Source organism: Faecalicatena orotica (assembly GCF_905197545.1).
GTDB lineage: Bacteria > Bacillota > Clostridia > Lachnospirales > Lachnospiraceae > Faecalicatena_A > Faecalicatena_A orotica.
In genome coordinates, this window is sequence record NZ_CAJJZH010000013.1 from 1 (window position 1) to 57,671 (window position 57,671).

General features: G+C 45.3%; 43 protein-coding genes and 3 tRNA genes (1 of these 46 running past the window's edge). 37 read left to right on the top strand and 9 right to left on the bottom strand.

Annotated features, from left to right (window positions below; translation table 11 throughout):
• Positions 1-68 precede the first annotated feature (68 nt).
• From ABIN22_RS20780 to ABIN22_RS20825, 10 genes are all read left to right on the top strand, one after another.
• Positions 69-142, top strand: a tRNA-Asp gene (locus tag ABIN22_RS20780).
• 56 nt (positions 143-198) lie between these two features.
• Positions 199-271, top strand: a tRNA-Val gene (locus tag ABIN22_RS20785).
• A 31-nt stretch (positions 272-302) separates the two neighbouring features.
• Positions 303-388, top strand: a tRNA-Leu gene (locus ABIN22_RS20790).
• Positions 389-936: 548 nt separating this feature from the next.
• The gene (locus ABIN22_RS20795) at positions 937-2,832 is read left to right on the top strand and encodes a GH39 family glycosyl hydrolase (RefSeq protein WP_346910922.1); all 1,896 of its coding nucleotides are present in this window, start codon (positions 937-939) and stop codon (positions 2,830-2,832) included.
• 170 nt (positions 2,833-3,002) lie between these two features.
• A complete protein-coding gene (locus tag ABIN22_RS20800) occupies positions 3,003-4,364 on the top strand; it encodes an MFS transporter (protein ID WP_109733388.1) in 1,362 nt (453 codons plus the stop codon).
• Positions 4,365-4,409: 45 nt separating this feature from the next.
• Positions 4,410-5,522 (top strand): Gfo/Idh/MocA family protein, encoded by a 1,113-nt coding sequence (locus tag ABIN22_RS20805; RefSeq protein WP_346910925.1) that lies wholly within the window; start codon positions 4,410-4,412, stop codon positions 5,520-5,522.
• Positions 5,523-5,550: 28 nt separating this feature from the next.
• Positions 5,551-6,423, top strand: a complete 873-nt coding sequence (locus ABIN22_RS20810; protein WP_346910927.1) for a sugar phosphate isomerase/epimerase family protein — start codon at positions 5,551-5,553, stop codon at positions 6,421-6,423.
• Between the two features lie 10 nt (positions 6,424-6,433).
• A complete protein-coding gene (locus ABIN22_RS20815) occupies positions 6,434-6,877 on the top strand; it encodes a C-glycoside deglycosidase beta subunit domain-containing protein (RefSeq protein WP_346910929.1) in 444 nt (147 codons plus the stop codon).
• A 14-nt stretch (positions 6,878-6,891) separates the two neighbouring features.
• On the top strand, positions 6,892-7,965 hold the full coding sequence (locus ABIN22_RS20820) for a Gfo/Idh/MocA family protein (RefSeq protein ID WP_346910931.1): 1,074 nt from the start codon (positions 6,892-6,894) through the stop codon (positions 7,963-7,965).
• Positions 7,966-8,085: 120 nt separating this feature from the next.
• Positions 8,086-9,075: a RelA/SpoT-related domain-containing protein gene (locus ABIN22_RS20825; protein ID WP_346910933.1), complete on the top strand. Its 990-nt coding sequence runs from the start codon at positions 8,086-8,088 to the stop codon at positions 9,073-9,075.
• On the opposite strand, the gene ABIN22_RS20830 is transcribed toward ABIN22_RS20825, so the two are convergent.
• The 3 genes from ABIN22_RS20830 to purF form a co-directional block, all read right to left on the bottom strand.
• Positions 9,064-9,771, bottom strand: coding sequence for an SGNH/GDSL hydrolase family protein (locus ABIN22_RS20830; RefSeq protein ID WP_346910935.1), 708 nt, complete (start codon positions 9,769-9,771; stop codon positions 9,064-9,066). The genes ABIN22_RS20825 and ABIN22_RS20830 overlap by 12 nt on opposite strands.
• Positions 9,772-9,935: 164 nt before the next feature.
• A complete protein-coding gene (locus tag ABIN22_RS20835; RefSeq protein WP_346910937.1) occupies positions 9,936-11,702 on the bottom strand; it encodes an ammonium transporter in 1,767 nt (588 codons plus the stop codon).
• Positions 11,703-11,907: 205 nt separating this feature from the next.
• Positions 11,908-13,323: an amidophosphoribosyltransferase gene (purF, locus tag ABIN22_RS20840; RefSeq protein ID WP_346910939.1), complete on the bottom strand. Its 1,416-nt coding sequence runs from the start codon at positions 13,321-13,323 to the stop codon at positions 11,908-11,910.
• 333 nt (positions 13,324-13,656) lie between these two features.
• Between purF and gltB the strand changes: the two genes are divergently transcribed.
• Positions 13,657-18,195 carry a glutamate synthase large subunit gene (gene gltB / locus ABIN22_RS20845; protein ID WP_346910941.1) on the top strand — a complete coding sequence of 1,513 codons (4,539 nt, stop codon included), beginning with the start codon at positions 13,657-13,659 and terminating at the stop codon, positions 18,193-18,195.
• Between the two features lie 3 nt (positions 18,196-18,198).
• The gene (locus ABIN22_RS20850) at positions 18,199-19,683 is read left to right on the top strand and encodes a glutamate synthase subunit beta (protein WP_346910943.1); all 1,485 of its coding nucleotides are present in this window, start codon (positions 18,199-18,201) and stop codon (positions 19,681-19,683) included.
• 106 nt (positions 19,684-19,789) lie between these two features.
• Here the strand turns inward: ABIN22_RS20850 and ABIN22_RS20855 are convergent, their stop codons facing one another.
• The gene (locus ABIN22_RS20855) at positions 19,790-20,728 is read right to left on the bottom strand and encodes an RluA family pseudouridine synthase (protein ID WP_346910945.1); all 939 of its coding nucleotides are present in this window, start codon (positions 20,726-20,728) and stop codon (positions 19,790-19,792) included.
• 353 nt (positions 20,729-21,081) lie between these two features.
• On the opposite strand from ABIN22_RS20855, the gene ABIN22_RS20860 reads away from it, so the two are divergent.
• The 3 genes from ABIN22_RS20860 (at position 21,082) to ABIN22_RS20870 (ending at position 24,252) form a co-directional block, all read left to right on the top strand.
• Positions 21,082-21,540: a hypothetical protein gene (locus ABIN22_RS20860; RefSeq protein ID WP_330405442.1), complete on the top strand. Its 459-nt coding sequence runs from the start codon at positions 21,082-21,084 to the stop codon at positions 21,538-21,540.
• Positions 21,540-21,899, top strand: coding sequence for a YccF domain-containing protein (locus ABIN22_RS20865; protein ID WP_109733432.1), 360 nt, complete (start codon positions 21,540-21,542; stop codon positions 21,897-21,899). Before ABIN22_RS20860 ends, ABIN22_RS20865 begins: the two co-directional genes overlap by 1 nt.
• Positions 21,900-22,101: 202 nt before the next feature.
• Complete coding sequence (locus ABIN22_RS20870) at positions 22,102-24,252, top strand: Tex family protein (protein WP_346910948.1); 2,151 nt, start codon at positions 22,102-22,104, stop codon at positions 24,250-24,252.
• An 88-nt stretch (positions 24,253-24,340) separates the two neighbouring features.
• On the opposite strand, the gene ABIN22_RS20875 is transcribed toward ABIN22_RS20870, so the two are convergent.
• Positions 24,341-24,904, bottom strand: a complete 564-nt coding sequence (locus ABIN22_RS20875) for a biotin transporter BioY (RefSeq protein ID WP_346910950.1) — start codon at positions 24,902-24,904, stop codon at positions 24,341-24,343.
• Positions 24,905-25,160: 256 nt separating this feature from the next.
• Here ABIN22_RS20875 and ABIN22_RS20880 point away from each other — a divergent pair, with 256 nt between their 5' ends.
• The 22 genes from ABIN22_RS20880 (at position 25,161) to ABIN22_RS20985 (ending at position 56,484) form a co-directional block, all read left to right on the top strand.
• Positions 25,161-27,119, top strand: a complete 1,959-nt coding sequence (locus ABIN22_RS20880; RefSeq protein ID WP_346910952.1) for an EAL domain-containing protein — start codon at positions 25,161-25,163, stop codon at positions 27,117-27,119.
• A 174-nt stretch (positions 27,120-27,293) separates the two neighbouring features.
• On the top strand, positions 27,294-28,886 hold the full coding sequence (hcp, locus tag ABIN22_RS20885) for a hydroxylamine reductase (protein WP_346910954.1): 1,593 nt from the start codon (positions 27,294-27,296) through the stop codon (positions 28,884-28,886).
• 162 nt (positions 28,887-29,048) lie between these two features.
• On the top strand, positions 29,049-30,893 hold the full coding sequence (locus ABIN22_RS20890; RefSeq protein WP_346910956.1) for a sensor histidine kinase: 1,845 nt from the start codon (positions 29,049-29,051) through the stop codon (positions 30,891-30,893).
• A complete protein-coding gene (locus tag ABIN22_RS20895; RefSeq protein WP_118621732.1) occupies positions 30,890-32,410 on the top strand; it encodes a response regulator transcription factor in 1,521 nt (506 codons plus the stop codon). The genes ABIN22_RS20890 and ABIN22_RS20895 overlap by 4 nt, the downstream gene beginning before the upstream one ends.
• A gap of 32 nt (positions 32,411-32,442) precedes the next feature.
• A complete protein-coding gene (locus ABIN22_RS20900; protein WP_346910958.1) occupies positions 32,443-33,687 on the top strand; it encodes an ABC transporter substrate-binding protein in 1,245 nt (414 codons plus the stop codon).
• Between the two features lie 201 nt (positions 33,688-33,888).
• Positions 33,889-35,157, top strand: a complete 1,269-nt coding sequence (locus ABIN22_RS20905; RefSeq protein ID WP_346910960.1) for an extracellular solute-binding protein — start codon at positions 33,889-33,891, stop codon at positions 35,155-35,157.
• Positions 35,158-35,322: 165 nt separating this feature from the next.
• Complete coding sequence (locus ABIN22_RS20910) at positions 35,323-36,228, top strand: carbohydrate ABC transporter permease (protein WP_346910962.1); 906 nt, start codon at positions 35,323-35,325, stop codon at positions 36,226-36,228.
• A 1-nt stretch (position 36,229) separates the two neighbouring features.
• Complete coding sequence (locus ABIN22_RS20915) at positions 36,230-37,060, top strand: carbohydrate ABC transporter permease (protein WP_346910964.1); 831 nt, start codon at positions 36,230-36,232, stop codon at positions 37,058-37,060.
• 15 nt (positions 37,061-37,075) lie between these two features.
• Positions 37,076-39,028 carry a glycoside hydrolase family 127 protein gene (locus tag ABIN22_RS20920; RefSeq protein WP_346910966.1) on the top strand — a complete coding sequence of 651 codons (1,953 nt, stop codon included), beginning with the start codon at positions 37,076-37,078 and terminating at the stop codon, positions 39,026-39,028.
• Positions 39,029-39,188: 160 nt separating this feature from the next.
• Positions 39,189-39,908 (top strand): alpha/beta fold hydrolase, encoded by a 720-nt coding sequence (locus tag ABIN22_RS20925; RefSeq protein WP_346910968.1) that lies wholly within the window; start codon positions 39,189-39,191, stop codon positions 39,906-39,908.
• Between the two features lie 96 nt (positions 39,909-40,004).
• Positions 40,005-41,135, top strand: coding sequence for an aldo/keto reductase (locus ABIN22_RS20930; RefSeq protein WP_346910970.1), 1,131 nt, complete (start codon positions 40,005-40,007; stop codon positions 41,133-41,135).
• Positions 41,136-41,242: 107 nt separating this feature from the next.
• Positions 41,243-41,899, top strand: a complete 657-nt coding sequence (locus ABIN22_RS20935) for an HAD family hydrolase (RefSeq protein WP_346910972.1) — start codon at positions 41,243-41,245, stop codon at positions 41,897-41,899.
• A gap of 305 nt (positions 41,900-42,204) precedes the next feature.
• Entirely contained in the window at positions 42,205-42,873 is a 669-nt protein-coding gene (gene hypB, locus ABIN22_RS20940) for a hydrogenase nickel incorporation protein HypB (RefSeq protein WP_346910974.1), read from the top strand.
• A 53-nt stretch (positions 42,874-42,926) separates the two neighbouring features.
• Positions 42,927-45,626, top strand: coding sequence for an FAD-dependent oxidoreductase (locus ABIN22_RS20945; RefSeq protein ID WP_346910976.1), 2,700 nt, complete (start codon positions 42,927-42,929; stop codon positions 45,624-45,626).
• 19 nt (positions 45,627-45,645) lie between these two features.
• Positions 45,646-45,990 (top strand): hydrogenase maturation nickel metallochaperone HypA, encoded by a 345-nt coding sequence (locus tag ABIN22_RS20950; protein ID WP_109733440.1) that lies wholly within the window; start codon positions 45,646-45,648, stop codon positions 45,988-45,990.
• 27 nt (positions 45,991-46,017) lie between these two features.
• A complete protein-coding gene (locus ABIN22_RS20955; RefSeq protein ID WP_109733441.1) occupies positions 46,018-47,070 on the top strand; it encodes a DUF5692 family protein in 1,053 nt (350 codons plus the stop codon).
• Between the two features lie 216 nt (positions 47,071-47,286).
• On the top strand, positions 47,287-48,471 hold the full coding sequence (locus ABIN22_RS20960; protein ID WP_346910979.1) for a YibE/F family protein: 1,185 nt from the start codon (positions 47,287-47,289) through the stop codon (positions 48,469-48,471).
• Between the two features lie 154 nt (positions 48,472-48,625).
• Complete coding sequence (locus ABIN22_RS20965) at positions 48,626-52,648, top strand: LamG-like jellyroll fold domain-containing protein (protein WP_346910981.1); 4,023 nt, start codon at positions 48,626-48,628, stop codon at positions 52,646-52,648.
• 362 nt (positions 52,649-53,010) lie between these two features.
• On the top strand, positions 53,011-53,721 hold the full coding sequence (locus ABIN22_RS20970) for a LytR/AlgR family response regulator transcription factor (RefSeq protein ID WP_109733444.1): 711 nt from the start codon (positions 53,011-53,013) through the stop codon (positions 53,719-53,721).
• Entirely contained in the window at positions 53,718-54,971 is a 1,254-nt protein-coding gene (locus ABIN22_RS20975; RefSeq protein WP_118621746.1) for a sensor histidine kinase, read from the top strand. Before ABIN22_RS20970 ends, ABIN22_RS20975 begins: the two co-directional genes overlap by 4 nt.
• Before the next feature lie 45 nt (positions 54,972-55,016).
• Positions 55,017-55,463 (top strand): DUF3887 domain-containing protein, encoded by a 447-nt coding sequence (locus ABIN22_RS20980; RefSeq protein WP_346910984.1) that lies wholly within the window; start codon positions 55,017-55,019, stop codon positions 55,461-55,463.
• A gap of 16 nt (positions 55,464-55,479) precedes the next feature.
• A complete protein-coding gene (locus ABIN22_RS20985) occupies positions 55,480-56,484 on the top strand; it encodes a CPBP family intramembrane glutamic endopeptidase (RefSeq protein WP_346910986.1) in 1,005 nt (334 codons plus the stop codon).
• Positions 56,485-56,609: 125 nt separating this feature from the next.
• On the opposite strand, the gene ABIN22_RS20990 is transcribed toward ABIN22_RS20985, so the two are convergent.
• From ABIN22_RS20990 to ABIN22_RS21005, 4 genes are all read right to left on the bottom strand, one after another.
• Positions 56,610-57,023 carry a GNAT family N-acetyltransferase gene (locus ABIN22_RS20990; RefSeq protein ID WP_346910988.1) on the bottom strand — a complete coding sequence of 138 codons (414 nt, stop codon included), beginning with the start codon at positions 57,021-57,023 and terminating at the stop codon, positions 56,610-56,612.
• 115 nt (positions 57,024-57,138) lie between these two features.
• Positions 57,139-57,282, bottom strand: coding sequence for a hypothetical protein (locus ABIN22_RS20995; protein WP_346910990.1), 144 nt, complete (start codon positions 57,280-57,282; stop codon positions 57,139-57,141).
• A 58-nt stretch (positions 57,283-57,340) separates the two neighbouring features.
• Positions 57,341-57,571 carry a DUF4318 domain-containing protein gene (locus tag ABIN22_RS21000; protein WP_346910992.1) on the bottom strand — a complete coding sequence of 77 codons (231 nt, stop codon included), beginning with the start codon at positions 57,569-57,571 and terminating at the stop codon, positions 57,341-57,343.
• A gap of 81 nt (positions 57,572-57,652) precedes the next feature.
• Positions 57,653-57,671: the end of a transglutaminase-like domain-containing protein gene (locus ABIN22_RS21005; RefSeq protein WP_118621749.1), read on the bottom strand. 683 nt of this gene lie beyond the right edge of the window; only the last 19 of its 702 coding nucleotides appear in the window; the start codon falls outside the window, past its right edge; its stop codon occupies positions 57,653-57,655.

The following is a 57,671-nucleotide window of genomic DNA, read 5'->3' on the forward strand; positions in this document are numbered from 1 at the left end:
TTAGAGCAATCGGCTCATAACCGATCGGTCCTGGGTTCGAGTCCCCGAAGGTCCACTTTTTTAAATAAGGCCCAGTGGCTCAGTTGGTTAGAGCGCCGCCCTGTCACGGCGGAGGTCGAGAGTTCGAGTCTCTTCTGGGTCGTTGACATCGGAGTAAAAAAGATGTATAATCTTTACCGATGGATAATTTAATAGCATGGGATCTTAGCTCAGCTGGGAGAGCATCTGCCTTACAAGCAGAGGGTCATAGGTTCGAGCCCTATAGGTCCCATTTTGCAGTATGTAATGTACTGCAAAGAAATGCCGCAGTGGCGGAACTGGCAGACGCCCGGGACTTAAAATCCCGTGGGTAGTGATACCCGTACCGGTTCGATTCCGGTCTGCGGCATTATTTATTTTCACCGACGTCCTTATTTGATAGGGGCTGTCGGTGTTTTTATTTGCACTATTGAGGTGAAGAGGATGAAGCAAGAGACTATACAGGGATGTAAAATAGAATTAATGTATCTTTCTAATGAAAATATACATTTTCATCAGGATCTGGAATTGCTATACGTTGTTGAAAATGGAGTTTCTGTTAAAGAGGAACAGGAGTATCAGATTGGGAAAGATGATATTGCAGTCATAAATCCAAATCAACACCATACACTTTTTAACTGTTGTAATACGATAGTATTTCGTATATTGATTCCCTACCGGCTTCTAAGAAAGCTGATTAGAGATGAATACATTATATTCCGGTGTAACTCTGTGCTGTACCCGTCTCAGGAGGATAAAAAACTACGAGCTCTAATAGAACCGTTGATTTTGCGGTATTTAAATATTGAAGAATCAGATTTGAGTGAGATGGCCAGTATTTTATTTCAGATAATACACCAGTTGTCTGCTAATTATAAACTAGATAAGAACAGCATGAAGTTGTATGTGAAAGAACATATGAGTGAAAAGATTGACCGGATTTTAAATTATATTCATCACCACTATTTTGAGACCTTGAGTCTGACTGATGTGGCGGATCATTTCCAGGTATCGGAGTCATATCTTTCACGTTATTTCAAGAATAAGACAGGTCAGAATTTTGTGAATTATTTAAATGAAGTGAGAATTGAGAATGCGGCTAATGAACTTTGCCAAACCGACGCAACAATTACAAATATTGCTGTGGATAGTGGATTTTCTACTCCTTCAGTTTTAAATCGTATCTTCAAAAAGAAGTATGGGATAACCCCTTCGGAGTTTCGAAAACGGATGGAAGAGTTTACTCATAATGAGAAAATTGAAAATGACAAAGTAGAAGAGTTAAGAAAAAACTTATATGAAAAAATTGAGAATGGGGAAGAAGACCGGGATATTAAGAAAGTGGCAATCAAGGTACAGACAAACCATGTGCAGTGGATGAATCACAATGAGATTATCAATATAGGGGAGGCTTCGTGTGTCAGTGAAGCTGCTATACAGGAACATATTTTATTTTTGAAACAAGTTTTGGACATTAAGTATGTTAGGATATGGAATCTATTCTCGGAAAAATTTATGATTTCCACAGATTTTTCCGGGAAAAATTTTAACTTTGAATCACTTGACCGCATCTTTGACTTTTTTGTACAAAATAAGATACTGCTCCTGCTAGATTTTGGTAAGCGTAATCGTGTGATTATGGCAGGGAGAAATAATGAGCTTTATTCTGCCAACATGCAGTATAATCTGAAAACGATAGATGAGTGGAAGAATCTGCTGGAACACCTAATCAAACATCTGATTAGAAGATATGACAAGGGTGTACTTGAGAAATGGATCTATGAATTTCCCTGGAATAAAGAGCCATATTATGAAAAAGATTATGTATATATAGATGCATATGAGGCCGGCTGGAAAATCATTAAGTCTAATCTGGGGAATGGGAGGGTGGCAGGACTTAGCCCGCATGGAGAAATCAATGAAGTACAGTTTCAAAATGTAATTCATGATTTGAAGACTCGGGGGATTTTTCCAGAAATATTCACAGTGAAAATTTTTGCTGATTATTCTCATAAGATGATGGAAGATTATTCTTTGCAAATGGGAAATGACTATTTGTACGCCAGAAAGTATATGGAAAAGGTACATGCTTTGCTTAAAAATGAAAACATAGAGTGCAAAATATGCATCTCAGAGTGGTCCAATAGTGTATCTAACCGTAATATTCTACAGGACAGTTGTGCAAGGGGAACCTATATTATTAAGTTCATTTTAAGTATTTGGAAGCTGGCGGATATGATTGGTTTCTGGCATGGTTCAGATGCTGTTGATACTTTTTATGATTCAAGGAAGCTGATATATGGAGGCGGGGGACTTCTGACTAAGGATGGAATTAAGAAACCATCTTTTTATGCGTTCGAATTTATGAAAAAGTTAGGCAGGGATATCCTGCGGATAGGAAATAATTATATTGTAACAAGAGATTCAGCGAATACCATTACGTGCCTGTGTTTTAATCACAGGGATTATAGTTATTATTATTACCTTAAGAAAGAAAATGAACATTTAGATTTATCCAAAGTGTTTCAAAGTGAGGAAAAGGAGAAAATTGAATTTACTATTGAAGAACTGGATGACAACAAGGAGTATATGATAAAAGAAGAAGTTATCAACAGTCATTTTGGAAGCATTATGGATGAATGGAGGCTGCTTGGAAATCAGGAAGAATTGGGAAAAGAGGAAATTCATTATTTGAAAAATATTTGTATACCGAAAATTTATATACATCATGAGAGAAGTGAAAATCATAAGATTAAATTCCAAGTTGAACTAGAACCGCATGAAATGAGAATGGTTTATATCAATGAATATTAGAAGAGATAGAAGGTGCAAAAAATGGAAGCTGTTTTTTGCACCTTCTATTTGTTTTTATTTAAAATTAGCAAAAAATGAAAAGCAATTTAAATTTTAAAGGAAAGTCAGATAAGTTTTATTTTACTATACTTAATATATCAAAACAAAGGAAAAGAAAGGAAGTAAATGATATGGAAAAACTTTCTAAAAAAAGTATTTTCAGTTATGGGCTGGGGGATATGGCGAGTCAGCTCGTATGGAGCTTTGTGGGAACATATCTCACTGTGTACTATATGGATGTTGTAGGACTTGCGCCTCTGGCTGTCTCAACAATTTTAATGGCTGCAAAGATTTGGGATGCAATTAATGACCCTATGATGGGGGGAATTGCAGAGAGAACGCGTACAAAATGGGGGCGTTTCAGACCATACATTCTATTTGGGGCCCCGTTCCTTGGGTTGTTTAGTGTATTAACATTTACCTCTCCATTTGGCAATGGTACAGCAGGCATTGTATGGGCTATATTTACATATATTGGGGCTGGTATGCTGTACACATTGGTTAACATCCCTTACGGTGCAATGGCGGGTGTAATGACTACACATGACAGTGACCGGAACAAATTGAATTCTATAAGAGGGATTGGGATGCAGGTTGGTATGATGACGATTAACTTTGCATCGTCCATCATATTGGTCAAGATTTCAGGAAGTACAGAACAGATTTCAGGAAGTAGTTATACGATTGCAGCGATAATTTTTGCAGTAATCTCCCTGCCTATGTTTTTTATGGTGTTTAAGAATTCAAAAGAAGTCATCATGCCAAAAACCAGCACGGAAAAAGTTTCAATTGTAAAGAATTTAAAAGTAATTTTTACAAACAGGTATCTTATGATCATTGTACTTACAATGCTGCTGCAAATGACAGGAAATATGGGACGCATTGGTATTATGGCATTCTATGTGAGAGACTGTCTGGGTAATTTTACATTGATGGCACTTCTTATGACACTGCCTTCAATTGGAAGTATTATTGGTAATATTATAGCACCTTATTTAATCCGCAAACTTGGAGCGCATGGTAAAAGGAATGTTCTGGTTGCCAGCCTGATTGGTAAGGGAATTGGTCTTATCTGGATATTTATGGTGCCGTTCGACAATATCAAGATGGTGATTGCTGCCCATGTCTTCTTTGCGATTGCTGGCTTTGGATTTCCGTCTACATTGTCAATGGTTGCGGATTCCGTAGATTATCAGGACTTAAAGACAGGAGTACGTTCAGATGGTGTTGCATATGCTTTTTATGGACTGGCAACAAAAGTGGGAAATGCCCTTGGCGGTTCCATCGGAGTTATGTTAATGGCCGCATTTGGTTATGTTGCAGGTAAAAATATTACATCAACAGCACAGCATGGAATTAATATGGCGGCTAACCTTGTTCCGGGAATCTTCTTTATTGCTGCGGGACTGCTTCCACTAATATTCTGGAAGCTGACTGATAAAGAGGCAGACGAAATTAGAGAAAAGATTGCAGTACGCAACGCAGCCGAATAAAAAGTAAAACTAAATATCTGAATAAAATAACAGGAGGCAGTGATTATGAAAAACGGAAAATTACAGGTGGCGGTTATAGGATGTGGGGGAATTGCAAACCAAAAACACTTCCCGGCATTAAGTAAGCAGGCAGACAAATGCGAGATTGTGGCATTTTGTGATATTTTGGAGGAACGTGCAAAGGAAGCAGCAGATAAATATGGAGCTGACAATGCAAAAGTATATACAGATTATATAGAACTGTTAAAAGATGTAGAAATTGATGTAGTACATGTGTGTACACCAAATGTAGCACACTGTCCAATTACAGTTGCAGCTTTTGAGGCAGGGAAAAATGTTATGTGCGAGAAACCTATGGCGGCAACAACAGAAGATGCACAGAAGATGATGGATGCGTGGAAAAAATCTGGTAAAAAGTTTACAATCGGATATCAGAACCGTTTCCGTACAGATGCTCAGGCACTAAAGAGAGCCTGCGAGGAAGGGAAACTCGGAGATATTTATTTTGCTAAAGCACATGCAGTAAGAAGAAGGGCTGTTCCTACGTGGGGCGTATTCCCGGATAAATCAAAACAAGGTGGCGGACCGTTAATTGATATCGGGACACATGCGCTGGATATTACATTGTGGTGCATGGACAACTATAAGCCAAAAACAGTGACTGGTTCTGTGTTTGAAAAATTAGGACATCTTCCGGAAGCTACAGAAGGCAATATGTTCGGACCTTGGGATCCGAAGGCATATGAAGTAGAAGATTCTGCCTTTGGCTATATCAAAATGGAAAATGGAGCGACAATTTTCCTTGAATCTTCATGGGCTTTAAATGTAAAAGATTCTCGTGAAGCAGCAACTACTTTGTGCGGGACAAAAGCAGGGGCAGAAATGATTGGCGGAATGAGTGGAAAGGCCTATGATCTGGTTATCAATGAGACAACAGGTGGAATTTTGACGGAGGAACATATCTCTGATACAGGCGCTGTTGCATTCTTTGAAGGGAATGGAGGCGGAACACCGGCAGATAAAGAATGCAAGCAGTGGCTGGAAGCTATTTTAGAAGATAAAGAGCCTCTTGTAAAGGCGGAACAGGCATTCGTTGTAACGCAGATTCTTGACACCATCTACAAAGCGGCAGCAGAAGGCCATGAGGTACAATTGTAATAACATGATGGAAAAATAGGAGGCAGTTATGTATCAATACAATAAAAAAGGGCCCAAAAGGGGCGTTGCATTATATAGCTATTCAGCTGAATTTGGAATAAGCAAAAACCTAGAAGATTGTCTGGAAGATATGTTTGATATGGGGGCACATGGTCTGGAAATTCTGGCAAACACTCATATTGAAAACTATCCAAATCCGACAGATGAATGGGTGGAGGAGTGGTTTAGACTGTTAGATAAATATGAGATAGTACCTGTGGAGTATGGCAACTGGATCGACTCCCATGTACTTGGCCATAGAGATTTGACAACAGAAGAGTCCTATGAGATGCTTAAGAGGGATATGCGCCTTGCTGCCAGGCTTGGGTTTACAGTAATGAGAACAAAGATGCCTGTCATATCAGGTGATCTGGAACCAGTTAAGAACTGGCGCGAGATTATTAAAATGGCTCTTCCACTTGCGGAAGAATTAAATATTAAAATGTGTCCGGAGATTCATGCACCGACAAATTTAAGCAATAAGCTGGTGGCAGATTATGTGGATTTCATAGAACAGACAGGAACAAAACACTTTGGGTTAAACATTGATTTTGGTCTGTTTCGTAACTTTTTTAAAGAAGGCGAACGCAGGCAGCCAGGATTTGTTGCAAGTAAACCAGAGGATATTATTCCATTACTTCCATACATATATTGCTGTCATGCAAAATTCAACAATATGAGTGATGATTTTGAAGAAACAACCATTCCGTATAAAGAAATTATTGAGATTATGAAGGTACATAAATGGGACGGGTATTTACTGAGTGAGTATGAAGGCCATGATAAGTACGACCAAGGGTATGAAGTAGGACAGACACTTAGAAAGCATCACATTTTACTTAAAAATTGTCTGGGAGATTAGGAGGTAAACAATGTTAGAACGGGACGTAATTCAGTCAATTGGGTTTAGGAATGTAGAAGAGGCAGGGGCTGTTACTGGGTTTCAGTTTAAGGTCAGACTTCCGTATTATAGAGGAATATTCTTAAGTCAGCTGCGGCCGGGAACGCTTTTCGTAGATGGGGAGCGTTTTGAAAGAGAAGAGATTATCTGGAATATTAATGGAAAAGATTTTACATATGAAGAAATGAAAACAGATATGGATACTCATTGGAGTGTTACAAAGCCTGCAGTTATTAAAGTGAAAAAAAAGGGTGGACTGGCGCAGGGGTATCATGACCTGACACTGGGATTTTGCTTCACATCATCCTACATGCCGCCGGTTATGCAGGATGCATTGGATCCTGATTGTGAGAGTAAAATTTCAATGCCGGAATTTGGTCATCATGTTAACCAAAGAAGGTTGTTAATTGTTTAGAGGTGAGAGGGATAATGGAAGACATTAGAATTGGGATTATAGGTCACGGTTTTATGGGACATGAGCATGAGAAGATGCTTACCGTTATGGATGGCTACCGGGTAGTTGGAATTTCAGATATAGATTTGAAGCAGCTTGAGGATGTGAAGGAAGGTATAAAAAGATATCATTCAAACGAAGAATTGTTTCAGGATCCGGAGGTACAGGTTGTGCTGATTGCCGCGAACAACAACCAGCATCATGACCTGGCTTTGCAGGCAGCAAGAGCGGGAAAAGACATAATCTGTGAGAAACCGGTAGCTATGAATCTGGAAGAACTGGACGATATGATGAGGATAACGCGAGAGTGTGGGGTGAGATTTACTGTTCACCATCAGAGAAGGATGGACCCCGATTTTTGTACAGCAAAGGCGATAGTTGATCAGGGAACACTAGGCGATATCTATACTATTAAAAGCAGCTTGTACGGGTTTAACGGCAACATGCATGACTGGCATGTATATATTCGTGAAGGCGGCGGAATGTTGTATGACTGGGGTGTACACCTGTTGGATCAGATTTTGTTTATGATGCCGGAAGCTAAACTGACTAATGTTTACGCGGATATTCGTAATGTCATTAATCATGAAGTGGATGATTACTTTAAGATTCTTATGCGGTTTGATAATCATATAACAGCAGAAGTAGAGCTGGGAACTTATTATTTGACAGATAAGATGCATGACAAATGGTTCGAGCGCCATTGGTTTATCGGTGGAAACAAAGGAAGTGCTTATCTTGATGGATTTAGTCCGGAAGGGAAAATTGTGCGAACGGCGGGCCTGCTGCAGAATGCAGGCGATAAAAGAACCATGACGGCAGCAGGTCCTACACGTTCTTTTGGACCTCCGCCAGATGGAAAGATTCTGACTGAACCTGTTCCAGAAGTAAACACAAATCATAAAGATTATTTTGAAAATTATAGAAAAGCATATTGGGGTGAAACAGAATTTTTGGTTCAGATTCCTGAGACGAGAAGGGTGCTTGCCCTGATGGATGCAATTAGAGAATCTGGCCGCACAGGTCGGTCTGTCATTTTTGAAGCATAGTGAATTGAAAGCGATAATTGACATTTATTTTTCATTTAATTATACTGTACATAGTACAAGGGGGTATAGTTTACGAACTATGCCTCTTTTTAATGAAAAAAAGAAACGGGGTACACTGCAATGATTAAATTAAATGACTATTTATATTCTGGTGATACAGTTATTAAGATCCTGTATAAATACATGGAGGACCTTCGGGAATCTGCAAGGCGGACGCATAATCCGGTTGACCTGATGCACTGCAACTTTTTAATTCAGATTGCAAACCTTCTCGAACATAATGATTTTCTGACATCTCAATCACAGCGCCTCAGGGAATTTTATAAGTTTATGGCGACAGAGTACCCGTATCTGGCGTTTACCTTTAAAGGGAGGATAAAATCTTTAATCAGGGCAGAGGCAAAGTTTAATGGATATGTCGTGGAATATATATCAGACTATTATCATGAGCATGGGATGTATCCTCCGGTTCCGGAACTGAAGAATAAGCTTAGCTGTTTCCGGGATTTGATTGCCTACAGAATTGTAATTTCTATGCCAAAATGCCACCTTGATGAGGAGACAGATGTGGAAACGGAAGAAATAAAGTATCTATATGAGATTGCAAATTACCTTCCGGAGTTTCTGGAAGAGCGGGGTTTTACTGCAATTGTTTCCGGCAGTCCGGTGGAAAGGAAATCAGCCTTTCTGAAAGAATCTGTGCAGCCTTATTATAAAGACTATATTGCGAATGTAAACAGCTCCGGCTATCAGTCACTTCACATTACTTTTTATGATAATAGCGCCCGCTGTTATATCGAAGTTCAATTGCGCACGAAAGGGATGGATGATTATGCTGAAATAGGCCCGGCAAATCATCTGTGGTATGAAAAGCGGCAGGATAATGAGCGCGCAGAAAGAAATGCTGTACCGGCCGGGGAATGTATATATTTTGATGAGGCTTACGAGAGGGTTGTCCAGTTACAGCAGCTGGAGCTTTCAAAGATTGACGTCAATATGTTTTCTGCCGCAGATAACAGCCTGATAAATGATGGCTGTGGATTATACCGCGGCAGGGTAATTCTGCCTTATGAACATTTATCCAGATTTCAGAATGATTTAATTGACTAATACAACGGGCAGCTTCTCTGCCGCAAATGATTGAAACACCCCTGTAATAATCTGCTGTCCTTTTGAATTAGGATGGGTACCGTCTTCGCAGATCAGATCGGATATTGTACCATGTCTGAGAAATGCGGACCGGATATCAATCAGCGGCACATGTTCGCTTGCAGCCAGGGCTTCTACGGCAGAAGAGTATGTGGCCTGATGGTCCGAGATATGGCCAATTGAGCCGAGCCATTTCATAACATTTTTCTTATTAAGGTTCTGGCACCACCAGTTGAAGAACCGCTGTGGGTCAAGCGGGGGCAGTGTGGTCAGTATTGGCAGAATGCCTCTGCTTTTTAATGTTTGGATTAAGCAGGTATACTCTTCGATGAACTGCTTTAAAGGAGTATTGGGAGAGAAATCTCCTTCCGGGTTCTCTGCAATTTCCGCCCATTTATAATCACAGTCGTTTCCGCCAAAATCCATGACAACGGCGTCACAATTCAGACCGGTATCCAGTTTTTTCAGAAGGATACGAGCACCTTTGGTGACAGTACATCCAAAACGTGAGTCATTTTTTATGGACAGAGCGTATTCGCGGCTTAACATATCGAAATCGATGTCATTCTTCGTCTGATATTTCTTATTGACCGGATTGACCTGAATTCCTTTTAAGAGAGAATCTCCAAGTACTTCTATATTTTTTATACTTTTCATAAATATTACCTTCCTTTAACACGACATGTAGTTTTGATAACTACATTATATAATTTGAAAAACCTCTCGTCAAGGGCGTGAGTTAAAAAAATAAAAAAATGCCGGAAACAAAAGTCATCCAATTCCAGGAATTGTATGTTCTTTTGTTTCCGGCACCCTAAACTTTATTCTTCGTCAGAAGTATCCTGCAGTGCGAGGTATCCCTGCTCGCCTGTACGGATTTTTACAACATTTTCTATATCATAGATAAAGACTTTTCCGTCTCCGATCTGTCCGGTATGGAGCACGGACTTCGCAGTATCGATGACTTTCTGGACTGGTACGAGGCTGACTACAATCTCGATCTTGACCTTCGGAAGCAGATTCATATCCATTTCGACTCCACGGTAATAAGCAGTAGAGCCTTTCTGCACGCCGCAGCCAAGAACATTGGTGATGGTGATTCCTGTCACTCCGATTTCATTCATGGCCTGCATGAAGTCTTCCAGCTTGTTGCGGCGTGTAATGATGACCACCTTTGTCAGCTTGTTTGTAATACTTCCATTCTTTCCTACAGCGCTGTCAGCCATGCTGCGTGCAGCTTCAGCGGGAGCCTGTGCGGCTGATGCGGATGAAGCAGAATGGGCTGTTTTGGAAGCAGTCCCCATAACATTAGGAACCGGATTCATAACATCCTGGGTAACAAAGTCCGCATAACTGCTTGTAAGGCCGTGTTCCCGGATATCCAGACCTGCAATCTCTTCTTCGGCGGATACACGAAGCCCCATTGTATGTTTAATAATCTCGAATACAATGATCATCGTTACGGCAACCCATGCAGCCGTTGCAATAAACCCGGTGAACTGAACTCCAAGCTGTGTGAATCCACCGCCTGTAAAGAGCCCCCTTCCTTCGGTGCCGCTTCCGTCTGAAAACAGCCCTACGCAGAGGGTACCAAGTGCACCGCACATTCCGTGTACGCCTACGGCACCTACAGGATCATCAATGCGGCATACTTTGTCGATAAATTCAATACCAAAGACTACTACAAGACCTGCCAGAATACCTATAATAGCGGCAGAAACGGGTGATACAGTATCACATCCGGCGGTAATGGCTACAAGACCTGCCAGAGAACCGTTGAGGGACATAGATACATCTGGTTTTTTGTAAAGAATCCATGTAAGGATCATAACCGTGACAGTAGCTACTGCTGCGGCCAGATTAGTCGTCACGAAGATTTTGGAGGCGGAGACGATTGCATCTCCTTCCATAGAAACAGTTGAGGCACCATTGAAACCAAACCACGCAAACCAGAGAATGAAGACACCGAGTGCGCCAACGGTCAGGTTGTGGCCCGGGATTGCTTTCGACTTCCCGCTCTTTGAATATTTCCCGATACGGGGGCCAAGGATCTTTGCACCGACGAGTGCTGCGACACCGCCTACCATGTGGACGGCGCAGGAACCCGCAAAATCATGGAATCCCATTTCAGCAAGCCAGCCGCCGCCCCAGATCCAGTGTCCGGATACAGGATATACAACAAGGCTGATGATCAGACTGTATATACAGTATGCCGAAAATTTGGTTCTCTCGGCCATAGCCCCGGACACGATGGTTGCCGCGGTTGCACAGAAAACAGTCTGGAAAATCAAAAAGGCATAGAAAGGCACGCCGTCAGGAAGCATTCCTGCCCCATAATTTGATTCGGAAGCAATACCGGATATAGACCCGATGATTCCATTGCCTGTTCCGAACATCAGGCCAAAACCTACAAGCCAGAAGGCTGGTGTGCCGATTGAAAAATCCATCAGGTTTTTCATGATAATATTACCCGCATTCTTTGCCCGGGTGAACCCCGTTTCGACCATTGCAAAACCGGCCTGCATAAAGAAGACGAGGGCGGCGCCAAGGAGCACCCAGATTGTGTTGACAGATGAAAAAGCATTCATAGTTAATTCTCCCTTCCTTTACTACTGTTATTTCACATTTCTCTGTGCAGATACCAGAAAATCTGGTAATAAAAAGAGTGCGTATTCCCGAAAATAGAATTACGCACCCTTGCATAAAAAATGTGATGATGCCGGAGGCAAAATACTTGCTTCAATATGGCATCGTTTGATTTATGTAATCGGAAAATGACATGCATTCCCGCAATTACTGTATTTTTTCCTCTGTATGTCCTGTAATATCCATCGGATACTGCCTGTCGAAACATGCTTTACAGAGAGACAAATCTCCGGTCATAAGCTGTAAATCTTCCAATTTCATATAACCAAGAGAATCAGCGCCAATCATACTACAGATTTCCCCGGAAGTGTGCGAGGAGGCGATCAGCTGTTTATTAGAAGGGACATCTGTCCCGAAATAGCATGGATACAGAAACGGGGGCGAACTGATGCGGACATGTACGCTTTTTGCCCCTGCGCCTTTTAACATGCGTATCAGGCCTGCAATTGTTGTGCCCCGGACGATGGAGTCATCGACCAGAACAATCCGCTTCCCGTTAACAACGGAAGCTAATACATTTAATTTTAGCCGGACACTTGATTCCCGTTCCTTCTGGGTCGGTTTTATGAATGTCCGCCCTACATAGCTGTTCTTGTAGAATGCCAGTGCAAACGGGATTCCTGAAGCTTCTGAATACCCTTTTGCTGCGGGAATTCCGGAATCCGGCACACCCACGACAAGGTCAGCATCTGCAGGATAGGCAGCAGCAAGAGCGGCGCCGCCCTTTACCCGGGCATCATAGATATTGACACCATCCAGTGTGCTGTCGAGTCTGGCAAAATAAATATATTCGAAGATGCAGTGTGCATGCTGAGTCTGGCAGAGATGGCAGTTGGAGGTGATACCTTCTGAGGTAATCGTTATGATTTCACCGGGTCTGATATCCCGGATAAATTCTGCGCCGACGGCAGACAATGCACAGCTTTCAGAAGCCAGAATATAGGCATCGTCCCACCTTCCAAGGCACAGAGGCTTCAATCCCAGAGGGTCGCGGACCCCGATGAGCTTGCGCGGGCTCGCAATGACCAGGGCATACGCACCGCGTATTTTCCCTGCTGTATGCAGGATTGCTTCTTCTACATTATGAGTATGCACCCTTTCCTTTGCAATATGATAAGCAATGACCTCTGAATCGGTTGTGGTCTGGAAGATTGCCCCGGTCTGTACCAACTCCTCACGCAGTTCCCGTGTATTGACAAGATTTCCGTTATGTGCAAGGGCCAGAGTTCCTTTGATATAATTTAGGACAAGGGGCTGCGCGTTATTAATAGAAGCGGCCCCTGTTGTGGAGTAGCGCACGTGTCCGATTCCAAGATTGCCCTGGAGCGTATTCAGTATATCTTCATTAAATACCTCGTTTACAAGCCCCATCCCTTTATGGGCATTCATATTTCCTTTCGGCCCCCTTGTGTCACATACTGCCATGCCGCAGGATTCCTGGCCGCGGTGCTGGAGGGACGAGAGCCCGTAGTATATGGATTCGGCAGCAGGTTCGCCGGAAAGAGAATAGATACCGAATACACCGCAGGCTTCTTTTATTTTAGGGTCAGAATATAATTTCATCGTTTTTACACCTCTTATAAAATATGAAAAGGCACCTTGGATAGGGTTATCCAAAGCGCCTTTGCTTTCTGGCGTATAGTATTGCACGATTTCCCGAAAAAGTCAATCCCCAAAAATTGGGGATTTACAAATTTCTGAAAATAAGATATAGTAGTTTCATAATTTTTTGCCTGCCTTAGGAGAATTGATTTTTGAAAGTTTCTCAGGGGCTGGTGGAAGATGTGAATATGATCTGCGGCAAAGGCGTCGGTAATCTGTGCTATTAACAGCACAGACTTCCGGCGCCTTTCTTGTTTCATAGGAAATGGAAAGAAATGATGGAGGTTTTTATTTATGAGAACAGAAGAAGGTCTGTACAGACAGCAGTTTGAGCATGATAACTGTGGAATTGGCGCGGTTGTGAACAGTAAGGGGGTAAAAAGCCATAAGACTGTTGAAAATGCACTTAAAATTGTGGAACGGCTTGAACACAGGGCAGGGAAGGATGCCGAGGGAGAAACCGGAGATGGAGTAGGAATCCTGCTTCAGATTTCCCACAGATTTTTTTCTAAGGCTTGTAAGCAGGAAGGAATTGAGATCGGCGGGGAGAGGGAATACGGAATCGCTATGCTCTTCCTCCCCCAGGATGAGCTGGAATGCAGTCAGGCTAAAAAGATGTTTGAGATTATCGTGGAGAAGGAAGGTATGGAATTTCTGGGATTCCGCAAGGTCCCTGTATGTCCGGGTGTCTTAGGACACAAGGCGCGGGCGAAGATGCCGGATATTGTGCAGGCTTTTGTGAAAAAACCGGAACATGTCGAGAAGGGGCTTATGTTCGACAGGATGCTTTATATTGCCCGCCGGGTCTTTGAGCAGAGCAATGACACGACTTATGTGGCGTCTATGTCCAGCCGCACGATCGTTTATAAAGGAATGTTTCTGGTAGACCAGCTTCGGACCTTTTATACGGACCTGCAGGATGAAGACTACGAATCTGCGATTGCCACCGTACACTCCCGTTTCAGTACAAATACAGACCCAAGCTGGGAGAGGGCTCATCCGAACCGGCTGATTGTACATAACGGGGAAATCAATACGATCCGTGGAAATGCAGACAAGATGCTTGCCAGAGAAGAGACGATGGCATCCGACTATATGAAGGATCAGCTCCATAAGGTGCTGCCGGTCGTGGATACACGCGGATCTGACTCGTCCATGCTGGATAATACGCTTGAGTTCCTTGTGATGAATGGGATGGACCTCCCTCTTGCAGTAATGATCACCATCCCTGAACCCTGGGCGAACAATCAGACGATATCACAGGACAAACGGGATTTCTATCAATATTATGCGACGATGATGGAGCCCTGGGACGGGCCGGCATCTATCCTGTTTTCCGATGGTGACGTGATGGGGGCGGTTCTGGACAGAAACGGGCTCAGACCTTCAAGATACTATATTACGAAGGATGGAGATATCATTCTTTCATCAGAGGTGGGCGTCATCCCGGTGCCTGAGGAGGAGATTGTAGTGAAAGAACGTCTCCACCCGGGGAAACTCCTGCTTGTGGATACCGTGAAGGGACGCATCTTCAGTGATGAAGAGGTGAAAGAAATCTATGCAAAGAAACAGCCGTACGGTGAATGGCTGGACAGCAACCTGCTTGAACTGAAAGACCTGAAGATTCCGAATCAGCGTGTAGAAGAGTACCGGGGGGAAGAACTGACCAGAATGCAGAAAGCGTTCGGTTATACTTATGAAGAGTACCGCCAGTCTATTTACAGCATGGCCTTAAATGGTTCCGAGGGAACTTCGGCTATGGGGGCGGACACGCCGCTGGCCGTACTTTCTGAAAAACACCAGCCGCTTTTTAATTATTTTAAACAGCTCTTTGCACAGGTGACAAATCCGCCGATTGACGCGATCCGCGAGGAGATTGTGACCTGCACGACGGTCTATGTGGGCCGGGACGGGAATTTACTGAAAGAACAGCCTCTGAATTGCCAGGTGCTGAAGATCAACAATCCGATCCTGACAAATACTGACATGTTAAAGATTAAGAACATGAACGTGAAGGGCTTTAAGGTAGAGGTTGTACCAATCACATATTATAAAAGCTCCCGTCTGGACAGGGCCATCGACCGCCTGTTTGTAGAGGTTGACAAAGCATATAAGGACGGGGCGAACATACTGGTGCTTTCAGACAGGGGAGTGGATGAAAATCATATTGCGATGCCTTCCCTGCTGGCAGTTTCCGCAGTGCACCAGTATCTGGTAAAGACAAAAAAGAGGACGGCGCTGTCGATTATTCTGGAGTCTGGGGAGCCGAGGGAGGTACATCACTTTGCGGCGCTTCTCGGCTATGGTGCCTGTGCGGTGAATCCTTATATTGCGCAGGATACAATCAAGGAGCTGATCGATAATAAGATGCTGGATAAGGATTACTATGCGGCTGTTGACGATTATACTTATGCAGTCACCCACGGTATTGTGAAAATAGCATCTAAGATGGGAATTTCTACGATACAGTCCTATCTGGGGGCAAAAATATTTGAGGCAGTCGGGATATCGGCCGGGGTGATTGACAAGTATTTCACGGGAACAGTCAGCCGTGTGGGCGGAATCACGCTGAAGGATATTGAAAAAGACGTTGACCTGAATCACTCCCGGGCTTTTGACCCGCTGGGACTGCCGGTGGATCTGGAACTCAAGAGCATGGGAATCCATAAGAGCAGAAGTGAGGGGGAGGCACACCGTTACAACCCTCAGACGATCCATACACTTCAGGAGTCTACAAAGCGGGGAGATTATGATTTATTTAAGCAGTATACGAAGATGGTGGACAGTGAGCAGAGCGGATACCTTCGCAGCCTTATGGATTTTGCATATCCGGAGGAAGGAATTCCGCTCGAAGAAGTCGAGAGTGTGGATGAGATTGTAAAACGCTTCAAGACAGGGGCTATGTCATATGGTTCTATCTCGGAAGAGGCACATGAGACGCTTGCGGTTGCTATGAATATCCTCCACGGTAAATCGAATACGGGTGAAGGCGGTGAGAGTGAGGAACGTCTGGACAGTGCGGGAAGTGAAGTAGACCGCTGTTCTGCAATCAAGCAGGTGGCTTCGGGGCGCTTTGGCGTGACCAGCCGCTATCTGGTCAGCGCGCGGGAAATCCAGATCAAAATGGCACAGGGTGCGAAGCCGGGAGAAGGCGGGCACCTGCCAGCCAGAAAGGTATACCCGTGGATTGCCAAAACCAGACATTCCACACCGGGGGTGAGCCTGATTTCTCCGCCGCCGCACCATGATATTTATTCTATCGAGGACCTGGCTGAGCTGATCTACGATCTGAAGAATGCGAACAAGTATGCAAGGATTTCTGTCAAATTAGTCTCCGAGGCCGGTGTGGGAACCGTTGCGGCGGGAGTTGCAAAGGCGGGGGCACAGGTCATCCTGATTTCCGGATATGACGGCGGAACAGGGGCGGCGCCACAGAGTTCTATCTATAATGCAGGACTGCCGTGGGAGCTTGGACTGGCGGAAACACATCAGACACTGCTGATGAACGGGCTGCGTGACCGGGTCATGATTGAGACAGACGGAAAGCTGATGAGCGGCCGCGATGTCGCCATTGCGGCACTGCTCGGGGCAGAAGAATTTGGATTTGCCACGGCACCGCTCGTGACAATGGGATGTGTGATGATGCGTGTCTGCAATCTCGATACCTGCCCTGTAGGGGTTGCCACCCAGAATCCGGAGCTTCGGAAACGATTCCGTGGAAAACCGGAGTATGTTGTAAACTTCATGAGATTCATTGCCGAGGAACTGAGGGAATACATGGCCCGGCTCGGAGTGCGTACACTGGATGAGATGACAGGCCGCACGGATCTGCTGAAGGTGAAGGCGCATGCACAAAATCCAAAAGCATCACAGATCGACCTGAGCGCCATTTTGAATAATCCATTTGCAGCAGAAGGCAAAGAAAGAATCTTCAATCCGGATAAGGTCTACCAGTTCCATCTGGAGGATACAAAGGATGAGAAAATCCTGCTGGGAAAACTGAAGAAGGCTGTAGAGCGAAAGGAAAAAGCCACTGTCGATGTGGCCGTGACGAATACGGACCGTGCCTTTGGTACAATACTAGGGGCGGAAATCACAAGACAGCACCATCACGGACTGGATGAAGATACCATCACGGTAAACTGCGAAGGAGCAGGAGGACAGAGCTTCGGGGCATTTATCCCGAAGGGACTGACACTGAAGCTTTGCGGTGACTGTAACGATTATATGGGCAAGGGACTGTCAGGTGGAAAACTAATACTCTATCCTCCAAAACAGAGGAACTACAGGGCGGATGAAAACGTGATTGTGGGAAATGTCGCCCTTTATGGTGCGACAGGCGGTAAAGCCTATATCAGCGGTGTTGCAGGAGAACGCTTTGCCGTTCGTAATTCCGGGGCTTATGCAGTTGTGGAAGGTGTGGGAGAACATGGCTGTGAGTATATGACCGGAGGCCGTGTAGTAGTCTTAGGACGGACGGGAAAGAACTTTGCGGCAGGCATGAGCGGTGGTGTGGCCTATGTTCTGGATGAGGAAAATGAATTATATAAAAACCTGAATAAAGAGATGATTTCGATTGAAAATGTGGAGACAAAACCGGACATTCAGGAACTCCGCCAGATGATCACCGGGCATGTTGAGGCAACGGCTTCAGAGAAAGGAATGGAAATACTGGAGCATTTTGAAACATACATTCCTAAATTTAAAAAGATCATTCCAAATGACTATAAGAAGATGATAATGATAGCAGCCAGACTGGAAGAACAGGGAATGAAACCGGAAGGGGCACAGCTGGAAGCATTCAATGAAAATTTCCAGAAGGGAGGAATGTAAAAAATGGGAAAACCGACAGGATTTATAGAATATGATAGAAAATATGCAGGGATGGAGGAACCGAAAAAGAGAGTCCGGCACTTCCGGGAATTTAAGAACTACCTGCCTGAGGAAGAACAGCAGAAGCAGGGGGCACGCTGTATGGACTGCGGAGTTCCGTTCTGCCAGTCAGGCGCGATGCTTGGCGGGATGGTTTCCGGCTGCCCCCTGCACAATCTTGTGCCGGAAACAAATGATCTTGTATATCAGGGTAAATGGAAGCAGGCGTACCTGCGCCTGTCACAGACACTCTGTTTTCCCGAGTTTACATCCAGAGTGTGTCCAGCGCTGTGCGAAGCTGCCTGTACCTGCAACCTGCACGGGGAACCAGTGGGAACGAAAGAGATCGAGCATGCCATTATTGACCGTGCATTTGCAAACGGGTGGGTGAAGCCCCAGATTCCGGCAGTCCGTACGGGAAAGAAAGTGGCTGTAGTCGGAAGCGGTCCGGCTGGACTTGCGTGTGCCCAGCAGTTAAACAGGAGGGGACACCTCGTAACTGTATTTGAAAAAAGTGACCGCGTCGGGGGCCTGCTCAGATATGGGATTCCTAATATGAAGCTGGAGAAAGAGGTCATTGACCGCAGAATCCGTCTCATGGAGGAGGAAGGGATTACATTCAAAACAGGGGTAGATATCGGAAAGGACGTGATGCCTGCCGAACTGAAGGCAGGATATGACAGAGTCGTGCTTTGCTGTGGAGCATCCAGTCCGCGGGACATTAAGGTGCCGGGGAGAGAACTGAAAGGAATCTATTTTGCGGTAGACTTCCTGGGGGCAGTGACGAAGGAACTTCTGGATTCCAATTTCGGGAAGGTGCCTTATCATCTGGCGAAAAACAAGAATGTGCTTGTAATAGGCGGAGGCGATACTGGAAACGACTGTGTAGGCACTGCCATCCGGCTTGGTGCAAAATCTGTTACCCAGCTGGAAATGATGCCGCAGGCACCCGATACAAGGACGGCAGATAACCCGTGGCCACAATGGCCCCGTGTTTTAAAGACTGATTACGGGCAGGAGGAGGCCGCGGCATTATTTGGAAGAGACCCACGTGTATATCAGACAACGGTGGCTTCGTTTACAGGAAATAAGAAAGGAGAAGTGGCACAGGCAGTGACAGTCAGCCTTAAACCGGTTAAGGATAAGAAAACCGGCAGGTTGAATATGGTTACGGTTGAAGGCAGCGAGAAAACGGTGTCTGCCGATCTTGTCCTGATTGCGGCAGGATTTACCGGGAGTGAGGCTTATGTCACAGAAGCTTTTCAGGTAGGAACAGATGGGCGCAATAATGTAAAGACAAAGGCAGAGCAGTATGAAACATCCGTCCCGGGGGTATTTACCGCGGGAGATATGCACAGAGGCCAGTCACTGGTTGTGTGGGCAATCAGGGAAGGACGTGAAGCGGCCAAAGCGGTGGACACATCACTGATGGGTTATTCGAACCTATAATACGGACGTCAAGATCGTTACTATTCACGGCCAGAGGCCATGCATAGTAACGGCATCTGGTTCATTTTAAGTCGCCTAAAGGCGAGGAACCAGATGCCCGAGGCCATCACTTTATTGGCTCGGATGCCGTGCAGCGCGGTGCACGGCCCCGTGAATAGTAACTCAAGATCTGCTGCATATCGTCGGGCAGAGGTGCAGTAAAATACATGTCTTCTCCGGTTATGGGATGCCGGAAGGACAGGCGGTGGGAATGCAGCGCCTGTCTGTGGATATATTCCATATCCGGGTTATAAAGATAATCACCAACTAACGGGAAACCCAGATATTTCATATGAATGCGTATCTGGTGGGTGCGGCCTGTCTCCAGCTCGAGGGAGACAAGGCTGTGCCCATTTTTTTTATCGACAACTTTATAGTGTGTCACGGCATTTTCTCCATTTTCAAAATCAACGATTCTCTCGATGATGGAACCGGATTTTCTGGATAAAGGCGCATTGATCGTTCCTTCTGGAGGTGTAACCTGTCCGCGGACAACGGCCAGATATTCCCTTCTGATTTCCTTTCGGACCGCCATGCCAGAAAGGATGCTGGAACTGAGCATGTGCTTTGCGATGACTGTGAGTCCGGAGGTATCGCGGTCCAGACGGTTTGTGCAGCGGAAGATAAAAGGCTTCCCCTGAGACTGGTAATACCATGCAAGGCCATTGGCGAGAGAATTCGTGTAGTTGTTCATAGATGGGTGAATCGGCATACCGGCGGCTTTATTGATGACGATAATATCTTCATCCTCGTAAACGATATTCAGCGGAAGCTGCACCGGGGGGATGTTTTCAGAGGACTCTGCCTCTTTTATATGGACCGTCAGAATATCACCGGTGCTTAACTTCTGTTTCAGATAGTACCATTCACCGTTTACAAGGATACTCTGCTCCATCTTCTTTAAATCCGTAAAATTCTGTCTGGAATATCCGTAATGCTTCAGATATTGTTCTATGCGCAGGCCGTTTTCCGCCTCTTTTATGTGGTAGGTTAAAACTCTTTCCATTTTGTTTCTCCGATTCTTAAACTGGCTTTAATTACCTGAATAGTATACCAGTTTCAGGGAAAGATGCATATGATAAGTTTTAAAGAAATCTTAAGAATTATATTTCGTTATTTTATTGACAATCAGCCGGAAAGGTGGTATATTTCAAGACAAGCAAGTAAAAGGGAGTAGCCGAACACCGAAAGGTGGGTTTGAAACCGTCACCCGATACCGAGAGGTATCCGTATCAAATGAGATGTGCAAGACTTTTATTGCGGCAGACATGTCGTGAATAAGGGTCTTTTTTATTTCACAGAAATCTCTGAAGATACACCTGTCTGCTGCATAAGAAGAGCACCGGAAAGGAGATTCTAATGATGAGAGAAAAGGAAAACATTGTGGAAATGAATGAGGCGATTATCGCCGGGAAGAAAGCCCTGAACAGCATGAGGGCGGCGAAAGAGGCTTTGAACAGCGCTGGAAACTGGGGCGTTGCAGATTTACTTGGAGGCGGCTTCCTTGTTGATCTGGTAAAGCACTCCAAACTGGATGATGCAGGAGAAAGGCTGGAGGAGGCAAGATGTCATTTAGAACTTTTTCAATGTGAACTAAAAGACATCGAACTGCCATATAATTTTACAATACAGATAGATGACTTCCTAACATTTGCTGATTTCTTTTTTGATGGTATTATTGCAGACTGGCTTGTACAGTCTAAGATTAACGAGGCGAAGGATGAATTAAATTACGCGATAGAACGTGTGGAGCAGATGGTTGCGGACCTGATGAAATGGGAGAAGCAGCTGATGCTCGGAAAGGAGGCTGAGGCTTAATGGGATGTCTGGGAAATGTTTTGTGGTTTATATTTGGAGGCTGTATCAGCGGACTGAGCTGGATGCTCGCAGGAGTGTTGTGGTGTATTTCGATCGTCGGGATACCGGTTGGGATGCAGTGTTTTAAGTTTGCGGCACTTAGCTTTTTCCCGTTTGGGAAGGAAGTCCATTATGGCGGGGGAGCGGGGTCCATGCTTCTGAACATTATCTGGATGATCGTATCCGGGATACCGCTGGCATTGGAATCACTGGTTATTGGTGCACTGCTCTGCGTGACAATTGTGGGAATTCCATTTGGAATGCAGCAGTTTAAACTGGCAAAGCTGGCGCTGATGCCGTTTGGATCGGAAGTATATTAAGATAGACAAAACACAGTATGGCTGTAATCTCTGGATGAGGTTACAGCCATACTATGTTTTAGTTTTAGTAAAACAATTTATCATTTAAAGAAGGAAAACATAGGTAAATGTGTTGTAAAGGAAAGGGGATTTCCTGTATAATAGAAAGCGTTATGATTCTTTGAGTCATATGCCAGGAGTAAAAAGGAGAGGTACAGATTATATGGACATTAATCAGAGATTGACAGAAGAACTGGATGTGAAGCGCTGGCAGATAGACGCGGCGGTTAATTTAATTGATGAGGGAAACACGATTCCCTTTATCTCGCGTTATAGAAAAGAAGTGACAGGTTCCCTGGACGATGAGCAGCTTCGAAAGCTGTATGAACGCCTGATTTATCTGCGGAACCTTGAGGAGAAAAAGGAGCAGGTATTATCCAGCATTGAGGAACAGGGCAAGCTGACGGCGGAATTGAAAGCGCAGATTCTGGCGGCGGAGACTTTGGTTGTCGTGGAGGATTTATACCGTCCATACCGGCCGAAGAGAAGGACGCGCGCGACGATTGCGAAAGAGAAGGGGCTGGAGCCGCTTGCGGCGGTGATTATATTGCAGCAGACAAAAGTCCCGCTTGAAAAGGAAGCAGAAAAGTATCTTTCAGAGGAGAAGGGCGTCAAGAGTGTGGAAGATGCGATTGCCGGGGCAAAGGACATCATCGCCGAATCCATTTCTGATGAAGCAGATTACAGAAGCTGGATAAGGAAGATTACGATGCAGAAAGGGAAACTGATTTCTGTGGCAAAGGATGCGGAAGCTGAGTCTGTATATGAAATGTATTATGAGTTTGAGGAGGCTGTCGGCAAGCTTGCGGGGCACAGGATACTTGCTTTAAACCGCGGTGAGAAGGAAAAGATACTGGCGGTGAAGATTGAGGCTCCGGAAGAAGATATTATCCGTTATCTGGAAAAGAAAACGATTATCAGGGAAAACCCGTATACAACACCAGTGTTAAAAGAGGTGGCTGAGGACAGTTATAAGCGTCTGATCGCCCCGGCCATAGAAAGAGAAATCAGGAATGAACTCACGGAAAGGGCCGAGGATGGAGCAATCGAGGTGTTCGGCAAGAACCTGCACCAGCTTCTGATGCAGCCGCCGATTACAGGGCAGGTAGTGCTCGGATGGGACCCGGCCTTCCGTACAGGCTGTAAGCTGGCAGTTGTAGATGAGACAGGAAAGGTGCTTGGCACGACAGTCATATATCCGACAGCCCCGACCACACCGCAGAAGATAAAGGCATCGAAGGACCTTTTAAAGAAGATCATAGAGAAGTACCACATCACACTGATTTCTCTTGGAAACGGGACGGCTTCCAGAGAGTCTGAACAGATTATTGTGGAGCTTCTGAAGGAGATTCCACAGAAGGTCCAGTATGTCATTGTAAATGAGGCAGGAGCATCTGTATATTCGGCAAGTAAACTGGCATCTGAAGAATTTCCTAAGTTCGATGTCGGACAGAGAAGCGCGGCTTCTATCGCGAGAAGGCTTCAGGACCCGCTGGCAGAGCTTGTTAAGATTGATCCGAAGTCAATCGGGGTCGGCCAGTACCAGCACGATATGAACCAGAAAAAGCTGGGTGAATCCTTAAATGGTGTTGTTGAAGACTGTGTGAATAAAGTCGGGGTCGATCTGAACACGGCTTCTGCACCGCTTCTTTCCTACATTTCCGGCATTACGGGGACGATTGCAAAGAATATTGTGACATATAGAGAAGAAAACGGAAGGTTTACGAGCAGAAAAGAATTGCTGAAGGTAGCAAAGCTGGGGCCGAAAGCGTTTGAGCAGTGCGCCGGATTCATGAGAATAATGGACGGGAAAAATCCGCTCGATGCGACAGGCGTCCATCCGGAGTCTTATGAAGCGGCGGAAAAACTTCTGCAAAAGCAGGGATTTAAGCCGGAAGACATTACCGGCGGCAACCTGACAGGGCTTTCTCTGACGATCAGAGATTATAAGGAGCTGGCGGAAGAACTCGGAATCGGAGAGATTACATTGAGGGACATTGTCAAAGAACTGGAGAAGCCGGCACGCGATCCACGTGATGAGATGCCGAAGCCGATCCTGCGTACAGACGTGCTTGACATGAAGGACCTCAAGGAAGGCATGGTGCTCAAAGGAACCGTGCGCAACGTCATTGATTTTGGTGTGTTTGTGGATATCGGGGTGCATCAGGACGGTTTGGTACACATCTCGCAGATCACGGACAGATACATTAAACATCCTTTGGAAGCTGTAAGTGTTGGTGATATCGTGGATGTCAAGGTTATGAGCGTAGATTTGAAGAAGAAGAGAATTCAGCTGACGATGAGAGGCATATAAGTTAAGAATTTTGAGGGCCATCCATACCGGTATAATCCGGTGCGGATGGCCCTCTTTTATGAAAAAACCATTAGTGGACAATCATGTGCTAATTTCCCATGCGGTGAACTGCATTTTTAAGTTTGGGCCCGAGAATGCATGCGACTATGATTTTGATAATGTCGCCGGGCAGGTAAGGCAGGACCCCTACGGACAGGGCGGCGAAGAAAGACAATTCCATCTGTGCCGCGAGCCAGACTGTACCGAACAGGTAGCAGATGAGGGAACCGAGTACCATACCGACAGCAGCGAAGGAGAGCCTGCCCGGAAAATGGTCGACAAAGTATCCGGTGATAATCGCTACAAAAATATACCCGATCAGATACCCGCCGGTAGGTCCGGCAAATTTACCGAGGCCTCCGCTGAACCCAGAGAAAACAGGAAGTCCGACAGCACCGAGCAGCAGATAAATGAGTAAACTGACCGTGCTGAATTTCATGCCCAGCACAAAGACAGATATGTAAATGACAAGGGTGGCCAGCGACAGCGGCACCGGACTGAATGGCAGCGGAATGGTAAATGGCGCCAGTATACAGATGACGGCTGTCATGACTCCTATCAGTGTAAGTTGTTTCGTGGTGACAAATGTTTTCTTGGCTGAAGTCTGTTCCATGTTTGTATTCCTTTCGTGTCTGTTCATTTTTATCTGTTGCCAGTATAAATCAAATAAGGAGAATTGTCAACCACAATATAAATAATGGTTAACAATAAGGGGGGCCCTGCAATGAACTTATATTGGAAATCTACTTAAATAATGAGATTTGTATAAGATCTTACTCCTTTGATAGACAGTAAATTCTGCATATGATAGAATAAAAGAAGTTGTTTATAGAAAAATATTTCATGAGGGGATTGGCAGGTGTATAAGGATGAGGTGGAATATAGCGGCGGAATCTATTTCGCTTGTTATGCTTGGCATTATATGGGTTTATGCCCGTAAAGGGAGTCATCTTCCAACATTAAAAAACAAGATATTTCAATGGTGCCTGCTGGTTACATTCAGCGCGATATTGACGAATATTCTGTCAACAATTATGATTTACCAGTATGAGTATATCCCAATTTGGCTGACATGGATTGTGACTTCGGTCTACTTTGTATTAACGCCGCTGATGGGACTTACTTATTTCTTATACACGGTTTCTGTCATCTATACGGATATGGACCAGGCGAAAAAGGTGATCGGCATTGGACTGATACCCGGTGCCGGATATACGCTGCTGATTTTGGTAAATCCGTTCACACGCAATATATTTGACATCAATTCACAGAACGGGTATTCGAGGGGGAGCTGGGTTTTTACGACCTATCTCGTTTTTTATATTTACTGTCTGGCGAGTATTGTAGTGACTGTCTGCAACCGGAAAAAGATAGAAGCAGAGATTTACGGGATACTGGCTGCATTTCCGGTTCTTGCTGTACTGGTTATCTTTGTCCAGCAGTTGTATCCTGATGTGATTCTCTCAGGGTCGGCGGCGACCTGTGCGCTGCTGATTATTTACCTGCATCTGCAGAATAAACAGATATCATTGGATTACCTGACCAATATACCCAACCGTCAGGAACTGCTCAATATGATTGGCCTGACAATAAAGAAAGCACCGGATAAGGAGTTTTACCTTCTGGTAGTTTCCCTGCGGGATTTCCGCCAGATTAATAACACCTGCGGTCAACAAAAAGGGGATGTGTTCCTGAAAGAGGTCAGCCAGTTTCTGTGCAGGACCGGACCGGCGGGAAATGTCTATCGTTTCAGTGGTGATGAGTTTGCCCTGTTGTTTTTACAGCCTGACAAAGATGAGCTTACACAGTGCATTGCCCGGATTCAGGAACGTATGTCCGGTCCGTGGCAGGTAGATGAGTACCGGTTCGTTCTACCGGCAGTGATGGGGATATTCTATCAAACAGGGGACGAAGACACACTTGAGAAAATCATTAATTCGGTGGAATGTGCGGTTGCCCGGGCCAAAGAAGGAAAGCATGGGCAGGTCTGCTATTGTGACAGGGCGATGCTGGAAAAGCTGGAGAGGAGGCGCAGAATCATACAGATTCTGAAGCAGCAGCTTACGGAACCGGATTTTGAGATGTATTACCAGCCAATTTACTCTGTAAAGAGCGGTGAGTTTTTATATGCAGAATCATTGATGCGGATTCCCAAATCACCGATCGGGCCGATATATCCGTCCGAGTTTATTCCGATTGCGGAGGAAACGGGGCTGATTGTAGATATTACATATATTATGCTGGATAAGGTGTGTAAGTTTATCAACAGGCTGATTGAAACCGGTATCGAGGTAGGGGCGGTCCATGTCAATTTTTCAGGGATTCAGTTTTCAAGACCAGATCTGGCTGACAGGGTGCTGGAGATTGTACAGAAGAACGAGACCCCTATGCCTGCACTAGAGATTGAGTTTACGGAGAGTACTCTGGCCGAAAGCACCCAGGTTGTTACAGATTTTGCCCTGCAGATGCTGGAGCGTGGTATTAAGATGGGACTGGACGACTTTGGGACAGGCTATTCCAATATTGCAACAGTCATCCATATTCCGTTTGGGACAGTGAAGCTGGATAAAAGCCTTGTATATGCGGCAATGAACAGTCAAAAGTCAGCGCTGGCAATCCGGAATCTGACCCGGACATTTAAGGCCCTTGGTATGAAGGTGATCGCTGAAGGGGTGGAGAATGAGGAACAGAAAAATATGGTCGTTGAATTCGGTGCAGACCAGATACAGGGGTTTTATTATGCAAGGCCAATGCCGGAGGACGAGACGCTGGAATTTATGCTGCAAAAAGCAGGTGAACGGAACACGTATAGGAGCAATTCTTTTTAACATATAAACTAAATTATGAAATCCGGTATAGGGACTATGTGGCCGATACCGGATTTTTTTATCTGTTTTAGAATCTGTTGTTTTAACAACATACTTGAATCAAACATCGTACTATACTGGGCATGTAACAGTAATGAGAGATATTTTCTAATCTTAATAAAGGAGATGTGTAAAATGGATGATAAAATGTTTTGTTTTCAGTGTGAGCAGACAGCCGGATGTACAGGGTGTACAGGAAATGCAGGAGTCTGCGGGAAGACGGCAGGAAATGCAAAACTGCAGGATGAACTGACGGGGGCTCTGATCGGACTTGCAAGGGCCTGTTCCGGTAATCCCAGGACAGACAAAACGGACCGTCTGATTCTGGAAGGATTATTTACGACAGTTACGAATGTAAACTTTAATGACGATACACTCCGTGAAATGATCACGAGGGTAAATGAGGAAAAAGCACATGTTGTACCCGGATGTGCGGAATGTCCTTCCAGATGTGGAAACATAGACAACTATGATATGTCACGGCTCTGGAAGGCAGATGAGGATATCCGTTCTCTGAAGTCCCTGATCCTGTTCGGTATTCGAGGCATGGCGGCTTATGCTTACCACGCTATGGTTCTGGGATATACAAGTGCGCGGGTAAATGAGTTCTTTTATAAGGCACTGTTCGTTCTGGCGGAAGACTGGAGAATGGAGGAACTGCTGCCCTTAGTTATGGAGGTTGGAGAAGTCAATCTGGAGTGTATGGAACTGCTTGACCGTGCCAATACAGAGACATTCGGAACGCCGATCCCTACAGAGGTGCCGCTGACGGTCGAGAAGGGGCCGTTTATAGTAATCACAGGACATGACCTCTATGATCTGAAGCTATTGCTCGAACAGACGGAAGGGAAAGGAATCCATGTGTATACACATGGGGAAATGCTTCCGGCCCATGCTTACCCGGAACTAAAAAAGTATCCGCACCTGAAGGGAAACTTCGGCACGGCATGGCAGAACCAGCAGAAAGAATTTGCTAATCTTCCGGCTCCGGTTTTATTTACAACAAACTGCCTGATGCCTGTGAAGGACAGTTATTCGGACAGAGTGTTTACGACAGAGGTAGTCTCTTATCCTGAAATGGTGCATGTGGGAGATGAGAAAGATTTCACACCGGTGATCGAAAAGGCGCTGGAACTTGGCGGTTTTTCAGAGGATACAGAATTTACCGGAATAAACGGAGGCAGGACAGTGCTGACAGGATTCGGGCATGGCACCGTTCTGAGTGTGGCGGACAAAGTGATTGAGGCTGTAAAGGCAGGGGAGATCAGACATTTCTTCCTCGTGGGTGGATGCGACGGCGCGCGGCCGGGACGGAATTACTACACTGATTTTGTGAAAATGACTCCGAAGGATACGGTCGTTCTGACGTTGGCATGTGGCAAGTACAGATTCAATGATCTGGACCTCGGGACGATTGGGGGCCTTCCGAGGCTCATGGATATGGGACAGTGTAATGATGCCTACAGTGCGGTCAAGGTTGCGGCGGCACTGGCAGAAGCATTTGAATGCAGCGTGAATGACCTGCCGCTGTCAATGATCCTGTCATGGTATGAACAGAAAGCGGTCTGCATACTGCTGACACTGCTGCATCTTGGGATCAGGAATATAAAACTCGGGCCGACACTCCCGGCTTTCATTTCCAGAAATGTGCTGGATTATCTGGTTGATAATTATAAGATTGCTCCTATAGGTGATCCTGCTAAAGATCTGGAAGAGATATTGGGATAGTAAGGTAGATAAGAATAGGGAAAGACGCGGATAAGAATTCGGCGTCTTTTTTCTATGAAATCGGAATGGAGCCGACGAATATGAAAGGTATCTTGAAAAAACGAGTTGTACAGCATATAATTGTATCAGCATGATCCGAAATAACAAGAAGTGGAGCGGCCTATGAAGCAAAAGACAGGTTTTCTGCAGTGGTTTAAGAACCAGAAGCTAGGCAAAAAAATACTTTATACATTTATCCCTGCCACGGTCATTCCGCTTTTGGCAGCTCAGGTGCTGATGCTCTATGTGATTTCAAACAATATGGAGCAGAAGGTTGATGACCTGATGGTGAGCCAGCTTGCACAGATTTCGGAGAGAACAAATTTGACGCTGGACGTATATACGAATCTGGTCTATCAGATTTATTCGGACAACCAGATTATAGACGGGGTGAATGCATATGAAGAAGCTGAGCCGGAAATGCGTGCAAGGGCATATCGCGAAATCTGTGACCGGATACAGCAGTATGGTATTTCCACAAGCGGGATCGAATGCATCAGTATCATTTTAAAGGATGGAGATGATATTACGTATGATTTCGGACTGGCATCCGCGGTTGATAATCTTTGGAACAGTTATACAGATAAAAGGAATATAGAGGCGTACAGGCAGGCACAGGAGGACGAGTCTAATATGGTAATTCTGCCAACGGAGCGTATTCTGCGCGGCGGTCAGGAGCAGAGGATTTTCCATATCTCGAAGCAGATGTATGATTTTAAAAATATACAGGAGGGCTTCATCGGGACGATTGTCATGAGTATCAATGAATCGGTACTGAACGCCGTGTGCAGCACCGCGCAGGAGGGAGCGGATGTATATACAATTAATTTCATCACGGACAAGCAGGGAAATGTGCTTACTTACCCGGATTCCTTTTATTCCGGAATTACATTGACAAAAGACAGGACAATCAAGACGTTTGTGGAAAATACAGGAGAGCTGAAAGGGAAGAAAATAGCGGTTAACAGCTATAAAGATGAAAATCTGGGGTGGATTTTCTATAATGCATATGACAAAGACTATATTTTACGTGATGTCAGGCATATTCAGTATCTGACCATCCTGATCGGGGCGGTTCTTTTTGTTGCATCCATCCTGCTGATCCGCTACACGGTCAGCCTGATTGAAAAATCTACCAGAAGCATCGTAGGAGGAATCCGGGAGGTACAGCAGGGAAATCTGGATGTGCAGGTGACCGTTGATAGTGAAGATGAGATGGGGCAGATTGCGGATAATTTTAATACGATGACGGGAAAGGTCAAGGGGCTGATTGAGGAGGTCAGGGAAGTTACCGAAAAGCAGAAGGACGCAGAAATCCGTGCACTGGAGGCACAGATCAATCCCCACTTCTTATATAATACACTGGATTCCATTAATTGGATGGCGATTGAAAAAGAGGAGTATGAGATCAGCAGGATGCTGAGAAACCTCGGGGTGATCTTACGATACAGCATTAGTAAGAGCAATAAGATGGTGACGATTGGGGAGATGGCTGACTGGCTGGAAAAGTATATAAGTCTGCAGAGAATGCGTTTTAACGATGCCTTTATCTGCGAAGTGCATGTGGATAAGGCGGCGGAAAAGGTGAGGGTGCATAAGCTGCTGATCCAGCCTTTTGTAGAAAACGCAATTATTCATGGCTTTAAAGGAATCGAGAGCGGAGGTATTCTCAGGATCGACGTTATGCGGTCAGAGGAGAAGGATGAGCTGGATATTATTATAGAGGATAACGGAAAAGGAATGCCCCGCGAGATGACACAGAGGTATAATAATCCGGAAACTGCTGTAACAGACGATGGCAGAAGCATCGGACCGCATAATGCATTTACGCGTATGCGTATGTATTACGGGGAGAGCGTTTCATGGGATGTGAGCAGCATCTCCGGGATGGGTACGGTTATTACACTAAAGATCCCGATACAGGCACAAGCATCCGGGACAGCGGATAAAGAGGGGGGCGAAATATGAGAATTGTAATCGTTGAAGATGAAGTGAAAATCCGTGAAGGCATGGGGAAGCTGATCGGATCCCAGACGGAACATATCGTGCTGGGAGAAGCGTCAAACGGAGAAGAAGGACTCGAGATGATTCAGCGGTTCAAGCCGGACCTCGTGATTACAGATATCCGTATGCCTAAAATGGACGGTCTGGAGATGATCAAGGAACTGTATGAGAGGAAAATACCGGTACATACGATTATCTTAAGCGGCTATTCGGAATTCGAATATGCACAGAAGGGAATACGCTACGGGGTCGATGATTACCTGCTGAAGCCTCTTGCGGCGGAAGATGTGCAGGAAATGCTGGCAAAGATTGATGAAAGGATCAGGAAGGAAGAGCTTACCAATGGCACGCCGGAGTTGTATATCAGAAATTTGATTTCGGGGGAAGAGAAGGAGCAGAAGAACTGTGAGATTCTGACAGATATATGCGGATTCCCCAAAGAGGGTGATTATGTGCTGTTCGAAGGATATATCGGTTCAGCGCCGGCATCCTACAGGGACGAGATGGAGCATTCACTGGAACAATTGAAGGATAAATACCCAGAGTTGAAAATCTATTATATTTATATTGAAAATACTCAGAAAGCCTATGTTGCTGCTTACGGGGAAAAAGATACGGGCCGGATTCCTGCTCTGGAAAAGTCTTTCTATAACAGGCTGATTCTTTGCTGTATGAATAAGCCTGAACGGGCGCTTTGGTGCAGACAGCGCTTTAGTAGGCTTAGCGGGCTGAAAAAGGCGGAGGAACAGCTAAGTGGTATGCTTTCTTATGCGCTTGTTCTTCAGCCGGAAGGGTGGCTTGAACCAGAGGACTGCTTACAGTACTGTCCACAGCCATTCACGGCTCCTACAGAGATTTATAACCGGATACGCAATGCAGTCTGCCAGGGGGATACGGACGGACTCTTAAAGAGTGCGAAAGACTTTCTGGATTATATGGAAAAGGGACGGTTTGAAGTGGCGGAAATATACAGGGCATTTTCGAAAAGCTACTATTTAATCGCTGATACGCTGCAGGATATAGACCCCTCTCTTTACGAGCACCTGAAAAACGGGAATCTGCTGCGTAATATCGAGACAGCTGTGACATGGCGTGAACTGGAGTATGCTTACCGTGATCTGATACAGGCTGTGACATCGACGAAATCAAAGCGTGAGGACATCAGTAATTATGTCATAAAAAAGGCAATCAGCTATATTCGTGAAAATTATCAGACGGGCCTTACACTGGATGAGGTTGCATCTGTTCTGGAGATTACTCCTGAATACTTAAGTACACTGTTTAACCGGGAAGTAGGAATCAATTTTTCCACATTCCTGAAGCAGTTCAGGATGAGCCATGCAAAGCGGCTGTTAAAGGGAAGTAATATGAAAATATATGAGATTGCAGGAGCAGTCGGGTACAGCGATCCAAAGTATTTCCAGCGGGTATTCAAAGAAGAGATTGGTATTTCGCCCGGGGAATACAGGCAGATGAATTAATGTGTGGGACCAGCGCATTCGGGGAGGAATTTATGAAAAGTAGTTTAAGGAGAGTAATGGCCTGTGTATGTGCGGCCGGCCTTTTTTGTTTTACGGGGTGTGCCGGCCTTCCAAATGAGGGAGAGGGACGAGGGACTGTAAAGCGTGAGGAACTGGTGCTGTGGACTTACTATGAGACCGAAATGCAGAGAACAACAATGGACGATCTTACTGCCGGATTCAACAAGTCTCAGGATCAATATCATTTGACATGGGAATATCACGGGCCGGTCACAGAATTTAACAAAAGGCTGGCAATAGGGATGACACAGAATCAGCTGCCGGATATGGTGATCCTTGATAATCCGGATATGCCTTCTTATGTGAAAATGGGGAAGCTGGAGGATATTACAGATGCAGTAAACACGATAGAGGATCTGGACCAGTATTTTCCCAGCAGCATGGAATCCGTGGAGTACGGCGGAAGATATTACGGACTGCCGTTTTGCTGTAATAATGTTGCGTTGATTTATAACAAAGATATGCTGAAAGAGGCGGGGGTGAATGTACCGGAGACGTGGGAAGAACTGAGGGCGGCAGCGGAAAAACTGACAGTGCCGGGGCGGTATGGATTTGCCATGTCTGCAATCAGTGGGGAACAGGGAGCGTTCCAATTTGGAACATACATGCTTTCGGCAGGAGATGATCTGGGGCAGGCAGGCGGGGAGGGAACGTTAAAAGCTTTCCAGTACATACAGGATATGGCCGAAGAGGGACTGATGTCGAGAGACTGCGTAAACTGGTCACAAAATGATGTAGCCAGAACTTTTATTGCAGGAAAGTGTGCCATGATGGAAAATGGACCGTGGGTTTTCCCGGAACTGGATGAATCAGGGATTAACTATGGGATCGCCGTTTTTCCGTCCAACCAGAGAGCTATGGGCCTTCTTGGGGGAGAGGACATCGCAGTGCTGAAGGGGAAGAATGTGGAGGGGAGTATCGCTTTCCTGAAGTATTACAGCCAGATTGACATTATGCTGAATGCAAATCTCAGAGCAAACTCCCTTCCGCCGAGACTGGATGTGGCGCAGCTTTTTCTGAAGGCGAAACCAGAATATAAAGTGATACTGTCTCAAATGGAACACTGTATATCAAGGGCAGGCTATACCGACTGGTCGAAGCTGTCCCCGCTGCTTTCAGACGGGCAGTACCGCATTATTACAGGAGAAAGCACTCCACAAGAGGTATGCACAGAGATCAGGCAGAATATGGGAGGAGAAAAAGATATAACGGATTGATGTTCCTGGGAAAAGGGGGGCTGCGGATGTTCATTCTGCAGTCCCCTTTTTCCGGCATATGCCTTCTGCAGAATTTCAGTTTCAAAATTCAGTTGAAAAATGTCCACCTTGTTTAATTATTTAGACTACGAAAGGATACATGATTTTCTTATACTCTATTTAACAGCTACAGAAAAATGATTCAAGAAAGGGAGAGAAATCATGAGAAATAAAATTGTAAGTGCGCTTCTGTGCCTGACGATGGCAGCAGGATTAGTGACAGGATGCAGCGGAGGAAACAAATCTTCAGATTCTTCATCAGACGGCAAAAAATCCGACGGAGGGAAAGAAGAAGTTGTGATCTGGGATTATTTTGAGACGGATGCCCAGAAAAGCATGATGGAGGAGATGCTTGACGGTTTCAACAGTTCACAGGACAAGTACGAGGCAACTCATGTCTATGTTCCGTTTGCGGATTACGAGAAACAGCTGACACTCGGCATGGCATCCGGAGAACTTCCGGACCTGGTGATACTGGATGGATGCGGCATGGCATCATTCATAGAAATGGACCTGTTCGGCGACGTATCAGATGCAGATATTAAATGGGATGAATATCTGGAAGGACCGATGGAATCTACAATGGCTGACGGCAAACATTACGGCATTCCGTTTGCAACAAACTGTACCGCATTGTTCTACAATAAAGATTTGTTTGATGCCGCAGGTGTTGCTTATCCGGATGAGAATACAACATGGGAAGATTTCCGCAAGATGGCTCAGACACTGACCAAAGATGGAGTGGCAGGCTTCGGAAATGCAGCGACGGGAACAGATGAAGGAACATTCCAGTGTCTGCAGTGGTTATATACGGCAGGCGGGGATTATCAGAATATCGGGGACGGAATCGACGCTTATAAGCTGATGCAGGAAATGGTGTCAGAGGGCTCATGGTCTAAGGACTGTGTAAACTGGACACAGTCAGATGTTAATAATAATTTCGTGGCAGGCAATCTGGCAATGCAGCAGAACGGGCCGTGGCAGATTCCGGGTATTGAAAAAGATGCACCGGACTTAAACTACGGGGTTACGGTTCTCCCGAAAAAAGATGCAGCATCAGGACAGGCAACTTCTATTCTGGGCGGCGAGAACATGGGTGCAGTAAAACAGGACAACATGGACGGCGCAATTGCATTCTTAGAATATTATGACCAGACAGATGTCATGGTAGCTGCAATGAAAGAGTATGGCTCATTCCCACCGAAGACAGAAGCAGCACAGGATTCCTACTGGACAGATGACCCGATCCAGAAATCATTTATCCAGCAGCTTGATACTTCCATTCCGAGAGGACCAAGCGCATCCTGGCCGGCATACTCAGATGCAATCCAGACAGGTTTTCAGGAAGTGATGACTTCTGCAAAGACACCGGAGAAAGCGGCAGGAGATACCCAGGCGGCAGTCGATAAGGTAAAAGCATCAGAAAAATAATGATGCTCAGGTCCATCAGTGCGGGAAGGCAGTACAACTGCAGAATAAAATATCATAGAGGGACAGGTGACCCCTGTCCCTTTTTTAAAAAACGGAGAATGTAAAACGGAGCTGTCTGCTTTGTTTTTCAGAATCCTGTTCGTGAATCAGAAAGGATGAGACAAAATGAAAAAAGGGAATCGCACCAGTATGAAGGCAGGGCTTTTATTTGCACTTCCTGCAGCTTTATATATGCTGGTATTCGTAGGATATCCGATGATACAGAACTTTATCCTGAGCTTTAAAAATGTTGACGTATATACGTTTGCTGATGCCTCCAAACAGGCTTTCGTAGGATTTGACAATTATAAAGAACTGTTTGCAGGAGAGAATGCCATCCTGACGACAGCTATCGGCAATACGCTGATCTTTACCGTGGCATCAATCTTCTTTCAGTTTTTCATCGGATTCGGTCTGGCGCTGCTGTTCAGTAAAAAGTTCAAGGGAAGCTCCTTTTTCAGAGGGGTTACGATGATATCATGGCTGCTCCCGGTTACTGTTGCCGGACTGCTGTTTAAGTTTATGTTTGCAAGTAAGGGCGGTATTATCAATCAGATATTTATGTCACTGCATTTAATCAATGCACCGCTGGAATGGCTTCTGGAGCCAAAACTTGCAATGGTTGCGATCGTGGTTGCAAATATCTGGATCGGTATCCCGTTCAATATGATGCTTTTAATCACAGGACTTACGACCATACCAGAAGAAATCTATGAAAGCTCCAAATTGGACGGGGCGAATAAGTTCCAGACTCTGTTCAAGATTACGATCCCGATGATCCGGCCGGCAATCATGTCTGTGCTGACACTCGGATTTGTCTATACATTTAAGGTGTTCGACCTTGTATGGGTTATGACCAAGGGCGGACCGGTGAATTCAACAGAACTCGTATCTACATATGCATATAAGTTATCCTTCGAACAATTCCAGTTCAGCAAAGGTGCGGCAGCAGCCAATATTCTGTTCCTGATTCTGTTCGTAGTGGGTATTTTCTATATAAAATTAATCAATGATGAGGATGAGGTGATGTAAGATGAGGAATGAGAAAGGAAATTGGAAATTTTTTATTATTGGTGCAATTGTATTTGTCATCTTTATCTTCCCACTGTACTGGATGGTAGTTACAGCATTAAAGACGCAGGTGGAAATCTTTCAGATCCCGACACCGCTCTGGCCAAAAGCGCTGACGTTTGATGCCTTCGCGGCCCAACTTTCCTCTTCCAGTGATACACTCCGGGGATTTAAAAACAGTCTGATTATCGGCTGCGGGGCAACTATCATAGCTACGATTCTTTCCATTCCCGCGGCTTACGGGCTGGCAAGATTTAAATTCAGCGGCAGAAAGGTACTGATCCTTTACTTTCTGATGACACAGATGCTTCCGTCCACGCTGATACTGACTTCTCTGTATATTATGTTTTCAAAAATGGGGATTTTGAATTCCTATCTGGCACCGATGCTGGCAGACGCTACTTTGGGAATTCCGTTTAGCATTATTATACTAAGGACATATTTCCTGTCCATACCGAAGGAACTGGACGAGGCCGCAAAAATCGACGGATGCAACAGCATAACCTCGTTTACAAAAGTCATGCTGCCGATTGCAAAGCCGGGTGTAGTTGTAGCCGCCGTATTCTCATTTGTATATGCATGGGGTGACCTGATTTATGGTATTACATTCATAACAGATCCCAATAAACGGCCAATTACATCCAGCATTTACAATTATGTACAGCAGTACCAGACGCTGTGGAATGCGACGATGGCGTTCGGAATCATCGCAATTCTGCCGATAGTACTGATATTCATATTCATGCAGAAATACATTGTAAGCGGTCTGACGAATGGGGCAGTTAAAGCATAATGAGGAGGAATTGAAATGAAATTACATCCAGTGGATTTAAAGAAAATAAAGATTTGTGATTCATTTTGGTCTAAACACATTAATCTGGTAAAGGATACAATTATCCCTTACCAGTGGAATGCAATGAATGACCTCATACCGGATGCCGAGCCGTCTCACTGTCTGGAGAACTTTAAAATAGCGGCAGGGAGAAAAAAAGGTGAGTTTTACGGGGCCGTTTTTCAGGACACGGATATTGCAAAGTGGCTGGAGGCAGCAGGCTTTACTTTGGCCTATGACAGGGACCCGGAACTGGAAAAAACTGCGGATGAGGTTATTGACCTGATCGCGGAGGCACAGCAGGAAGACGGATATCTGGACACCTATTTTATCATCAAAGAACCGGACCGCAAGTGGAAGAATCTCTGTGAAGGACATGAATTATATACGGCGGGACATATGATGGAGGCAGCAGTGGCTTACTATCAGGGGACCGGTAAGGATAAGTTTCTGAATGTAGTACGAAAGCTTGCAGACCTGCTCTGTGACACCTTCGGCAGTGAAGAGGGGAAAATCCACGGTTATCCCGGGCATCAGGAAGTAGAGATTGGACTGATCAAGCTTTATCAGGTGACAGGAAATAAGAAGTATGTGGATCTGGCAAAATATTTTATTGATGTGAGGGGCGTCGGGAAAAATTATTTTCTGGAGGAGATGGATAAACCGGATTACCGGCAGATTTTTCCTGAATTTGCGGATTACCAGCCAGCATACTCCCAGTCGGACCGTCCGGTAAGAGAACAGACAGCGGCGGAAGGACACGCGGTCAGAGCAGTATATATGTATTCTGCAATGTCTGATCTTGCCTGCGAATATCAGGATCAGGAACTGATGGACGCGTGCACCAGACTCTGGAATAATATCGTACAGAAACAAATGTACATCACAGGAGGAATCGGGGCGTCCGGCATTCTGGAGCGGTTCACCGTGGATTATGACCTGCCCAACGACTGCAACTATGCAGAGTCCTGTGCATCGATTGGATTGGCAATGTTCGGAAGCAGAATGGCAAATATTACGAGAGATGCATCCTATATGGATATCGTCGAGAAAGCCCTTTATAACACTGTACTTGCAGGAATCGCGCTGGATGGGAAGAGCTTCTTCTATGTGAATCCGCTTGAGGTGTGGCCGGACAATTGTCTTGAACGTACTTCAAAAGAACATGTAAAACCTGTCAGACAGAAATGGTTCGGTGTGGCATGCTGCCCGCCTAATATCGCAAGAACGCTTGCTTCTATTGGACAGTATGTATACTCTGTCGGTAAGGGAGAACTGTATATTAACCTGTTTGTCTCAAACAAAACGGAAACGGAGGTGAATGGAAATACTATTGGCATTTCGATGGAAACCAGATTTCCGTTTGACAACAGGATTGATATAAATATTCAGAACATTCCGGCAGAAGGTATGACAGTGGCAGTCAGAATTCCCGCATATGCGAAGGATTACCGCACAGATGTAAATGGGCAGCCAGTGAACTGCAGAATAGAAAAGGGATATGCATACGTGACACTGATGGCAGATGCCGTGATTACAGTTTCCTTTGAGGCACCGGCAAGATTTGTCCGTGCAAATCCGAATGTGCGGGCGGACTGCGGTAAGACTGCTGTTATGAAAGGCCCTCTCGTATATTGTCTGGAGGAGGCTGACAACGGTAAAAATCTGTCTGGATTGTATGTCAGTACGGACCAGAAAATCAGGGAGCAGGAATCTTCCGCATTCGCGGGAGTCACGGAACTTATAATGAAGGGGAAGCGAATGGAAGAAACTGCATGGAAGGAATCAGAATTGTATGGTGAACATCCGTTAACTTTCTCCAATGTAACATTAAAAGCAATCCCGTATGCCTATTGGAATAACAGGGGCATAGGGGAAATGACTGTCTGGATAAAAGAACTGGTCATGGCTGCGGATGGGATAAAATAGTAGGAAAATAAAAAGAAATAATCAGGGGCTGCCGCAAAATAATATTGAGAATATCAATGCTCAATATAGATTTTACGGTAGTCCTTTTTATGATATTAATGGTACAATAGGACATATAATTGAAAGAATAAGATTATAAGACAGAATTGGAGAGTGCTGTATGAAGAAAAAGATTTTGATTCCCCTGATTATTATAATTGTGCTTGCCGGGGCGGGTGCATGGTATGTGGGGGATTATTACCATAGCGATGACAGTGTACAGACATACATGCAGAAAGAAGGGGATGTGAAGGTCAATGAGATAAAGGAAGGCCTATTCCTTGACGGGCCGGGAACTGAGGATGCTGTTGTTTTTTATCCGGGAGCAAAGGTGGAATACACCGCATATGTACCGCTGCTTTATCAGCTGGCAGAGCAGGGGATAGACTGTTTCCTGATTAAAATGCCATGCAATCTTGCTATTATGGGGCAGAATAAAGCAGATTCCATTTTAGATGGATACAAGTACGATCACTTGTATCTGGCAGGGCATTCTCTGGGAGGGGCTATGGCGGCATCTTATGCGTCAAAACACCTGGAAGATCTGGACGGTCTGGTCCTTTTGGCGGCATACCCAACGAAAAGCCTGAAGTCGGAGGATTTTTCCGTGCTGTCCGTATACGGAAGTGAAGACGGCGTCCTGAATATGACGAAGTATGAGGAGGGGCTTAAATGGATGCCGGATCGTTATACGGAGTTGTGTATTGAGGGCGGATGCCATGCTTACTTTGGTAACTACGGGAAACAAAAAGGCGACGGTGCGGCGGGGATCAGCCGTGAGAAACAGCAGGAGCAAACGGCTGCAGCAGTGGTGCAGATGATACAGGGGGCCGGGCAATAGAGGAAATTGCAAAAAAGTATTGACATGGAGTTCACTCAAAGGTCTATAGTAAAAAAGAAGCATATCGGACAGGATTTAAGAAAGAGGGACTAAAACATGGTATACAGAGATTTTCAGGATTTAAAGCTTTCTGCATTAGGGTTTGGGGCAATGCGTCTGCCGCTTACTGGTGACGGACAGATTGATGAGGAACAGACGGCCAGAATGACTGCTTATGCAATAGAACACGGTGTGAATTATTTTGACACTGCATATGGTTACCACGATGGAAAATCAGAAGTCGTTATGGGAAAAGTTCTTTCCTCATACCCGAGGGAAAGCTATTATCTTGCGGATAAGTTTCCCGGATATGATCTCTCCAATATGGGAAAAGTAGAGGAGATTTTTGAGGAACAGCTGGAAAGATGCGGCGTAGAGTATTTTGATTTTTACCTGTTTCACAATGTGTATGAGAAAAATATTGATCCATATATGGACCCTGATTACGGGATTATGGAGTATCTGTTAAAGCAGAAAGAAAACGGTCGCATCAGACATCTCGGGTTTTCGGCACATGGGCGTTATGATACGATCAAACGTTTTCTGGATACATATGGAAGGCATATGGAATTCTGCCAGATCCAGCTGAATTATTTGGACTGGAAGCTGCAGGATGCAAAAGCAAAGGTGGAATTGCTGGGTGAATATCAGATTCCGGTATGGGTAATGGAGCCGCTTCGGGGAGGAAAGCTAGTCTCTCTTTCCGAAGAGAACGAGAAAAAATTAAAAGCGCTCCGTCCGGAAGAGGACATTCCTGCATGGGCATTCCGATTTTTGCAGAGCGTGAAAGGAGTAGCAGTAACTCTGTCAGGAATGTCTGACATGGAACAGATGGTAGACAATGTCCGTACCTTTGAGGAAGATAAGCCGCTTGATGAAACGGAAATGAAGGCATTGATGGAAGTGGCAGATAGTATGCTGGATGTTCTTCCTTGTACGGCATGCCGCTATTGCGTGACACATTGTCCCAAGGGGCTGGATATACCGGTACTGCTGTCACTTTATAATGAAACAAGATTTGTTAATGGAGCGATTACGCATATGGCAGTAGATGCACTTGATGAAGAGAAAAGGCCGGGCCAGTGTATCGGCTGTAAGAGCTGTGAGGCTGTCTGTCCACAGCAGCTGGCGATTGCAGATGCGATGCATGATTTTACGGAAAAGCTGAAACAGCCGGCGGGGCTGTAAAGCTCTGTCCATAGAAACCCGTTGCAACTCTTCCCGGAAACACTTATAATAATTAATGGACGCTAAATAGAAGCAAAATACTAGAGAACTGAAGGGACGCGGCAGAGATGGTAAAAGCGGTATTTATTGATTATACAGGTACAACGGTACAGGAAGGCGGGGATGAACTGCAGGAGATCATTATGAGAATCTGCAGAAACAGCAATATCCATGACCCAAAAGAGGCTGTAGGACGCTGGTGGGAGCTTATGAAGCAGTATGAAGAAAGCAGTTACAAAGAAGCATATCTGACCGAAGATGAGATCGTCGAGAAGGTGCTGGCAGATTTGTGCAGGATGGACGGCCTTAAGGAGAATCTGGATGAACTGCATGAGCTGTTCCGGGGATTCTGGGTGAATGCACCGTTGTTTGATGACGCAGAAAGATTTTATAATAGATGTGAAGTTCCTGTCTATGTAATTACGAATAATGGAGTTCCCTATGTCGAGGAAAGCATGAAGAAAAAAGGACTTTCCCCGGCAGGGATTATTTCCGCAGATATGGTAAGAGCATATAAGCCGCATCGGGAAGTCTTCGAAAAGGCATTGCAGATAAGCGGATGCAGGGCGGAGGAGACGGTCCACATCGGGGATTCTTACGATTCAGATGTTTTGGGTGCACAGGCGGCGGGAATATGGCCTATACTGGTGGACCGTACGGGAAAACAGCAACATAATGATATCCTGACTGTACAGTCTTTGACAGATATAATTATAAAAGAATGACTGACACAAAAACCACATAACAAATTGCTCTGTTACTGAAAGGGCATTTTGTTATGTGTTTTTTTATATTGAAGAAAGATGAAGCATTCGTTTCGTAAATAAACTATTTTCTGAATCGTGGATGTGGTTATACCAGAAACCACATTGAAAACATAAGGTGGAAATGCACGAAAAACGTTCCGAAATAACAGCATAGTGCACAAAAATAAAGGCTGAAATTGACATGTATTTCGTGGCATAGTATAATGTTAAAAAGATAACATTATCTGGTACAGCCAGATTTACTGAATGAAGGAGGAAATGAGATGGGAGAATTCAGGGTACTGGAAATCAAGCAGAGTGTATTTGCAGACAATGATAAACGGGCACAGGAATTAAGAGGCGAGCTGAAAGAGAAAAAAGTCTTTCTGCTAAATCTGATGTCTTCCCCGGGGTCGGGTAAGACGACGACATTATCGAGGACAATCGAACAGCTGAAAGACGAACTGAAGATCGGCGTGATGGAGGCGGATATCGATTCAGATGTGGATGCAGAGACGATTTCCAATCTTGGTGTGAGGGCAATCCAGCTTCATACAGGGGGAATGTGCCATCTGGATGCGGATATGACGCGTCAGGGACTGGAAGGGCTAAAGACCGGGGATCTTGACCTGGCGATTCTGGAGAATGTGGGAAACCTTGTCTGCCCGGCAGAGTTTGATACAGGGGCAGTTAAGAATGCCATGATCCTGAGTGTGCCGGAAGGGGATGATAAGCCATTGAAGTATCCCCTGATGTTTTCCATCTGTGATGTGGTGCTGATCAACAAGATCGATGTGCTCCCGTATTTCGACTTTGATATGGAAAAATGCCGGAAGAACATTCTGATGAGGAATCCCAATGCAAAGATTATTCCAATTTGTGCCCGCACAGGGGAAGGGATAGAGGAATGGACCAACTGGCTGAAGGAAGAAGTGAGAGGCTGGCAGTCGTAAAGACGGCTGTCTGAATCCGGGTATGGATATACCCGGGGGAAGGAGTGAAAGTGATGGCAGAAGAGAGAAAATTAATATTAAAGCTGGGGCAGAAGATTACGGACCGTATCGGGCACAAGGTGACTGTGGATGATCCGGAATACTGGGGGCTTGCCTGTGTAATTACGGATGAGATGGCGGAAGTGGCGCTGGCCATGAAGGTACGCAAACCGGCCAGCGCGCAGGAGATCGCAAAGAAGTGTAAAAAACCGCTGAAGCGGACAGAAGAACTTCTGCAGGAAATGAGTGTGATCGGTCTTCTGGAATATAACTGGGAGAATGCTGACCACCATAAGCAGTACATACTTCCGATGTTCGTACCGGGCTGTGCGGAATTTATGAACATGAATAAGGAACAGGTGGAAGAACATCCGGAGATCGCACGGTTTTTCGAGAGAATGTCACGCCTTCCGCTGGAGAAAGTCACACCGATGGTGCCTCTTGGCGGGGCCGGGGTAGGAATGCACGTGATTCCGGTGGAAAAAGCGATTCCGACGGAGCAGAAATCTGTCAGTGTGGAACATATATCCCACTGGGTACAGAAGTATAAAGGGAAATATGCAGTGGGTGCCTGTTCCTGCCGCCGTTCACGCAGGATCCAGGGGGAAGGCTGCGGGCATCTTGAGGACGATATGTGCATTGGTGTAGGGGATATGGCGGATTACCTCGTCGAGACAGGGAAGGGAAGGTATATCGATGAAGCAGAAGTGATGGAGATTCTTCAGCGTGCAGAGGACAACGGGCTGGTACACCAGATCACCAACATAGACGGGGAAGATAAGATCTTTGCCATCTGCAACTGCTGTGTCTGTTCCTGTTATGCTCTGCGCACCTCACAGCTTTTTAACACGCCAAACTTGTCCCGTTCCGCTTATATCGCGCGAGTGGATGCCGATAACTGCGTGGCATGCGGACAGTGTGTGGAATACTGTCCGTCCGGCGCAGCCAAACTGGGACAAAAGCTTTGTACGAAGGAGGGCCCGGTCGTATATCCGAAGCAGGAGCTTCCGGATGCCGTGAAATGGGGACCGGAGAAGTGGAATGAAAATTACAGGGACGACAACCAGATCAACTGTTATGATACAGGAACATCTCCGTGTAAGACGAACTGCCCGGCACATATTGCGGTGCAGGGATATATTAAGATGGCATCTCAGGGAAGATATCTGGATGCATTGAAACTGATCAAGAAGGAAAACCCGTTCCCGGCAGTCTGCGGAAGTATCTGCAACCGCCGCTGTGAGCAGGCATGTACAAGGGGCGAAATTGATCAGGCAGTGGCGATTGATGAAGTGAAGAAATTCATTGCCATGCAGGAACTGAATGCAGAGACACGTTACATCCCGCCGATGGTCAACCAGATCGGAAAGATGTATCCGCAGAAGGTAGCCGTTATCGGTGCCGGCCCGGCCGGAATGTCCTGTGCCTTCTTCCTTGCACAAAAAGGGTATCCGGTCACTGTATTTGAAAAGCATCGTCATCCAGGCGGAATGCTGACGCACGGAATTCCGGGCTTTAGGCTTGAGAAGGATGTTGTGGATGCAGAGATTGAAGTCCTGCGTGAGATGGGCGTCGAGTTTAAGTGCGGTGTAGAAGTTGGAAAAGACGTAACACTTGCAGAACTCCGTGCACAGGATTATAAAGCATTTTATATTGCAATTGGATGCCAGGGGGGAAGAAAAGCAGGAGTTCCTGGCGAAGAGGCAGTGGGCGTGCTGACGGGAGTAGAATTCCTCCATATGGTCAATACGGATGAGACGACAGGCCTGACAGGGCGTACCATCGTTGTCGGCGGCGGAAATGTGGCCGTTGATGTTGCACGCAGTGCCGTGCGTGCGGGTAGTTCAGACGTATCCATGTACTGTCTGGAGGATAAGGATTCCATGCCGGCAGCAGCGGATGAAGTGGAAGAGGCTGAGGGTGAAGGCATTGCCGTAAACCACGGCTGGGGACCGAAAGAAATTCTGACTGCGGACGGAAAAGTGACAGGAATCGTGTTTAAGAAATGTATTTCCGTTTTCGATGCAGATGGACGGTTCTGCCCACAGTATGATGAAAACGAACTCAAGACAGTGGAATGTGAAAATGTTCTCATGAGTATCGGCCAGAGCATTATCTGGGGAAATCTTCTGGAAGGCTCGAAAGTGGAGCTGGGACGCGGGAACGGAGCAGTGGCAGATTCCCTGACGTACCAGACTGCGGAGCCGGATATCTTTGTCGGCGGCGATGTCTATACAGGACCGAAGTTTGCAATCGATGCGATTGCAGCGGGCAAAGAGGCGGCAGTATCGATCCACCGTTTTGTACATGAAGGGCAGAGTCTGACGATCGGACGCAACAGACGGGAATTTGTGGAACTGGATAAGAAGAAGCTGGATATCCCTTCAGACAGTTATGATAATTCTGCAAGACAGGTTCCGGGACATCAGTCCGGTATCGATGCGAAGACTACATTCCGCGATACACGTCTTACATTTACAGAGGAGCAGGTGAAAGCGGAGACGGCACGCTGCCTCGGATGCGGCGCAACAGTGGTGGACGAAAACCGTTGTATCGGATGCGGTGTCTGCACAACGAAATGTGAATTTGATGCAATCCATCTAAGCAGGGAACTGCCTGATGCAAGCAGAATGATGAAGAGCGAAGACAAGATGAAGGCAATCCTGCCTTATGCAGCGAAGCGTCAGATTAAGATAATGCGTAATAAAAAATAAGGAAGAAGATGAATGAGATATGCATGAATTAGGTCTTGTCACGCATGTTGTCCGAACCATCGAGGAGATCGGCAGGGAAGAAAAGCTGACGGAAGTCGCTTCCGTCACGCTGGAAATCGGTGAGGTGAGCGGCGTTATACCCGATTATCTTACCGACTGCTGGAAGTATTTCCGCGTAAGATCGGACTTATTAAAAGAGGCAGAGCTGGAAATTGAGACGATTCCGGCGGTTACCCTTTGTGAGGACTGCCAGAAAACATATTCAACACTGGAATATAAGAAGATATGTCCGTACTGCGGGAGTGAGAATACATATCTGTCAGCGGGGAATGAGTTTAATATTAAGGAAATAGCTGCCTGTTAAGAGGAATGGGAGAAGAGGAGTGTTATTATGTTTGTATTTACAGAAAATGTGCCGGATATATTAGTCTGGCTCGTATGGATTGGTGTGTTTGTGTCACTGTTTGCGGCAAATGAATTAAGCCGCCGCTTTAAATGGGTCGGATTCGGATGTTTCGTGGTTCTGCCGGTTGTTCTGACGGTCCTGTGGCTGACCGTTTTGAAAGATACGTCCTATATGGACTGGTTCCATCTTGCAAAAGTATATTCGTCTACAGCAGGGTGTATCGGTTTCTGGTGTATCCGCCATATCAAAAAACTGCAGCATAACAAGATTGCATTGTGTTTTCCGCCACTGATTCTTGCAATTAATATTCTGGAAGCATGCTCCAGAGATTTCCAGATCAGCCAGTATGCAACTCCGGTTGTAGAATATATGAACAACCAGGTCCAGTATTATGTCGGCGGTTCATGGAATATCATGAACGGGATTGCAGGAATCCTGAATATTATCACGATTACAGGATGGTTCGGAATCTGTATCCGCAAGAAAACTGCGAAGGACAACAGCAGGGATATGCTCTGGCCGGATATGATGTGGTTCTGGATCGTGGCTTATGATTTGTGGAACTTCGCCTATACATACAACTGCCTGCCTACCCATGCATGGTACTGCGGATTCGCACTTCTGCTGGCACCTACGGTATGTGCATTTACGATTGGTAAAGGGGCATGGCTCCAGCATCGGGCACATACACTTGCCCTGTGGTGCATGTTTGCCCAGACATTCCCTGCATTTCAGGATGCGAGCAGATGGCTCGTCCATTCCACATCCAGCAAGGCCATTGCGGATGCAGCAATTCAGGAAGGAATTCTGGCATCTGACGGAATTACCATGCTCAAAGACGCAGGAATCTATCAGGTGGCAGGCGCAGCTCCGAATACCACATTTTTATTCGTAATGAGCCTGTTGGCACTGCTGGCTAACGTGGCTGTATTTGCGTATATGATTTACCGGATCGTAAAGACAAAGAAGAACCCTTATAAGGGAGAGCTGTATACAGATCTGAGGAAATATCAGGAAGTCAGAGCTCTGGGAGAATAGGGCTTGCATAATTTTATATAAGAAAGAATGGGCACCCGGGAATATCTTTTCCGGGTGCCCATTCTGATTGTGCCCGGGGATTACAGACGGGTGGCAGAAGCAGAATATTTAATCCATATTTGATCTGTTTTTAATCTTTCATTTTTATAATAGAGGATATCCCGTGTCAGCATCAAAGAGATACAGGATATATTTATAAGAAAAGAGGAAAAACAGATGGCAAAATTAAAAGGAGAAGTGAGTAAGGAAAAGAATCATTGGATTCATTCTCACCGGGCAGAATTGTCCAGTGTTGTACTGATTTTGATTTTTTCCGTGGCTGTTATTATATGGAACAGGGGGATTCAGGATCAGTACGAGCATTATAATAATACGAATATTACATATGAAAAGGGGATTGTGACGGAGACAGGCAATGATGAACTGACTGTGGATGAGACAAATCCGGACAGATATCTGGGGATGCAGACTGCAAAGATTAAGCTGTTAAGCGGGAAATATAAGGGAGAGACAGTGGAGACGGAGAACTACCTGACGGCGGCAAATAATATCTATGTAAAGCCGGGCACAAGGGTGATTGTTTCACAGGATGAACCCGAGGCTACGGCTCCTTACTTTGTCATTTATAATTATTACAGATCGCCTGCTATATATGGGATCATTCTTGTGTTTTTCTTTTTCATGATCCTCATCGGCGGGAAAAAGGGCATCCGAGCGCTTCTGGGACTCGGGTTTACTTTATTTACGATTGTGATGTGGATGATACCGATGATCTATCTGGGGCACTCCCCGGTTGTAATGGCAGTCCTTACGGTTGTCATGACAACAGCATGTGCACTGGTCCTGCTGAACGGGACCGGCAGGAAAACGATGGCGGCAATCTGCGGTACGGCGTCAGGCGTGATTCTGGTAGGGGTTATATTTGCAGTTTTTGCAGCAGTGCTTCATATCTCCGGATACAATACTGACGAGACAGAATTTATGGTCCTGATTTCAAAGAACACACATCTTCAGATTTCACAGGTACTTTTTGCGGGAGTACTGATTGCTTCTCTGGGAGCGGTGATGGATGTAGGGATGTCGATTGCATCTGCTTTATATGAGGTACACGCCGTGAGTCCGGAGCTTGGCCGCGGAGAATTATTCAGGTCCGGGCTTAATATTGGCAAAGATATGATCGGGACCATGAGCAATACGCTCATTCTCGCGTTTACTGGAAGCGGCCTGAGCACGCTGCTGGTCCTGACAGGATACGGGATCAAGTACCATCAGCTTGTCAGCTCAGACTTTCTGGCGATTGAGATTGGACAGGGATTGTCAGGGACGATAGCGGTGATCCTGACAGTTCCTTTGACCTCTGCGGCAGCATCTGTTTTATATAAAGCGAAAAGGAAATGTTAAAAAAATATACAAAAATTTTATTTAGGCAGTAAAAACATTAACCAAGTGTTAACACCGTAATGATTTATCTCTTATTTGCTTTCGTTAACCTGTGAGAGGTGGCCGTCCATAAAAGACGGGACAACTTTCAAGATGAGAAGGAGAGGAAAATGCAATGAAAGGGAAGACAATCAACAAATTACTGGCGTTGTTCCTTACTGTGGCAGGCGTGATGTCATCACCGTCAGTGCTTGCGGTAAGCGCCGCCGGAAATGTGGCCCAGCCCGCATATGAGAACACCCAGGATATGGGAGGGACTCAGGAAACAGGCAGTGACAGCCAGCCGATGGAGGCCAATGGCTTTATTTCACCGGAGGGGGATATAGATTCTGTATCTGATCCGGCTGCAGAAGTTAGTTTCGGAGTCGTATCCGATACACATGTACGCCAGGATAAGGCGACGGAGAAAAGCAGACTTGCGAAGGCATTTTCGTTTTTTAGTGAATCCGGCATGGACCGTATGGTAGTAGCCGGAGACCTGACAGATAACGGGGCTGCCAGCGAGTATGCGGCATGGAAACAGATCAAAGAAGAGAATCTGACAATACCTCTGATCGCGTCAATGGGAAACCATGAGAATAACAGCGCTGATGCATTTACCGAGACAACGGGAAATAAGCCGAATGACCATCAGGTTGTGAATGGGTATCATTTTATCACGCTGAGTCCGGGAAGCGGGGAACTGGATGCAGAGACAGGCAAAGGTACAAAGCAGGGAGGCGGAAATTATACCTATACGCTGGACTGGCTTGAGGAGCAGCTTTCGCAGGCGGAGGCAGACACACCGGACAAACCGATTTTTGTATTTTTCCACCATCCGATTAAAAACACATTTTACGTTTCCACGGAATGGTATGGAAGCGGGCTGGATGAGATTTTTAAAAACCATCCGCATGCGGTGACATTCTCCGGACATATTCACAGTCCAAATAACATGCCAACAAGTATCTGGCAGGACGGCGGCTATACGGCAGTAAACACGGTAACTTTGTCCTATATGGAAATGGAATCCGGGATGATCTATGGCTCTGTACCGCCTAATGCAAGCCAGATTGCACAGGGACTTGTTGTGGAGGCGAACGGCAGCAGGGTTACGATTAAAAACTATGATTTTCTCGCAGACAAGTGGATTCCCCAGACATGGACGTTTGATGTGACGGAAACGCTGCCTTATACAGACGAAAGAGCGGAATCTGCACAGGCACCTTATTTTGCAGACGATGCACAGCTGACGGTCAGTGAGGTTGGGGAGAATTCTGCAAAACTGACATTTGACCAGGCAGAAGTGGCAGAGAATAACGTAGGGGATATCGTGCATTCCTACAGATATGACTTTATCAATACGGAGACACAGAAAGTCGTGAAGACATTCAAAACATGGTCTGAATATTATCTGCAGCCTATGCCGGAGCAGATCACGCAGAAGGCTCCGGACCTGGAAGGCGGAATGTCTTATGAGGTAAGGATTTATGCGATTGATGCCTACCAGAAGGTGAGTGAAAACTATCTGTCACAGACATTTAAGACAACCGGGGAATCTTCTTCCGAGCCGGGATTTGATGACATGGTCGAGGGTGTGCCGAAAGCAGACCTTCTGGATGTAGATTTCTCAGACGGAGCCATTTCAGATCATTCTGTGTCAGGCAATACGTTCTATGGAAGTGACGGCAGTAATATAGCTATGGACGAGGAGCTAGGGAAATATACGGCCAGATTTACCGGAAAAGCTGAAGAAGCATTTCTGACAGACTGGTCAGCCGAGCAGTATGATCAGACAAATGACGACTTTACAATTGAAAGTACGTTTAAGGTAGACAAGTTCTCCGGAAGTTATGTAGACCTGTTTGCCAATATGGAGTCTGCAGGAATTGGTTTTGAGATTCCTGCTTATGACGATGAATCGGCAAGCCTGGAGGCATGGGTACATGTCGGGGGCTCCTATCAGAAACCGACGGCGGCAGGTGCTTTAAAATACGGTGAGTGGAATCATGGAGTCATCACTTATGACGGTAGTAAAGTAACACTTTATGTAAACGGCGTTAAGATTGCCTCGAGAGAAGCAACAGGCAAGGTGAAGACACCGGCCAAGAGTTCACAATATTATGTAATCGGCGGAGATTCCGGTTCTAACGGCAGTGTTCAGTCACCAATGACCGGCGCAATTTCTACGGCACGTATGTACAGCAAGGCCCTGACGGCAAAACAGGTTTCCATGCTTGCAAACAGGGAGCTTCAGACGATTGATACAATCAAACCGGTTATACAGCTGGAATCCGAGCCGGCCGGTACCGGAACAATGAACAAGGATTACACGATACCGGCGGCACAGGCGGCGGATAACAGTACAATTGTTACGTTAAAGACCGTCCTGACGGCACCGGACGGAAGCGAACTTGCCGCACTGACCGGGGAGAATGGAAAGACGGAAGCAAAGACTGTGAAATTAGAAAAGGCAGGTACATATAAGCTGCTTTATAAAGCAGAAGACCGTTCCGGCAATGTCGAAACAAAGAGCTATGAGATCCGGGTAAAAGCAGGAGATCACAGCAAATTTGAAGAAGCAATGCTCAGAGTGCTGTCAATCGGAAACGATGAACTGGAGACATATACAGAAGAGAGCGTTGCAAAGCTGATGGAGGCGCTGCAGAATGCAATGCTGATTACAGACGAATCTCTTCAGGATGAGATTGATTCTGTAACTAAACAGCTGAACGATGCAGTTGACGGCCTTGTGAAAAAGGAAGAAGTACCACAGGCTGACAAATCGGCACTGCAGGACTTATTTGATGAAGTAAAGGATATTACAGGTGACGGTTATACGGAAGAAAGTTATGCGGCATTTGATGCGGCGCGTACCAGGGCGGAAGAAATCCTAACAGATAAAGATGCAGACCAGACAGCAGTCAATAAGGCATATGATGAGTTGATGAGCAGGAAAGAAGAACTAAAGCCCGCGGCAGTAAAGAAATATGCGGAAGACATTCTGGCAGCCGCAGCAGAGGCTGACCGTACAAACGCCACAGAGGAGGCAGCCGCACAGCTGGATGAGGCAATCGCAAAGGTACAGCAGATACTGGACAGCGGCATGGCCAAAGAACATGAAATGGCAGCAGGTGCAATCGAGGTGCTGAAAGCCGTAGGAAATCTGAATCCGGGAACTGCAAATATAGCAGGGCTTACACAGGCCATACAGTCCGCCGAAGTCCTGAATTCAGGCAGATATACACAGAACAGCTGGGCGATATTTGAAACAGCTGTCGAAGAAGGCGAAGCACTTTTACAGGAACTCAGCGAGGCAGAGCAAAACGAAGCAGAACCAGAGGCCGTGCCGGCAGACATTGAAGGAGGAAGTAAAACAGCATCGGCAGATGCGGACAGAGTTAATACAGCACTTGATAACCTGAGTACGGCAGCGGCCGGGCTGCAGGAAAAGTCTGAGGAACAGCTGTCACAACTGCTGGCGCAGCTGTACAGCACAATAGCAAAAGCGGATGCAGTTCTTATGGAGCAGGCGAAATATACACCGGACAGCATCTCAGGCCTTCAGGAGTTAAGAGATGAGGCAAAGCAGCTTGCAGATTCCGGCCAGGCAGATGAAGAGGCTTTAAAGGCAGCAATATCTGGTTTAGAAACATTACTGGGGAAAGTAGTAAACAGGGCCGACAAGACAGAATTACTCATCCAGCTTGCAAAGGCTTCCATGATTAAGACGGAGGAGTATACAAAGGAAAGCGCATCGGCGTTTACTGCTGCTTTCGAGAATGCAAAGAAAATTAACTCAGATGAGAATGTTTCCGACCAGAGTGCAGTGGATAAGACGTCAGCAGAACTGGCACAGGCGATGGAGAAGCTTGTAAAGAAAGACGGAGGGTCCGGCGACGGCAATGACAATCAGGAACCGGGCGGCAACGGAAATAATAATGGAAGCAACAGCGGCAGTACGGGGAACGGCAGTGGAAATAAGGACCAGAGTTCAGACGGAAATTCCCCGGCTGGAAAAACACCTGTAAAGACCGGAACAACAAGTACAAGCGTAAAAACCGGAGACGGTGCATCACCTGTTGTACCGGCAGTCATGGCCGTACTTGCCCTGGCTGGAATCACATTTGCGGCAGCATGGAGGAAAAAGGTAAAATAACAACAGAGGGACGGAGTCATTGCTCCTTGTAAGAGGAAGATAAGAAGGGCGGCAGTATTTGTATGATTTGCAGATACTGCCGTCCTTTTTTAGTCTGTTGGTCGTTTGATACATTGTTTTTGTCAATCATGCAGTACATATTTACAATTTGACAGACTATGTTACACTAGAGCGTGTCTGATAATTCATTGTACACGTCTGACCGCCCCACTTCAGGACCTATTTGAGCCAAATTTTATCAACGTAGAACCACTACGCCTCAAAAATTTGGCTCAAATATCTCCCGAATTGTGACAATCAGCCGTATACATGATTTATCAAACACGCTCAATAACAATCAACAAAGGAAAGGGAGAAAACATATGTACAGAGTCGCAGTATGCGATGATGATAAAAAGACGGCAGAACTGGTGGCTTCTATCATACGGGAGTGTAATCCTGCGCTGATGACAGAGTGTTTCACGTCAGGAGAGGAACTGCTTGAGAATTACCAGCCGTGTCAGGCGGTATTTCTGGATATTGATATGAACGGGATGAATGGGATTGAGACGGGAATGCGTATCAGGGAAATGGACAAATCCGTTAAGATTGTGTATCTGACGGCTTACCGGGATTATGTGGCAGGCGCATTCAGGGTCCATGCGTTCCAGTATCTGATAAAGCCGGTTAACAGGCAGGAAATCAGTCAGGTTTTAAAAGATATATTTGATTACCTTCACACTTCGAAGGGAGAAGTACTGGATTTCCAGACTGGACAGGGGCTTCTGTGCCTTCCTGTGGAAGAAATTTATTATTTTGAATATCTGAGCCGGAAAGTGCAGATTGTTACGGAGAACGGCAGATATACGATGCAGGAGAAAATCGGCAGTGTTGCAGAGCGGATGGAACCATTTGGTTTTTCCATGCCCCACCAGAGTTTTGTCGTGAATATGCTTCATGTAAAAAATGTTCTGACGGGGAGGATTCTGCTGGATAACGGAATGGAAATCCCTCTGGCCCAGAAAAAGCAGAAAGTCTGGAAACAGGAACTTCTGAATTATCTTGCAGGGAGATTGGAGGGAAAAAGGGAATGAATACAGTGGTTTTATTCTTTATCCAAATCATTGATATGGCTGTACTGATTGGCTGTGTTATGAGTGTGACCCGTGCGATTCCGGGAGGGATAGAGGAGAAGAGATGGAAAAAGGCGGCTGCCTGGATTATATACGGTGCACTGGCGCTGTTCCTTCCAATGCTGGGAAATGATCTTTTGACTATTCTGGTTCTTGCAGTATGGAATGTTCTGACAGGTTATTTGCTTTACTTCCACAGTAAAATGGGGATGGTATGCCAGATTATGTACCATGCATTTCTGATGCTGGCACAGTATATGGCATTGATGATAGCGGCAGACATCTTTTCCATTCTTCAGGTGGAATTACAGACGTATATTTTAATGCTTGAGACATTAAGGTGTATCCTGCTGATCGGCATGACATTGATCTTAAGATATGTGATTCGTAAAGGATTTCAGGATGCACCGCATCTGAAAATAAAAGGAATGGTTATTGTTCCGATGTTCAGCGCGATATTGATATTTATGTATCTGATTGCAGGAGATGTTTTCTTTGTCAGATATGGCTACTACTGGTGCCTTGTGTTTGGTCTGCTTTTAATCGTGATGAACCTGTACTGCCTGTATTTCTGGTATGATGTGGCAAAGAATAAGGAATTGAGGCATACGGTGGAACTGATGGAGCAGCAGAGGGAGCTGACACTGCAGTATTATAAGGAGATGGAAAAAAACTATGATAAATCCAGGACTATTATTCATGATATACGAAATCATCTTAATGCTATTGAGCAGAAGTATAAAATAGAAGACCGGGAATATATCGATGACGTCCATACCATGCTGAATTCAATGGGCATGAAGTTCTATACAGAGAACAGGATGCTTAATATTATATTGAATGATAAGCTAAAAGGAATTCCCCAGGACCGGGTGGACTGCAATCTGGGAGGAATCGGACTGGAGTTTATAGCCGATATTGATATCACAACCATTTTCGCCAACCTGTTGGAAAATGCCGTGGAAGCCGGGCGGGGGCACGATGACTTCCGGCTGAAAATCCGCGGAGAGGAAATTCAGGATTTCACCATTGTGAAGATCAGCAACCCGCTGTACGTGCCCTATCAGGAAGGAAAATCTGCAAAGTCAGGACACGAAGGAATCGGGCTGCAGAATGTAAAAAAAGCAGTGGAAAAATATCAGGGAGAGATGCAGATACAGACGGATGGACAGATGTTTTCCGTAACACTGCTGTTTGCCAGAAGCAGTTAGTTTTGTAACAAAGCAAATAAGAACAGACAAAAGGAGTGATGTGTGATGAAAAAGAAGTGTAAAATGAGAAGGATGACAAAGATTTTGAGTATCCTCGCGGCGGCAATGTTTTTGACAGCAGCGCTGACAGGCTGCCAGAGTGCCGGTACAGAGCTGTCGGATAAGTTTGATGAGGAAACGGTAAAGAGTGAGGCGATGAAGGCTATTGAGCTGTTTAATGACCGTGATTATGAAGGAATATGTGACATGGGAACACAGGAGTTCAAAGATTTACTGACCTATGAAGAATATAAAGAGCAGTGTGATCCCTTTTTAGACAAATGTGGTGAGTTTAAGGAGATCAGCAAGACCGTAGTTATGGGAAGCAAGGATAAAAAGACGGGTGCCGAGTACGGCGGGGCTGTCATGGTAGGGACATATGAAGACGGGAAGATCCAGTTTACCATTGGTTTTGACGAGGATATGAAGCTTGTACAGTTTTTGATTAAATAGAGGGGACGGATACAATATGAAACTGACAAAAATAGAAAAGAAGCAGCTTCTGATATTTGTGATTATCGCATATGGTATCACTTATCTGCTGGGTGTGCTTATGGGGTATAGTTACTCGGCCGGAAAGGATGTCAGTGTTTTTCCGAATGCACAGATGCTTTATCCGGCAGCAGGCGTCATGCTGGCATATCTCATCACAAGAAAAACTGACAGTAATATGCCGCGCAGATTTTTTGTCTCTTATCTGATCGCGACTGCCCTGATGATCCTGTGTGCTATATGCAGTGTGACTGGGATCGGGGGAAACTGGTTACTCATCTGCCAGTTTATCCTTATAGGCGGCAGTATTGTATGCGGTATCCTGCTTCTGACGGATAAAAAAGAGCGCCGTTCACGGTATGGTTTAAGAGGTAAAAATGCAAAACTGTCTGTATTCTGCATCCTGCTTTTTGTAGTGCTTTATATTCTGCGGACGGCGATATCCTATGGGGTATCAGGACAGCTGTGGATGCTGGGTGAGATTGCAGTAAACCCTCTTACATGGGTAATGCTGATCAGCATTCTGGTTAACTTTTTCTTCGCGTTTATCGCTTTTTTCGGAGAAGAATATGGCTGGAGATATTATTTGCAGCCGCTTCTGGAAAAAAGATTCGGAAAGCGTGCCGGTGTGCTGCTTCTGGGCGTTGTATGGGGATTATGGCATATGCCGGTGAACTTCTTTTACTATACGAATCCTGCTGATGGAATAATCAGTATGGCAGGACAGCAGATCACCTGCATCACTCTGGGAATATTCTTCGCATATGCATATATGAAGACTGAAAATATATGGGTCCCTGTTATTTTACATTTTTTGAATAATAATCTTGTTCCGGTTATATCTGGGAGCTACAGTGCATCAGTCATTCAGGACCAGTCGGTCAGCTGGGCGATGCTGGTTCCGGCTTTGATATTAAATGGGGGGATCTTCGGGGGATTCTTATTTTCACGGGTGTTCAGAAAAGAGGAAATAAAAGCATAAAAAAGAAAGCTGCTGTTGTCCGGGGCTCATATGACTGCGCCGGTCAGCAGCTTTCCTTTTTGTGCGGAAAGCTATCTGTAATAATTTTCAATGCCGATGCCGATATCATCAAATCTAACTGGGATTTATAAAATCATTTTGAACATTCCCGGACCATCCCATTCACAAGGTCTTTCTTCAAATCCCTTTTTCTTATAAAACAAGAGTGCATCTTTCGTACTAATCAATTCTAAACTGACAGCCCAATCAGGATTGATATTTTCTCTTATATAATTTTCTAAACATTCTATTAGCAACGTTCCTACTCCCATTGCCTGATAGTCTGGTATTACAACAAAATCTTTGATATAAAATGACATACCCCCATCTCCAATCAACCGCACCATTCCTATCGGCTGTTTTTTATCATAAGCTGTAAATGTTGCAATAGTATTGCTCAAAGCCTTTTCGACTTGTCCAATACATGGCGCTTCCCATCCAACTGACGTGTATAAATCCAGAAACAGTTCTGGTGATAGTGTATTTATTCTCACTTCCATAACTACTCTCCTTTAATTTATGGATACAATCCTTTAACTTAGTCAAAACGTCAGAGGGTTTATAAACGCTATCTCTCCATATTCAAATTTTCCTTACCACAAACTGTAAGTTATTTTACTGATGTTCTATAAATCCAATGATTGAAAAAATTAATCCAACGACACCTATTCCGATAGCAAGCAATCCCATACCCGATGAAGAAAAGGAAATTACAATTGCAAAAAGTAGTATTGCAACGCCTAATCCAATTTTTTTCATTATGAACCCTCCTCTACAACTTCTAAGTTTTCTGGACAAACTGTGAATTATCATTTAATTATCTTTCTCTGCACTTAATTCCATAACTTCCCCGGCTCCCATTCTCGTATCCTCGATATATTTCATATGTTTTCTCATTTATTATAACTTCATCATCACCATTAAAAGAATAGGAGTATCCATTTTCCTCACAGTATTTAGAAATTGCCTGTTGCGCTTTTGCAACAGTCGGATAAATACCGCCATTTTCATAGGGCACCCAAAAAGAATTTTTAAACATCTTAAACATAAAATCCCTCCTACCGTTCATTTGAATAATCATTGAATCCCTTCCTCAAGTTTAGACAATCGGTCACAAACATTCAAGTTGTTATTCAGCATTTCTTATT

What these genes read in the sequence shown, in the direction of transcription:
- ABIN22_RS20980 (WP_346910984.1), top strand. Translation starts at nt 55,017, where the DNA reads ATGAAAAAGAAGTGTAAAATGAGAAGGATGACAAAGATTTTGAGTATC.
- purF (WP_346910939.1), bottom strand. Translation starts at nt 13,323, where the DNA reads ATGAAATTATATTCTGACCCTAAAATAAAAGAAGCCTGCGGTGTATTC.
- hypB (WP_346910974.1), top strand. Translation starts at nt 42,205, where the DNA reads ATGGGAGAATTCAGGGTACTGGAAATCAAGCAGAGTGTATTTGCAGAC.
- ABIN22_RS20910 (WP_346910962.1), top strand. Translation starts at nt 35,323, where the DNA reads ATGAAAAAAGGGAATCGCACCAGTATGAAGGCAGGGCTTTTATTTGCA.
- ABIN22_RS20970 (WP_109733444.1), top strand. Translation starts at nt 53,011, where the DNA reads ATGTACAGAGTCGCAGTATGCGATGATGATAAAAAGACGGCAGAACTG.
- ABIN22_RS20835 (WP_346910937.1), bottom strand. Translation starts at nt 11,702, where the DNA reads ATGAATGCTTTTTCATCTGTCAACACAATCTGGGTGCTCCTTGGCGCC.
- ABIN22_RS20830 (WP_346910935.1), bottom strand. Translation starts at nt 9,771, where the DNA reads ATGAAAAGTATAAAAAATATAGAAGTACTTGGAGATTCTCTCTTAAAA.
- ABIN22_RS20815 (WP_346910929.1), top strand. Translation starts at nt 6,434, where the DNA reads ATGTTAGAACGGGACGTAATTCAGTCAATTGGGTTTAGGAATGTAGAA.
- ABIN22_RS20825 (WP_346910933.1), top strand. Translation starts at nt 8,086, where the DNA reads ATGATTAAATTAAATGACTATTTATATTCTGGTGATACAGTTATTAAG.
- ABIN22_RS20870 (WP_346910948.1), top strand. Translation starts at nt 22,102, where the DNA reads ATGGACATTAATCAGAGATTGACAGAAGAACTGGATGTGAAGCGCTGG.
- ABIN22_RS20795 (WP_346910922.1), top strand. Translation starts at nt 937, where the DNA reads ATGAGTGAAAAGATTGACCGGATTTTAAATTATATTCATCACCACTAT.
- ABIN22_RS20935 (WP_346910972.1), top strand. Translation starts at nt 41,243, where the DNA reads ATGGTAAAAGCGGTATTTATTGATTATACAGGTACAACGGTACAGGAA.
- ABIN22_RS20855 (WP_346910945.1), bottom strand. Translation starts at nt 20,728, where the DNA reads ATGGAAAGAGTTTTAACCTACCACATAAAAGAGGCGGAAAACGGCCTG.
- ABIN22_RS20890 (WP_346910956.1), top strand. Translation starts at nt 29,049, where the DNA reads ATGAAGCAAAAGACAGGTTTTCTGCAGTGGTTTAAGAACCAGAAGCTA.
- ABIN22_RS20860 (WP_330405442.1), top strand. Translation starts at nt 21,082, where the DNA reads ATGATGAGAGAAAAGGAAAACATTGTGGAAATGAATGAGGCGATTATC.
- ABIN22_RS20915 (WP_346910964.1), top strand. Translation starts at nt 36,230, where the DNA reads ATGAGGAATGAGAAAGGAAATTGGAAATTTTTTATTATTGGTGCAATT.
- ABIN22_RS20895 (WP_118621732.1), top strand. Translation starts at nt 30,890, where the DNA reads ATGAGAATTGTAATCGTTGAAGATGAAGTGAAAATCCGTGAAGGCATG.
- ABIN22_RS20965 (WP_346910981.1), top strand. Translation starts at nt 48,626, where the DNA reads ATGAAAGGGAAGACAATCAACAAATTACTGGCGTTGTTCCTTACTGTG.
- ABIN22_RS20880 (WP_346910952.1), top strand. Translation starts at nt 25,161, where the DNA reads ATGAGGTGGAATATAGCGGCGGAATCTATTTCGCTTGTTATGCTTGGC.
- ABIN22_RS20990 (WP_346910988.1), bottom strand. Translation starts at nt 57,023, where the DNA reads ATGGAAGTGAGAATAAATACACTATCACCAGAACTGTTTCTGGATTTA.
- ABIN22_RS20975 (WP_118621746.1), top strand. Translation starts at nt 53,718, where the DNA reads ATGAATACAGTGGTTTTATTCTTTATCCAAATCATTGATATGGCTGTA.
- ABIN22_RS20960 (WP_346910979.1), top strand. Translation starts at nt 47,287, where the DNA reads ATGGCAAAATTAAAAGGAGAAGTGAGTAAGGAAAAGAATCATTGGATT.
- gltB (WP_346910941.1), top strand. Translation starts at nt 13,657, where the DNA reads ATGAGAACAGAAGAAGGTCTGTACAGACAGCAGTTTGAGCATGATAAC.
- ABIN22_RS20950 (WP_109733440.1), top strand. Translation starts at nt 45,646, where the DNA reads ATGCATGAATTAGGTCTTGTCACGCATGTTGTCCGAACCATCGAGGAG.
- ABIN22_RS20925 (WP_346910968.1), top strand. Translation starts at nt 39,189, where the DNA reads ATGAAGAAAAAGATTTTGATTCCCCTGATTATTATAATTGTGCTTGCC.
- ABIN22_RS20945 (WP_346910976.1), top strand. Translation starts at nt 42,927, where the DNA reads ATGGCAGAAGAGAGAAAATTAATATTAAAGCTGGGGCAGAAGATTACG.
- ABIN22_RS20865 (WP_109733432.1), top strand. Translation starts at nt 21,540, where the DNA reads ATGGGATGTCTGGGAAATGTTTTGTGGTTTATATTTGGAGGCTGTATC.
- ABIN22_RS20805 (WP_346910925.1), top strand. Translation starts at nt 4,410, where the DNA reads ATGAAAAACGGAAAATTACAGGTGGCGGTTATAGGATGTGGGGGAATT.
- ABIN22_RS20800 (WP_109733388.1), top strand. Translation starts at nt 3,003, where the DNA reads ATGGAAAAACTTTCTAAAAAAAGTATTTTCAGTTATGGGCTGGGGGAT.
- ABIN22_RS20930 (WP_346910970.1), top strand. Translation starts at nt 40,005, where the DNA reads ATGGTATACAGAGATTTTCAGGATTTAAAGCTTTCTGCATTAGGGTTT.
- ABIN22_RS20820 (WP_346910931.1), top strand. Translation starts at nt 6,892, where the DNA reads ATGGAAGACATTAGAATTGGGATTATAGGTCACGGTTTTATGGGACAT.
- hcp (WP_346910954.1), top strand. Translation starts at nt 27,294, where the DNA reads ATGGATGATAAAATGTTTTGTTTTCAGTGTGAGCAGACAGCCGGATGT.
- ABIN22_RS20905 (WP_346910960.1), top strand. Translation starts at nt 33,889, where the DNA reads ATGAGAAATAAAATTGTAAGTGCGCTTCTGTGCCTGACGATGGCAGCA.
- ABIN22_RS20900 (WP_346910958.1), top strand. Translation starts at nt 32,443, where the DNA reads ATGAAAAGTAGTTTAAGGAGAGTAATGGCCTGTGTATGTGCGGCCGGC.
- ABIN22_RS20985 (WP_346910986.1), top strand. Translation starts at nt 55,480, where the DNA reads ATGAAACTGACAAAAATAGAAAAGAAGCAGCTTCTGATATTTGTGATT.
- ABIN22_RS20810 (WP_346910927.1), top strand. Translation starts at nt 5,551, where the DNA reads ATGTATCAATACAATAAAAAAGGGCCCAAAAGGGGCGTTGCATTATAT.
- ABIN22_RS20850 (WP_346910943.1), top strand. Translation starts at nt 18,199, where the DNA reads ATGGGAAAACCGACAGGATTTATAGAATATGATAGAAAATATGCAGGG.
- ABIN22_RS20920 (WP_346910966.1), top strand. Translation starts at nt 37,076, where the DNA reads ATGAAATTACATCCAGTGGATTTAAAGAAAATAAAGATTTGTGATTCA.
- ABIN22_RS20955 (WP_109733441.1), top strand. Translation starts at nt 46,018, where the DNA reads ATGTTTGTATTTACAGAAAATGTGCCGGATATATTAGTCTGGCTCGTA.
- ABIN22_RS20995 (WP_346910990.1), bottom strand. Translation starts at nt 57,282, where the DNA reads ATGAAAAAAATTGGATTAGGCGTTGCAATACTACTTTTTGCAATTGTA.
- ABIN22_RS20875 (WP_346910950.1), bottom strand. Translation starts at nt 24,904, where the DNA reads ATGGAACAGACTTCAGCCAAGAAAACATTTGTCACCACGAAACAACTT.
- ABIN22_RS21000 (WP_346910992.1), bottom strand. Translation starts at nt 57,571, where the DNA reads ATGTTTAAGATGTTTAAAAATTCTTTTTGGGTGCCCTATGAAAATGGC.